Raw genomic sequence first — 57,671 nt, forward strand, 5'->3', positions numbered from 1 at the left:
AAACCACCGCGCTCATCACCGGCCCCGATGTTGCCATAGAGGCTGGTAAAGTCATTGTTACCCAAGGTGGCAGTGACATTGCCATGCACCTGGCCGTCACTGGGTACCGGGCGTGTCACAAAATTAATCATGCCACCCACCGTTTGCGGGCCATATAGAATCTGGCCTGAGCCTTTAACCACCTCGATGCGCTGCACACGCTCCAATGGCGTGGTGTAATGTGCGGCTGGATCACCATAGGGCGCCAGAAACAAAGGCATGCCGTCCTCCATCAGCAGGGTGCGCGCCGTTCTTCTCGGATCCAAGCCCCGCACGCCGATATTAACGCCCAGGCCAAAACTGTTCTCCCCCACAACATGTACCCCCGGCACATTGCTTAATGCCTCCTGAACCGAAAATGGTCGCCGTTCTTGCAGGGCTTTTTCATCAACCAGGAAATAAGAACCTGGCACCGATTCCAGGCGGTCTGGCAAAATCCCTTTCACCACAACTGGTGAAATATTCAGTGTTTCATCCTGCCGTTCTTTTTCTTCGGCAAACACTTCCATGGCCGGGTTAAACGCCAGCACCGTGGCCATCAACAAACTTTTTTTCTTCATGTGTCACACCCTCTTCTGTTTCTGTTGTTATAAAAACAGGTGAAAGGGCTGCAATATTGATACCAGCATCACGACGATAAAAGTTATCCCCATGTTTTTATTACGTAAATTATATTTATATAAATAATAATGCCATTTCCAAGGCATTGGCCAGACACACAATAGGTTTATATCAACCCACTTTAAACGACCATGGCTGATATCAGCCAAATAGAGTTCGCATCCTACTGGCAACACCTGCCAACGCAAAACATGCCTATCAGTTCTCGGGTATAATTGTCGCTTCGTTTAGTTACTTTCAAGCCACGCACATGCAACAGCAGTATCCATTCAAAGAAGTCGAACAACAGGCACAACAACATTGGGAGTCCAACCTGAGCTTTCAGGCCAAGGCGGATAGCAATAAGCCCAAATACTACTGCTTGTCGATGTTCCCCTACCCCAGTGGCAAATTGCATATGGGGCATGTGCGCAACTACACCATTGGTGACGTCTTAAGCCGTTATCACCACATGAAAGGGTTTAACGTCTTGCAGCCTATGGGTTGGGATGCGTTTGGCTTGCCCGCTGAAAATGCGGCGATTCAAAACAATGTGCCGCCTGCGCAATGGACCTACGACAACATTGCCTATATGCGCAAGCAGTTGAAATCACTGGGATTTGCCATTGACTGGGGGCGTGAGCTGGCGACTTGCCAGCCGGATTATTACAAGTGGAACCAATGGCTGTTCCTGCGTATGCTGGAAAAAGGCATTGCGTACAAAAAAACCCAGGTGGTGAACTGGGACCCGGTCGACCAGACGGTACTGGCTAACGAGCAAGTGATTGATGGCCGCGGCTGGCGCACGGGTGCGCTTGTTGAAAAACGTGAAATCCCCGGCTACTACCTGCACATCACGGGTTATGCCCAGCAATTGCTCGATGACCTGGACAAACTGCCAGGCTGGCCAGAGCGTGTCAAAACCATGCAAGCCAACTGGATAGGCAAGAGCGTAGGCGTGCGTTTTGCCTTTACGCATACCATCAAAAATAATGATGACCAGCTGATTGATGACGGCAAACTGTGGGTATTCACCACCCGTGCCGACACCATTATGGGCGTGACTTTCTGCGCCGTCGCAGCCGAGCATCCATTGGCAACGCATGCCGCGCAAAACAATGCGGCATTGCAAGCTTTCATTGAAAAATGCAAGCAAGGCTCAGTGATGGAAGCCGACATGGCCACCATGGAAAAAGAAGGCATGGACACCGGCCTGACCGTTGCGCACCCGATTACCGGCGAACAGGTGCCAGTGTGGGTTGGTAATTATGTGCTGATGACCTACGGCGAAGGCGCCGTGATGGCAGTGCCAGCGCATGACGAACGTGATTTTGGCTTTGCCAAAAAATATAGCCTGCCGATCAAACAAGTGATCAGTGTGATCGACCAAAGTTTTGATTTGAGTGCCTGGCAAGAATGGTACGGCGACAAAGCCAAAGGCGTATGCATCCATTCAGGCAAATACAACGACCTGGGTTATACCCAAGCCGTGGATGCTGTAGCCGCTGACCTGGCCGAGAAAAACCTGGGCGGCAAACAAACCAACTGGCGCCTGCGCGACTGGGGTGTCTCCCGTCAGCGCTACTGGGGTTGCCCGATTCCAATCGTGCACTGCGACAGTTGTGGCGATGTACCAGTGCCGGATGACCAGCTACCGGTCAAACTTCCGGAAGACTGTGTGCCGGATGGCTCAGGCAATCCGCTCAATAAACGCGAAGACTTTCTGAACTGCGCTTGCCCTAAATGCGGCCAGCCAGCCAAGCGCGAAACCGACACTATGGATACCTTTGTCGACTCCAGCTGGTATTACGCGCGTTATGCGTCAGGCTTTAGCAATGATGCCATGGTGGATGCGCAGACTAACCACTGGATGCCAGTCGACCAATATATTGGCGGCATTGAGCATGCGATTCTGCACCTGCTGTATTCACGTTTCTGGAGCAAGGTCATGCGTGACCTAGGCCTGGTTAACTATGACGAGCCTTTTGCCAACCTGCTGACACAAGGCATGGTGCTTAACCATATTTTCTCGCGTCGCACGGCCAAAGGCGGCATTGAGTACTTCGCTCCAGAAGAAATCGAACTGGTACAAGACGCCAACGGCAAAGTGACCGGTGCCAAATTGATTAAAGATGGCTCTGCCATTGACTATCAAGGCATAGGCACCATGTCAAAATCCAAGCGCAACGGCGTCGACCCGCAATCGCTGATCGAACAATACGGCGCCGATACTGCACGCTTCTTTATGATGTTTGCCGCGCCACCGGAACAGACGCTGGAATGGTCAGATAGCGGTGTTGAAGGCTCACATCGTTTCTTGAAGCGTGTGTGGAACTTTGGCTATGCCTTAGCGCAAATCCAGCCAGCCGACTTGCCAAACAAACTGACAGGTGAACTTGCCAACCACAGACGTGAAATCCACACTGTGTTGAAACAAGCCAATGTTGACCTGGCAAAACTGCAATTCAACACCGTGGCATCTGCCTGCATGAAAATCCTCAACACGCTGGAAAAAGTGCAAAAAGAAGCCGAGAAAGACTGGCAAGCCGTCGCGTTTGAAGGTTATAGCATCCTGTTGCGCGTGCTATCGCCGATTGCGCCACACGTGACACAAGTCATGTGGCAAAGCCTGAAACTGGGTGCAGATATCCTCACGGCAAAATGGCCTGAGCCAGCTAATGCAGCGTTGGTGCAAGACGAGGTCGAGTATGTGGTGCAAGTGAACGGTAAATTGCGCGGCAGCATCAGCATCCCCAAAAGTATGGCCAAAGAGCAAATTGAAGCGACTGCCGTTAATCAGGACTTTGTACAAAAATTCCTCAATGAGGGCAGCGTGAAAAAAATCATTGTGGTGCCTAACAAACTGATTAATATTGTGGTTGCTTAAAGAAAGGATGACTATGCTGCTTTCACACCTGACACCATTTTTGCCACAGCGCTTTTGGCAAAATAGTGGCTTGATGCTATTGATTGCAGCGTTATCCTCATGCGGCTTCCAGCTCAGGCAGCCTAACCCTGTGTCATTTAAAACAGTCCAACTCTCAGGCAACACGCAGATTACATCGGCCCTTAAAAAGAGTTTAAAAGAGCAAAATATCCAGTTAGTGGAGACAGCCGAAGAAGCCGAACTACAGGTGGAGCTGATGCATGAAGAAAACGAAAAACGCATTTTATCCCTGAGTGGTACCGGTGTGGTGCGAGAGTACGAGCTTTACTATCGCGTGCAATACCGCACCAAGGCCAGCGATGAGCCAACATGGGGATTGCCACTAGTCATGGAAAGCAGACGCGACTACACCTACAACGACTCGAACTTGCTAGCTAAACTGGCCGAAGAAAAGCGCTTGACCCAGACCATGCGCACGGACGTGCTTAACGGCATCATGCGCCGCTTGTCTGCCCTGAAAAAAGCGCAATAAACATGCGCATACAGGCTGCGCAACTGGCTCAACACCTGCCGCCAAAACAGCATTTGTTTGTGTTGGCGGGTGACGAGCCACTCTCAATCACTGAAGCCATCGACCAGATTCGTGCGGCTGCCCGCCAGCACGGGGCGCAAGAACGTGCCAGCTTTACCGTAGAGCGTTATTTCAACTGGGCGCAAGTCAGCCAGTTTTTGCAAAGTTTCTCGCTGTTTGCCGAACAACGCATTCTCGAAATCAACATTCCTACCGGCAAACCTGGTGTCGAAGGCGCCAAGGCCTTGCAGCAAGTGGCTGAATTGCCCGCGGCTGATACCACCATTATCATCACCCTGCCCGCGCCTGATCGCGACATGACCAGCAGCGCCTGGTATGAAGCCTTATTACAACACGGCGTATTGCTGGTGCTCAACCAGGTGCCACTGCCACAACTGCCAGAATGGATTGCACAACGCCTGGCCATACAGCAGCAAACCGCGGATGAAACCTCACGCCGGTTTATTGCCGAGCAAGTCGAAGGTAATTTATTGGCTGCGCACCAGGAAATCCAGAAGCTGGGCTTGCTCCATCCGCCCGGCCCAGTCTCTGAAGATGCCATCCGGCAATGTGTGCTAAACGTGGCACGCTTTGATGTCTCGCAACTCGGCGAAGCCATGCTGCAAGGTGACCAGAGCCGTGTGTTACGCATTATTGAAGGCTTGCGTGAAGAAGGCGAAACTGCCGTCGCCGTGATGAACCCGCTGGTGTGGTTATTCCGCCCCTTATTGCAAGTGCGGCTCGCCATGCAAAACGGCCAGGCCGTGCAGGCTGCCTTAAGCCAGGCCAGGTTATTTGGTGACCGCCAGACACTGGTTAAACGCGCATTGGAATTTTTACCGCAAAAACATATCGAAGCTGCTTTGCAGAAATTGTCAGACATAGACCGCATGGCAAAAGGCGTAGGGGATGGCGATGCCTGGCTGGAGCTTTCCCGGTTATGTAGTGGCATTGCGCGTATGGCGGCGAATAAATCCGCCAGATCGGCCTCAGCACGGTCTCGTTAAGGTTTTAAGATAGAATGATGGTTATGAACATTCAAAATTACATGAAACAACTGGGTGAGCAGGCACGTGCCGCTTCCCGTTTGATGGCAAAAGCCGACACCAACACCAAGAATCAGGCCCTGCGTAATATCGCCGCCCTGATCCGCCAGCACGAAAAAGCGCTACTGGCCGCCAACCAGCAAGATCTGGATGCAGCCAAAGCCAACGGCATGGAAGCAGCCATGCTGGACCGCCTGGCCTTGAGTGAGAAATCAGTCGCGACCATGGCCGAAGGCCTGGAGCAAATCGCCAGCCTGCCAGACCCGATTGGCGAAATGAGCAACTTCAAATATCGTCCTTCCGGCATCCAGATCGGTCAGATGCGCGTGCCATTGGGCGTCATCGGCATTATTTACGAAGCACGTCCAAATGTGACCGTCGATGCCGCTGGCTTGTGCATCAAATCCGGCAACGCCTGCATTCTGCGTGGTGGCTCTGAGGCCATCCATTGCAACCAGGCGCTGGCCAAGCTCGTGCATCAAGGCCTGCAACAAGCAGGTTTGCCACAAGCTGCCGTGCTGGTGGTTGAAACCACAGACCGCGCGGCCGTGGGTGAACTCATCACCATGAAACAATATGTCGATGTCATCGTGCCACGTGGCGGCAAAGGCCTCATCGAGCGCATCAGCAACGATGCACGCATTCCAGTCATCAAACACCTGGATGGCAACTGCCACGTGTATGTGGACGACGAAGCAGACTTAGACAAAGCCGTGCGTATTCTGGAGAATTCCAAAACCCAGCGCCTGGGCACCTGCAATACGGCCGAATCACTATTGGTCGCACGCAGCATAGCCAAAACCGCGCTGCCTAAACTGGCCGAGATGCTGATTAGCAAAGGCGTGGAAATCCGCGGCTGCGAAGAAACACGCGCCATCGTGCCACAAGCCATAGCCGCAACTGAAGAAGACTATTACACCGAATACCTGGCTTCGATTATTTCGTGCAAGGTGGTCAGTGGCGTCGACGAAGCGATTGAGCACATTAACAAATACTCCAGCCAGCACACCGAAGCGATTGTCACCGAAAACTACACCAAAGCCCGCCAGTTCCTGCGCGAAGTCGACTCCAGCAGCGTCATGGTCAACGCCTCTACCCGCTTTGCGGATGGCTTTGAATACGGCTTTGGCGCAGAAATCGGCATTTCTACCGACAAGCTGCATGCACGCGGCCCAGTCGGTTTGGAGGGATTAACATCGTTGAAATATGTGGTGCTAGGTGACGGCCACGTCAGGGCCTAACGCATGAATTGGGCGCATCACGCATAGTGGTGATGCCCGATTGATACAGTCTGACCGCGATGCTTTGAAAGAATCACTACGATGGAAATCATAGGCATTTTTGGCGGGACTTTCAATCCTATCCACAACGGGCATTTAGCGCTGGCGCAAACCGTGCTCGACACCCTGCACTGCACGCAAATCCGCTTTATTCCGGCAGCTGTTCCACCGCATAAAGCAACACCCGCCGTCACCGCACAACACCGCGCCGCGATGGTGCAATTGGCGATACAAGACCGCCCGCAATTCGTGCTCGATACCTGCGAGCTAGACCGCCAGGGCACTTCGTACACCATAGAAACCCTGCACCTATTGCGGCTCCATTTTCCAGACCAAGCCTTATGCCTGATCATGGGCCAAGACAGTTACCAGAAACTACCTACCTGGCGCCGCTGGTTAGAGTTACTAGACTATTGCCATATATTGGTCGTACACCGCGCAGATCGTGAAAAAACCTTATTCTTACATCCAGAACATGAGGGTAAGTTAATAGATATCGCAGCAGCGCCAGAAGCCTTTACCGCAAAAGCGAACGGCCTGATCAGTTTTCTGCCGATTACCCCACCAGATATTTCCTCTACGCGCATTCGTGAAAAGTTAATTCGCGATGACGAAACCGTGATCACTGAAATACCGCAGCAGGTATTCAACTACATTCAGCAGAATCGTTTATATCAAAATCTCGCATGAGAATTACCCACAAAGTAATCATATATCTCCAGAATTCTGCTTTGCATGCGGATAGTGCGAACATTAAGTAACTCTTTGAAATATCCGAATACTGCTTGAGTAAAGCGAGATCCTGCGCCTTCACAGCTTATAGTTAGAGAAGTCTATTAAGTCATAGCCATAAGCGTTTTGAAGCAAATATTCAGAACGTTAAAATTCGACAATCTCGAATTTTTGATACAGAGTGGCTAATTTTTTAATAGGCATTCTGAATTGACTTCGTGCTTTAACCTTAGAGTTTAAACTATCAGCACTCGTAACCTTCGAAGCTGGGTCATAAAACACCAGCCCAGAAGATAATGCATGAAGATAAAGATTAAAGTTTGTTCCTTCACCCATAAGAGCGGGACTATTATATTGATATGTGGGTGGATCGTTTAAACTCTTTTGGTATGGAATATACGCAGCTTGAGCATGTTTTTTATTCCACTTCATTAGTAAGCCTTCAAAAGACCAAGATGCAGCGATTTCCCCGGAGTCTGTTAATAACTGAACCGCACCATTAACATCTTCAATTTGACTCTTATTTTTATCAAATCCATTTACATGAAGTGTTAATTTAGTTGAGGCATTACGTATCCCTGAACGGTGAAGGCCAGTGAAATAAAGCGTATCATTCGTAGTGGGCCTTCCAAATTTCCTAACAAACTTTTCAACGCCGTTTTCACCATAAAAACCACCTGTAGGCTCTGGTGTCATGAGCGTGACGCGATCACCACTATAACCTTTTATTTCCCAACCCATAAAATCAGGCTCTGATCTTCCGTTTGGAGATATCCCTAACAAACCTTCAAGAGTGTACCCACCCCCATTCTTTGCCTTATATGCTTTTAGGATACCGTCATTAGATAACTTCACAGAGTTGTGCCAGCCAGCATCACGAATTAATTTCAATCTATCCAATAGGATTATTCTTGAATTAGCATCAGCTAAAGGAATTTTGAATAAAAGCCCCTTTTGCTCAAACTCTTTTAATTTGGAAATGGTCTCGAGTGATAATTGGCTGCTAGCTGGTGCTAGATAGGCCAATGTTTCTCTGTTTTGCGTTACTGCCAGAAATAGAATTCGTCCATCGTGACCGTTATTGAACTTTCTTTGGCCTTTCTGAACAGGTCTTAAGAAAATACTGGGGGAGATTTTGCAGCCTTTAAGAAAACCTGACAAACGCACTTCAGGATACTGCGGGTACAAAATTAACTGAGCTCCTTGGGCTGTTTCAACAGATGAATCATTTATCCATTTAAAATCAAGCTTTGCTTTATAGGTGCTATCTTTGCCATTTTCGTTAGTTTCAATGTCATGAAATGGGAAAATTTGTACTACATCAAAATTGCCACCAAGATATATTTGCTGCTTGCTATTATCGTTTTCGGCAAGTCGTTTACAGTAAACACTGATTGCCCCTAAGTCTGCAAGTCTTTGCAATAGGTTCTCAAGCTTTTCGAACATAAATTTTTAAGCAGTTTTGAATAAAGGTAACTCAGGCTCAATAAATTCCGCCTGCAGGATTGGAAGCATCAACTTTGCTACATGACCAATTACAGGCACAACAACTGAATTTCCAAACTGTCGATATGCTTGAGTATCTGAAACAGTAATTCTAAATGAGTCTGGAAAGCCCATCAGCCTTGCGCATTCTCTTGGTGTCAATCTTCTTGGATTTTTACGTTCGCCCTGATATATAAGAATTTCAGAACCATCCTTATGATAACGAGCACTGAGTGTGCGTGTAACACTATCCCCAGTAACTAAGCCAAATCCAAATCCATTCCCCTTGGCGCGATGTTTCTCGGCATAATTCTGCAAATATCCCCAAAGGTGATCTGTAAGTGTGTATTTAGTATGTACTGTATTAGACTCGGCATCAAAAAACTTGCCTTCATCCCATGGCAATACAGGCTCTGTCCCATCAGTTTTATGCAGAATCTCTTTTAGCTTCCGAGCACCTTTTTCAGGAAAAGGAATTCCATCGAAATCAAAATTTACAGCATCCTTGAAACCAACAATAATGATTCGCTCACGATGCTGTGGGGTAAAATGCGCCCCATCAATAACACGATGTGCAATGTGGTAACCAAGCTCCTCCTTAAGAGTACGTTTAATTACATCAAAAGTACGCCCCTTATCGTGCGAAATTAAATTCTTAACGTTTTCTAATACAAAAGCCTTTGGTTTTTTAGCTTCTATAATTCTTGCCACATCAAAAAACAATGTACCCTGCGTTTCATCTTTGAAACCGTGTGCTCGACCTAAAGCGTTTTTTTTACTTACGCCAGCTATTGAAAATGGCTGACAAGGGAAACCCGCCAGTAACAAATCATGATCTGGGATTTCATCAGTAGTTATTTTTGTAATGTCCCCATGAACAAGGTGTGACGCTCCAAAATTCTGCAAATATGTTTTTTGCGCGAACCGGTCCCATTCACTAGTAAACACACACTGCCCACCTACACTCTCAAACGCTGTACGAATGCCACCAATCCCGGCAAAAAGGTCAATAAATTTAAACTTCGCTAATGGGTTTGTAGTTTCTTCAAAAGGTAACATAGCTTGTAACGCAGGGATAATATATGGTTTGATAGTGGATTGTTTTAATTCCCAGCGACGAACCTGCCGTTCACTCATATCGAGTTTTACTGCAATTTCATCTTGAGTGAAATACTTTCTGGCCTGCACAAGATATTGCCAAGCGGCGTTTTCTTCATTAAAAGTAGAGAACTCCATACCAACCCTTTTAAAAACTGGGAATAAAACCGGACATTACGCCCTTTATTATTACCAGTCAAGTTTATTATGGATATCGTTAGTAGCATTAAAAGAAGCGAAATGATGGCTGGTATAAGAAATAAAAATACTCGTCCAGAAATGCAAGTTAGAAAAGGCTTATATGCCCTAGGTTTTCGATATCGTTTACATGTAAAAGCTTTACCAGGTAAACCAGATGTTGTTTTACCTAAATATAAAACTGTTATTTTCATTAATGGATGTTTTTGGCATGGACATAACTGCCACTTGTTTAAAATGCCTCAAACTAAAACAGAATTTTGGAGTGAAAAAATCTCTAAAAATCGATTGAACGATGACCTAGCAATTAAGAGACTTCAACAATTAGGATGGTCAATTATTATAGTTTGGGAATGTTCTTTAAAAGGTAAGGAAAAGCTCAAATCAGATGCTTTCCTAAATTTATTAACTTTGCAAATTCAGTCCCCTAAACCCATTAAAGAAATACATGGCATAACAATAAAGTGATCTACTAAGCTATCTCAATAACTAGTTTATTACACTTTAAAACGGCTAGCTGGCACTAGATTTAGAGGTATTCCCCCCTTAAACTATAAGCGAAACTAACAGGGTTGGGTCTTGCAAAACAACACACGCATTAATCTGCTGAGTTTCCTGACAATCTCATATGATTGCGCTCTGAGACAACGTAGGAAACATCTACCTGAGTGCTACATGCAACTTCTCCAGACTTTAGCTCTTTAACTGAGGCCAGTAAGTCGGCTTTGAACTGTTCCATTTCTTGGTCAAGTTTAGTCATCTAAAAACTCCTAATTTAAAGCCCTAACAGCAACAATTGTAGTCTTTAAACTCGTAAAAGACGTCATTTACGACGATACTCTTAAATCTATAAGTATAGAGATAGTCAATAACGGCCTCTCCAGCACAACACAATAAACTTCCCAAAGAAATATTTTAATAATATAATTTCTTAAGAAAGGATAAAAATCATGGAAACAGCAACTAAGCCCGATGCTGCGCATGTATTAAGCAAAGCGGTAAGTCGGGCTGCCGAGCGTTTACAACTCTCACGCGCGATGTTGGCGACGATTCTTGGTTTGAGTCCGGCGACGATTACACGGTTGTATGATGGCAAATACATTCTTGACCAGAAGCGTAAAGAGTGGGATTTTGCGTTGTTGTTTGTGCGCGTATTTCGCTCACTGGATTCGATAGTAAACAATGATGAAACGGCGCGGGTGTGGTTGAACAACCATAACCTGGCGCTGAATGCACGCCCGATTGACCTGATTTCTCAAACGGAAGGTTTGGTGCGTGTCGTACACTACCTGGACACCTCACGCGGTCTCGTCTGAGGCATTTGCCTGGCGGGGCTTGGCTTGGCGTATGGTGGAGGCACAGCATGTGGCTTCTACTATGAAGGTAGTCGATACCGCCGCTGAGCAGAATATTCTTGAAGCATTGCTCGATAACAGCAAGCCAGCTTACCCTGACACGACGGCAAAGCTGGACTATCTGCTGGCAACCCCATTTCGTTACCCAACGCGCAAAGGCGGCTCTCGATTTAGGGGTGCAAATGACCCGGGGGTGTTTTATGGCGCGGAATCGGTAGCAACCGCAGCTGCTGAACTCGGTTACTGGCGCTGGCGGTTTTTAATGGATGCACCCGCCCTGACGCATATTGAACCTGTGGCACATACCGCGTTTCAGGTGGCGCTCAAAGCGCAAGTGGTGGATTTACGCAAACCGCCCTTTGATGCAGATGCGAGTTGGTTAGATAAAACCGATTACGGCCCTACACAAGCCTTTGCACAAGTAGCGAGAGAAATTGCGTTGGGTTGCATTCTGTATCAATCCGTACGTCATCCAGAAACGGCGTGGTGTGTGGCAGTCTTAACACCAGAAGCATTCGCCGAGAATAAACCCAGGCCTGAAACACAAACCTGGTGGTTGGCGGTCGGCCAACATGAGGTCATCTGGCGCCGGGATCGTCAATCACTGACCTTCAATCCGGCTATTTGGAAGTGAACTTAGCAGGTTAATTATAGGTGTTTTATGCAAAAAACCGCTTAAATTATTGAATTAACGATATAAATACTATCTTTACAATGTATACAACCCTAAAAAACTTTGATATGTTACCGATATATCATAATAAATATGATGCGTTTGCATCAAAAATCATCGGGGTGACATTGAAAATGATGGATATGTCTGGAAAATATTTATATACCATTCGCAGTGCGAATGGGGTGCTGGTGGAAAATTTGCAGATTTTTGGCAAGTCGCGTAACGAGGCAGACGCCAAAATTAGGCAGATGTATTGGCGGTGCGAGATTTTGAGTTGCAGCCTGGTGGCGGATTCGAGTGCGCGGGCACCGAATCTGAAAATGCAATGGTTGCGGCCTAACGCTGCGGCGTAAATTACATGATTGAAAAAAGGCGCTTGGTTTCAAGCGCCTTTTTTATTAGAACAATGGCAGGTTGCTGGCCTGCACGTTGTTTCTCACCACTCTTCTTCGCAGCAGTTTTTTCACTGGCGTATCAGCAAACGGCAAGGCTTCGTCGAACAGCGATTGCTGTGCCGGGAACATATCATCTTGCAATTGCGAGCTTTGCAAATCGAACCTGAGTTCGCAGTCTAACCATAAATCAGACTTGGGCACGCAGCAGCATGGCAGGATTTCATCGGCGGCGATAAAGGCCAATGGCAGTTCAACGTAATCGACTTCGCCATCGAGCATGCGTACGCGGCAGGCACCACAATAACCACTCCGGCATTGGTACTCTACTTCGTGGCCAGTGCGTTCCAGGCCTTCGAGCAGGGTTTCTTGCGGGAGCAGGCTAAAGCGGCTGTGCTGGCTGCGTACGCTAATCATTGTTTCATTTACAGTTCAAAACCATTCAGGTCGTCTGCTGATACTTCGGAGTCAATTTGACCAATGAGGTAAGAGCTTAATTCCACCTCTTGTGGCGCGACCTGCACCGTGTCTGAGGCCAGCCAGGTGTTGATCCACGGAATCGGATTGTTTTTGGCATTGGGGAATGCCGGTGGCAAACCGACCGACGCCATGCGGCTATTGGTGATGTATTCCACGTATTGGCAAAGGATGTCTTTATTGAGGCCAATCATGGAGCCATCTTTAAACAGGTATTCTGCCCATTGTTTTTCCTGCTCGGCGGCAGTTTTAAACATCTCGAAGCATTCTTGATGCAATTCAGTCGCAATCTCAGCGAATTCCGGATCGTCCTGACCGGAGCGCATGATGTTGAGCATGTGCTGGGTGCCGGTGAGGTGCAAGGCTTCATCACGGGCAATCAGGCGAATAATCTTGGCGTTGCCTTCCATCACCTTGCGCTCGGCAAAGGCAAATGAGCAGGCAAAGCTGACGTAAAAACGAATCGCTTCAAGGATATTGACGCTCATCAGGCAGCGGTAGAGCAGCTTTTTCAGCTCACGCCGTTTGACTGACTTGAGCTCGCCATTGATGATGTGCTCGCCCTCGCCCAGCTGTGAATACAGCATGGTCTGATGGATCAGCTCATCGTAATAGTGGGCAATATCGGTGGCGCGCGCGGTAATGTTTTCATTACGCACGATGTCATCAAACATCACGGAGGGATCATTGACGATGTTACGGATGATATGGGTATACGAGCGCGAGTGGATGGTCTCGGAAAACGCCCAGGTTTCAATCCAGGTCTCAATCTCTGGCAAGGACACCAGTGGCAGCAACGCCACGTTCGGACTCCGGCCCTGAATCGAATCGAGCAAAGTCTGGTATTTGAGGTTACTAATAAAAATGTGCTTTTCGTGCTCAGGCAAACCTTGGTAATCGGCGCGATCCTGCGACACATCAACCTCTTCCGGACGCCAGAAGAAAGACAGTTGCTTCTCGATCAGCCGCTCGAATACCGGGTATTTCTGCTGGTCATAACGCGCCACGTTAACGGGCTGACCAAAGAACATGGGTTCTTTTAACTGTTCGTTGTCGATTTTGGTGAAGATGCTATAGGCCATGGCCGTGTTCCTAATGTTTAAGTATTTATTCTCAAACTGTTTTTAAAATATATTCATTACCCCACTGCAAGAAATATTGAATCAGTGAGCGAGCGGGATAAAGTGCAAGGCGTACGGCACGCAGAAACCGGAATGTACACGTGAGTACATGAGGATTCCGAGTACCGCACAACCTATTAACTTCTAAACTTGGCAATTTACCCGCGTAGCCACTGAGTCAGTGTTTCTTTAAATTTTGCAGGCACCACTCGCGCATCCATCGTCTTCTGCCTCTGTGCCACCTTCAGTCGCACCATCGCGCGTGTTATGGTAGTACAGCGTTTTGATGCCCAGTTTGTAGACTTGTAACAAGTCTTTCAACAATTGCTTCATCGGCACACGGCCACCTTCAAAACGGGTTGGGTCGTAGTTGGTGTTGGCAGAAATAGACTGGTCAACAAACTTCTGCATGATGCCCACCAGCTTGAGGTAACCCTCGTTGTTAGGCATTTTCCACAACAACTGATACTGGTCACGCAGGCGGTCGATCTCTGGCACTACCTGGCGCAGGATGCCGTCTTTGGATTGCTTCACAGACACCAGGCCGCGCGGTGGCTCAATACCGTTAGTGGCGTTGGCAATCTGGCTGGAGGTTTCTGATGGCATCAATGCTGTCAGTGTTGAGTTGCGCAAGCCATCTTTCTGGATTTCTTGACGCAGGCTTTCCCAATCCAGCAACAGTGGCTCGCTGCATACGGCATCGAGGTCAGACTTGTAGCTATCAATCGGCAAAATACCTTTGGCGTAGGTGGTTTCATTAAACGCACCGCATGGGCCAAATTCGCGCGCCAACTGCACAGAAGCTTTCAACAGGTAAAACTGAATCGCCTCAAAAGTGCGGTGGGTCAGGCCCAGTGCAGACTCGCTGGTGTAATTGGTGCCATTTTTGGCCAGGTAATAGGCGTAGTTGATGACGCCCACGCCCAATGAACGGCGCTTGTTAGTCGCATTCAAGGCCGCTTTCACCGGGTAATCCTGGTATTCCAGCAAAGCATCCAGTGCGCGTACCACCAGGTCAGCCAGGCCTTCCAGTTCGTCCAGAGACTCCAGTGCGCCGAGGTTAAACGCAGACAAGGTACACAGGGCGATTTCGCCTTCGGTGTCATTGATGTCGTTGAGTGGATTGGTCGGCAGCGCGATTTCCATGCACAGGTTAGACTGGCGCACAGGCGCCACGGCCGGGTCAAACGGGCTATGCGTGTTGCAATGGTCAACGTTCTGGATGTAGATACGGCCAGTACCGGCACGCTCTTGCATCATCAGTGAGAACAGGTCGACCGCTGGTATCGTGCGTTTGCGGATGCTGTCATCGGCTTCATATTGCGTATACAGGCGCTCGAACTCATCCTGGTCAGCAAAGAAGGCGTCATACAGCCCTGGTGTGTCGTGCGGTGAAAACAAGGTGATGTTCTGGCTCTTGATCAGGCGCTGGTACATCAGGCGGTTCAGTTGCACGCCGTAGTCGAGGTGACGCACACGGTTTTCTTCCACGCCACGGTTGTTTTTGAGCACCAGCAATGATTCGACTTCGAGGTGCCAGATCGGGTAGAACAAGGTGGCCGCGCCGCCGCGTACACCGCCCTGCGAGCAGGACTTCACTGCAGACTGGAACAATTTGTAGAATGGCAGGCAGCCAGTATGCTGCGCTTCGCCGCCACGGATTTCACTGCCCAGGGCGCGGATACGGCCCGCATTGACGCCAATGCCGGCACGCTGCGATACATATTTCACAATCGCGCTGGTGGTAGCGTTGATGCTGTCCAGGCTGTCGCCACACTCAATCAGCACGCAAGAGCTGAACTGGCGGGTCGGCGTACGCACGCCGGACATAATCGGCGTAGGCAAAGAAATTTTGAAGGTAGAGACCGCATCATAAAAACGCTTGATGTAATCCAGACGTGCCTGGCCTTTGTAGTTGGCAAACAGGCACATGGCGACCAAAATGTACAAGAACTGTGGGCTCTCGTAGATCTTTTTGGTGACGCGGTTCTGGACCAGATATTTGCCTTCCAGTTGCTTGACCGCAGCATAGGAGAAGTTCATATCGCGCCAGTGGTCAATCGTGGCATTCAGTACGTCGAACTCTTCGCGGCTGTAATCCTGCAACAGGTGCTGGTCATATTTACCCAGCGCGGTCAGGTTGGTCACATGGTCAAACAAATGCGGTGGCTCAAACTGGCCATAGGCAATTTTGCGCAGGTGAAAAATAGACAAACGCGCCGCCAGATACTGGTAATCCGGTGTTTCTTCAGAAATCAGGTCGGCTGCGGATTTGATAATTGTTTCATGAATGTCGTCAGTACGGATGCCATCATAAAACTGAATATGCGAACGTAGCTCCACCTGGGAGACCGACACATTATTCAGGCCTTGTGATGCCCAATCAATCACCCGATGAATTTTATCGAGATTGATAGGTTCCTTGCGGCCATCCCTTTTCGTGGCCTGCATGGATTCGTATTTTGACATTGATGGCTCCCAGTACAGGAAGCGAGGGGTCCCGAAACAGACACATTTAACCGGGCAATACCCAGACCATCATGACGATGAAAAATGTACCCGCTCAAAGGCCAGACTAGCAATCAGTATTGAACAATCAATGTTGAACATGGACCAACTGCATCTGCCGAGGACACCCCGCCTCAAACGTTAACAAGAAAAAATTTCACGGCAGGTCTCCTGGCTCTCAGGTCGTCATTATTTGCTTTCGCCTTCCCGAATCTCTTCAGTGGCTTAGATGGCAGCAAACAACTCGCTAATCACAGTTGCGGGGGCAGCCCTGGCTTAATGACTCCTGCGCGGCTTCACGCACCAGGTTCCCTATTAAACGCAGCAGAAGAGTCTCTTCTGCGTACCGTATGGATGCGACTATAAAACAATATCTATGGCTTTTCAATTATCCAAAACACAATATATTGATATATTTTGATTGACAGGCAGCAACTGATTGTTTTTATTAAAGAATATTTTTACAACACATTGATCAATAATTTAGCTACCATGTGAATGTTTCTCGCATAGCCGAAAATGCCAAAAAGCCATGTGATTGGAGCGCTGTTATCGCAACACAAGATTGTCGAATTATGCGACAGTAAGTCTAACGAACAAGAACAAACCTGCTATGACTGCCTTAAATGTTTCTACCCTACGCATTGCAACCGCCCTCGCCCTGGTAACAACCGGCAGCGCCGCGCATGCCACCAATGGCATCAACCTGATCGGCTTCGGGGCCGAATCGACCCTGATGGGCGGTGCTGACGTCGCAGTGGCGCGTGATACCAGTGCGCTGAATACCAACCCGGCCGGACTAACGCAGATCAAGGCGCCGCTGCTGGATATGTTTGGCTCTGTGCTGCGTACCACTGACCTGGTGCACAAAGACCCCCGCAACGAAGAGCATGCGTCCAACCGCTACACTTTGCTTGGTGGTGGTGGCTATGCGCGGCCGCTGGAGAATATGCCCTGTACGGCCGGTATAGGCTTGTTCGCGCAAGGCGGCGCCGGCGGCGTGTTCGACAACCTGCGTACGCCGTTTGGCAATCGCGATGATTTGTCCTCGCTGTTTGGGATCGCCAAGATCATCCCCGGTATCGGCTGTGAAGTGACGGATAAGCTCTCTTTGGGGGCCAGCCTGAATATTGTTTATGCGAGCATAGAGCAGGACTTTTTTGCGAACACTTCAGTGAGTGCAGTGCCCTTTGCAGGTTACAAATTAGAGGGTGCCTCCGCAGTGCGTACTGGCTTCAAGCTGGGCATGCAATATCGTGTGACCCCGGCGCTGACATTGGCTGCCTCTTATACCGAAAAAACCGAGCTGCCGATGACCGGCGGTACACTGACAGCTGACTTCACAGACGCAGGCTTAGGCAAGGTGAAGTATGCCGATGCTTCAATCAAAGGCTTCGCCCTGCCGCGCGAAGTCGCTGTCGGGATGGCGTTCAAACCAACAGATGACTGGCTACTGTCATTCAAGTTGAACTGGCTTAACTGGGGCGATGCGATCAATGACGTGACCCTGCGCGCCACCAAACCAAACAATGCCTCAGCGCAATCTATATATGGCAGCTCGATGGGTGCCGACTGGAAAGACCAATGGGTGGTCGCGACAGGCGTCGCTTACAACTGGGATGACCGTACCACGCTTTATGCGGGCCACAATTACGGCAAAAACCCGATTCCGCGCCAGAACTCCAGTCCTTTATTGGCAGGGACCCTTGAACATCACCTCACCTTTGGTGCCGCACGTAAGATCGACCCGCACTGGCTGATGACTGGCGGTGTCGAATGGATGCTACCTGTCAGCGTTAAATACAACAGCCAATTATTTGGCGAGTCTGAAATCCGCAATGAAGCCATTGTGCTTCACTTCATGCTGAGCCGCCGCTGGTAGGTTTAAATTGTGGCATCCTGATCAAGAGGCTTGCGTCGTGATTGAACAAAACGTCGACCCTGCCGTTTTTTCCACCATAGCACCACACCCGTGATACTGAGTATTGCCACGACAATGCCGATCATCACAATGAGCACCCGGCAAGCCAGACCGAAAACTGCACCGGTGTGCAACACTCTTAGCCATTTACTGATAATGCCTCCTGGCAAGCCATGCCCTGGATAATCTTCGCGCAAAACGTTACCGGTCATGCCATCAATCCAGAGATTGGTTGCTGCAATAAAAAAGCCCCGCCAGACAGCGGGGCTTGATACAGGCATGGTTATAAAGTGCCACGTATGGTTAGCATAAAGTTTTGCGGATCACCGTAGAATGTCTGCAACGCATCAAGATAATAATGCTTGTCAAACACATTATTGATGTTTAATGCAGCCGTCCAGTGGTTATCAATTTTGTAGCTGGCTTGCGCACTCCAGATAGCATAGCCGCTCTGCTCGCGCTTAACGCTATCAGCCGTGGTATAAGCAGTGCCACTTTGCATGACAACGCCACCGCCTATGGTGAAACGATCCAACTCACCAGACAACCGATACGTATTCCAGGCACGCAGCAGGTGACGTGGATTATGATCGCCATTCAGGCGCACCCCGTTCAGACTAGCATCTTCAGCTGTCACGTATTTGGCATCATTAAAGGTGTAGCCAGCGTATACTTGCCAACCTGGCAATACTTCACCACTGACCTCACCGTCGAAGCCTTTACTCTCCTGCTTGCCAGCGTTGATATAGCAAGACCCACCGGTAGGAGAACCAGAACATGTAAGAGAGTTCAGCGGATCGATGATGGCACCATTAGTCTGCTTAATGCTAAACACAGTCAGCGATGTATTGAGCTTGCCGCCATAAAACTCGCCCTTGAGACCAGCTTCGTAATTTTTACCAACTGCCGGATCTAGCGAACCACCACTCGCAGTGAAGCTATTACTTTGCGGCTTGAAGATATCAGTATAACTGCCATAGAGTGACCAGTTGTCATTCAATCGATAGATTAATGCAGCATATGATGTGACTTCATGCGCTTGCTTATAGGCACCGTTAAATGAACTTTCATAGTCGTACCAGCTTACCCGGCCACCCAGTATCAGCTTGAGTGGATCAGCCAGTTGCAACCTGACATTTCCATACAGACCTTGCCGGATTTCTTTGGAACTTAACGCTGCGCCATACACCCCTGGATACACCTGTGGCACCTGCGACAAATCCAAATTGTTAAAGTCGATAGGATATTGTGGCGAATAAGCTGTCCGAGCAGTTCTGCTGGATGGCATTTCGGCCAGTTGCCAGTTAGCACCGACGAACACCTCATGCGTCTGCCCCAGTGCATTGAATTGACCGATTACTTGCGCATCCAGTGCGGAGGTTTCGTACAATACCCTGGAAAACTCGGCACGCATATAACTTGGACCGGTCATCGTTGCCGGATTCACATTGGTAGCTGTCGGGCGGATGATTGCATCTTTTCTGTCGTTACGCTGATACATGGCACTGACCTTGAACTTCCAGTCGTCATTGAAGGCATGTGTGAGATCGGCGAACACTTCCTGCGTCTGACTCTGATAACCAGTCCAATCTGGGCCTAACGAGGTAGACCGCGGCAGATGCAGGTTGCTACCATCGGTAGACATCGGCAAACCACCACGCCAGCGGCCACCATACTGACGGAAATCCTGATAACGCATGCCAATTGCAGCCACGGTCTTCTCGCCCAGATCTGCTTCAATAATACCGTAAAGCAAGGGCAGCTTGCTTGCAGCCTCATCATAGAAGTACTGGCGGTCTTCATAACCGGCGATAATACGCCCACGCAAGGTGCCGGCTGCATTGAGTGCTCCAGTCAAATCGGCATCCATGCGATAGTAGTCCCAGCTACCTGCACGCCCGGTTAACTGTAACTGTTGCTCCGCCATAGGGCGCTTGCGTACCATATTCACAGTGCCGCCGGGGTCACCATTACCGATCAACAAGCCAGGTGCTCCACGCATGACCTCAACACGATCCAGCATGATGGTGTCCGGTGGAGTGCCGATACCCCCGTAATCTCCCATCGGCACGCCATCAACCATATAGTTACTGATTTCGAAACCGCGCGAGTAATAAGTCGAATGGCCGTAGCCACGTAGCTGTTTGGTCACCCCTGTGGTTTGCATCAACACACTGTCCAGCGTGGTCAGGTTCTGGTCATCCATACGCTGGCGTGTCACCACACTCACTGATTGTGGAAGCTCCCTCAACGACTGAATCCCCTTACCTATCGTTACTGCACGTGCAGCGTAGGACTTTGTCCCTTCGCTAACGGAATGCATCTCGCGGTCTTTCTCCGCCGTGACTTTGACCTCAGGCAAAGTAGACTGGCTGGCATCATCCCGCGGTGCTGGTGACTTGCGCAACGAATAACCGGCCGCTGTTTTATCAGCACTGTAGCCAGTCTCTGCCAGCAGTTTGGCAAAGCCTTCTTCAACCGTATACGCCCCTTTTAAGCCTGCACTGCGCAGATGCTGGATATCCGCAGCATCCAGGGAAATAGCCACCCCGGATTGCTGCGCAAACCGGGTGAGCGTGCTTGCCAGCGGCCCGGCAGGAATATCATAGGCTTTGCTCGCAACCGCAGGCTCTGCATAAGCGATTAACGGACTACTGGCCAGCAGTGGCAAACAGACCAGTTGCAAGGCCAGCACAACAGGTGCCAGCCTGAAGCCAGGTGTTTGCCCCTGGCATTGTTGTTTTAGTAATTGCATGTAATGTGTTACTCCCTTAGTGAACTGTTACTATCACCAAGACAACCGGCCATCAAAAACCGGAACCGGAAAGTAAACATTTAATGCATTTTTACGGTTTGAGATTCACTGACACCATCCAGGGCGTGAATTGTTGCACCTTAATCGGAAAACTCTCTGCCAGCAAAGCCAATGCTCGCTCAGGCTCGTCGAGTGGTAACACCGCACTGACCTGATATTGCGACAATGCAGCCTCGTCATAACGCAAATAGCCTTTATGGTGACGTGCCAACGTCGCCAGTACATCTGACAATGGCTGACTTTGCACCACCAGCTGATGCAGTTTCCAGGCATCATTAATGCTGTCAGGGTCAATGGCATGTAAGCCTTCAACACCCTGTGAGGTCACATTAACGCCCTCGCCTTGTTTCACCACGGCTTGCCTAGCGGACGGGGCTTCCGATTTGATGTTTACTTTAGATTCAAGCATGAGGACTTCTGTCGAATGCCGATGGCGGCTCACCACAAAACGCGTACCCAGGGCAGTGATACTGCCATGCTCGGTCTTGACCACGAAAGGGCGGCTGGCATCTTTGGCAACATCAATCAGGATTTCGCCCTGCAGCAAGGTGAGTACGCGGCGATGTGTGGTGAAATCGACATCTACCGCCGTATGACCATTCAGCGTAATTTGGCTTTGATCTGGCAATACCGACGACTGCCACTCGGCAGTCGCGGTGTGTATATCCGATAGCCAGTAAGAAAGTGGATACCCTTCCAGCATCAGCCTGGCTGGCAATGCCAGCACGAATAGCAAAGCCAAAAGACTGGCACCACGTTTAAACTGTTTACGACGCTTATCCTGCTGGATACCGGCCTGGATGGCCTGGTGTGCTACACCGGATTGCGGACGGAATCCCTCCAGGCTAGCAATCATCCCTTGCATTAGCTGCACCGCTTTTGCGTGGGCTGGATCAAGCGCCAGCCATTGCTGGAACTCAGCGTTGACAGCTGGATCTTGCGCATCCTCTTCAAGGCGCAGCAACCATTCAGCGGCCTGCTCGGCAATCGTTGTCATGCCTGGCTCCCGGATTCACCAAGCGCGGTATGGCAATGCACCAGCACACTCATCAGATACTTTTGTACCATTCTGACGGATACCTGCAGGTTGTCGGCAATTTCTGCATGGGACATCCCATCCAGATAACGCATCAAAAATGCCTCGCGTGGTTTATGCGCAAGACCTTGCAACATGTGGCTGATATGTTCCAGCGCCTCCACTGCCGACGCCACCTGTTCGGCTGACGGTGCATATACCTCCCCCATCGCCATTACACCGGCAAGATAAGTTTCCTCAATGACGCGTCGCCTAGCCTGATTCAGCAACAAGTGCTTGGCTGTCGTGGTCAGATACGCACGTGGTTCCCGCATAGTCAGCAAGGCATCCCTGGACACCAGAATGCGGGTAAACGTATCTTGCATGAGGTCAGCAGCTGCATGCGGGCAGCCGAGTTTTTTTCTTAGCCAGGAAAATAACCAACCGTGATGTTCGCTGTAAAGACTATGCAGGGTTTGTTGCAGTGCACGCTCGTTTGCCGGCATGTAGGGACAAGTTCCAAAAAACTACAAATGATAATGATTATCATTATATCACATTGCGTAATCTTGATGCCTGTCTTCAGGTTCAGGAAACCGAACGAGCCCAGCCTCCGCCCAATGCGCGATAGAGATCGATAGCAGCCTGTAATCGTTGCTGACGTATTTGCAGATTGACATCCTGCGCGGTGAACAGCGTACGTTCGGTATCCAGCAAATTCAGCATGGTTTCTGCTCCTGCCTGATAGCGTGACTGGGCAAAATTGAATGCTCGCTCTGCATTTTCCAGTGCTTCGGCCTGTGCCACAGCCTGCTGGTCCAGCCCCTGGATACGGTTTAAGGCGGCTTCAACATCGGCAAAGGCGGCAATGATAGTCTGGCGATAATTTGCCAATAGCTCTTCCCTGCGGGCGATGGCTATATCACGTTGCGCAGCAAGCCGGCCTGCATTGAAGATAGGCGCCGTCAAACCGGCTGCCAGGCTATAAAGCGGATGATCAAGCACACTGGCCAAATGATTGCTACTACTTAACATGCCACCATTCAGGGTAATGCTAGGCAACATGACGGCTCGCGCGACCTGGATATCTGCCTGCGCTGCCAATAATGCAGCTTCGGCACTGGCAATATCCGGCCTACGTGTCAGCAAACTGCTTGGCAGGCTCACACTGGTTTGCGGTAGTTGCAAATCCCTGAGCAGACTATTGCCGAATTGCAATTCAGCCAGCGGCTGGGACAGCAGTGTCGCCAGCACCGCTTCAGTATTGCCTTGCTGTTGTTTGAGCAATACCACCGTACGACGTTGCGTCGCGACCAGGCCTTGCTGTTGTGCCAATGCTAGCTGATTGGCTGCACCGGCACGATAACGCGATTGCACTAACCGCAACACTTTCTCAGCATTATCAAGATTTTGCTGCGCGATTAAGGCTCGCTCGCGTAAACCAGTCAATTCCATCCAGGTATTCGCCACACTGGCCGTGATCGACAATCGCACACTGTCACGGTCAAACTGGCTAGCCTCAACGCGCGCCAGTGCCCCCTGATACGCTGAGCGGTTCTTGCCCCAAAAATCGACCTCGTAACTCGCCACCAAGCTTCCAGCATAATGATTGGCATTAGCCGCATCACTACCACCGCCCAGCCTGTGTTGGCGGCCTGCATTGGCCGTGGCCGAGACTTCTGGCAACAATGGCGCACCGGCGACTACGGCCAACTTCTGCGCTTGTGTCACACGTGCCACAGCAGCAGCAATATCGTAATTGGCCCTCTGCGCTCGCTGCACCAGGCTATCCAGCTCTGGATTAGCAAACGCCTGCCACCAGTCACGCTCTATTTGCGCATCAGCGGAGTCAGCCTGATGCCGCCATTGCGATGGCATGCCAGCCAGGCCGTCATCATGCTTGAGTTGCAGCGGTTTTAATGGACTGCAAGCCGCCAGCAGGGCAATCAAGGGAATACACACAGTAAATTTCATATTACTCATTGGCAAGCGCCACCACAGGATCCAGGCTGGCGGCCTTACGCGCAGGCATAAAGCCAAAGATCAGCCCGGTCACCACTGAACAGAAAAAAGCACCCAGAATTGCACTGAGTGAAAAAATGACCGGCATACCAAATAAAACCAGGGCAATACCTATCGACAAGCCGATGACGACCCCCGTCACACCACCAACCGTCGTCACTAATACCGCCTCGGTCAAGAACTGTTGCAGGATGTCACGCTGACGGGCGCCAGTAGCCATACGGATACCGATTTCGCGCGTGCGCTCACGTACGGTCATCAACATCACATTCATCACGCCTATACCACCAACCCCCAATGACACCACTGCAATCAGGGCGAGCATAAAACCCATACTGTCCTGGGTTTTGGCTTGTGCCGCAATCCAGGCAGCCGCATTTTCAATTTGAAAGTCACGCACGCTGTGACGGCTAAAAAGCAAAGCATCAATACTCTCTGCTGCTGCATCTATCGATGCCATGTCCTTCACCTCTAACGTGACATAGCTGGGCTCACGCTCACCAAACACACGCAAGCTAGCCGTAGAATATGGAATAACAACAATATCATCGTCACTCTGGTCGCCGGTGACTGCCCCTTTGGAAGCCAGTACACCGATCACCTGAAAGGGCACATTGCCGATCAGGATCGTTTCGCCAATCGGGTTCCCGACATCCGGCATCAGGTTTTGCACCAGCCGCTGGCCGACGACCGCGACCGTAGTCATGCGCTCATCATCCTCTTCGGTAAAAAAAGAACCTTTGATCACCGGCCAGGACAACATGCGTGACATGGCTGCACGCGATCCTTTAATGCGGGTTTGTGCATCCTGATTACCAAATCGCACCACTTTACTACCGGAAAAATTTGGCAATACATAACTGATCTGCGGTAAATCGCCCAATGCCTCCATATCGGCTGCATTGATGCCGCGCCCCGGAATACTTGAGCTCTCGCGTTTAGGGTAAACATAGATATGGTTGGTACCAAACGCGCCCAACTCTGCAACCACGCGCTCTTTCGTCCCCATGCCGACAGCCAGCATAACAATCACCGAGGCAACACCAATAATGATGCCGAGCAACGTCAAGCCAGTACGAAAACGGTTTACCCACATCACGCGCCAGGCGGCACGGCAAGCCTCCAGCATGTCACCACGCCATTGGATGCCTGTATCACTGGCAGCAAATTTCAGGGCAGGCATATGAGAGGTCTTAGCCCTGTCGTCTGCGGCGGTATTGGCAAAACCGGTATCGCTGATCACATGACCATCACGTATCTCAATGATACGACGCGCGCGCGCCGCAACATTCCGGTCATGCGTGATCAGGATGATCGTATGCCCTGCGTCGGCAAGCTCATTCAGCAGGCGTATCACCTCTTCGCCGCTACGCGAGTCCAACGCGCCAGTCGGTTCATCCGCCAGGATAATATGACCGCCATTCATCAGCGCACGCGCGATGGAGACCCGCTGCTGTTGACCGCCGGATAGTTGCTGCGGACGGTATTGCAAGCGCTCGGCCAGTCCCAGCCGGGTCAGCAACGCCTTGGCACGTTCAGCCCGTGCAGATTCGCTCATGCCTGCATACAAGGCAGGCATTTCAACGTTCTCTTGCGCAGTTTCAGTGGTAATCAGGTGATAGCCCTGAAACACGAAGCCAAACGCCTCGCGCCGCAACCACGCCAGTTCATCGGTGTCCATATAGGCAACATCGCGCCCGGCAAAGTTGTAATGTCCGCTACTGGGTTTATCCAGGCATCCCAGAATATTCATCAACGTGGACTTACCCGAGCCAGAGGCACCCACAATCGCGACAAATTCACCTGCATGAATATCCATGGAAATACCATGCAGGATTTCCACGTGCGGTTTGTCACCGCCACCGTAATGCTTGCGAATATCACGCAACGAGATCAATGGCTGGTGCATCGTCAAAACTGAAACTTCCACGCACTGGGCGGCGCTGCTTTATCAGCGATAATTAATTGCTCACCTTCTGCCAGGCCAGAAACAATCTCAGCGCGCAAGCGCGTACGTACGCCAGTCACGACCTCATGCCAGTCCACCTTACCCTCTTTGGTCAGCACCCTTACTTTATATTGGCCGGGCTTGCCCTCTACCGCCGCCAGTGCATTCGTTGGTGCAAGAATGACCTGATTGGCCTGCGCGACCACGAATGAGACCTGTGCCGTCATTTGTGGCATCAACTCGCCATCAGGATTGTCGACATCAAACAACACCGTGTACAACACAACCTTGTTGTTGCTTGTTGCCTGAGTGGCGGCGGTGTTACTGGTGCTTTCAGGCTTGGGGGGTGCAGGTAATACCTGGCGAACTGTGCCAGCCCAGCGGCGCGCATCCCCCCCCAGGGTTTTGAAATATACCGGCATGCCCGGTTTGACATAGCGCACGTCGGCTTCGGATACATCTGTCCACACCGTCATGGATGACAGGTCGGCGATACGTAATAACGTAGGCGTCTGGTAAGTCGCATTCAATGTCTGGCCTGCTTTCGCCTCGATAGACACCACCGTGCCTGACATCGGCGCATAAATCCGGGTGAAGCCCAACAGTGCTTCGTTGCCCTGCAGCGTCGATTGTGTTTGCACAATCTGCGCCTTGAGGTTTTTGATCCGCGCGGCGGCAGTCTTCATGGTCGCTTCCGCCTGTTGTACATCCTCGGCACGGGTCGACCCTTCTACATGCATGCGTTGCTGCCTTGCCTCCTGCTGCTGTGCAAAGGCGTATTGCGCCTCCTGCTCTTCGAGTTGTGCCTGCAGGCCGGCCAAGGCTGCCTGACCGGCATCAACCGTGGCCTGTGGCACGCGCGGGTCAATCTCTGACAATAGTTTGCCTTTTTCAACCACATCGCCCGGTTGCACATGCAAAGCCAGTATCTGCCCTGACACCTGCGCACCGACATCAACATAACTACGCGGCTGCAAGGTGCCGATCGCCGTCACGTTCTGTTCTATATCGCCACGCTGAACCATTTCTGTCTCAAACGGTAGTTGTGTCCGTGCCTGCCACCAGCGCCAGGCAAAGATCAAAAGAATCATCAGCACCAGCAATACTGGCCACTTGTATCGACGGAGTGTCATTTATTGCGGAACCTCAAAACTCAATGTGGCCGTATGGCGTACATCTTCATATTTTTTTCCTTGATAAGTCGTACTGCCATTGATGCGGGCAGTGACCTCAAGCACATACAGTCCCGGGAAGGATGTTTTCAAAGTCACCGTGCCATCTTCAGCCGGCTTGAGTGAGCGTATCCAGCCTTCGCTGGTACTCACATTTACTTGTGAGGCGGCTACCGCACTCCCTTTCCATACAAGCTTAAAAGTATTGCCATTGGATGCTATAGGCACCAGTTCAAGATCATTGACGGCCTTGGTCTCACTTCGCCCCAGCTTTGCCTGATAAAAATTGAGCACCTCTCCCTGAGTCACAGCCTGTGCGGTCAATCGGATATCTCCTTCTGCTGGCGCAATCACAAAATGATTGTTTTCTTTTTGCAATGCCAGCTCTTTGTCATCGACCACAAAAGCACGGCTACTATTCAGCACGGCAATATCGGCCTTGATAGCCGCGTCATGCAATCCGAGAAAAGCATTTGCACCATCCCGGCCTGGCTCCAGCCAGACATAATCGGCCTTGACACCCAGACTCGCCGATAAGCATGCAAGCACCATCACCTGCAAACAGGTACTGCGCATTAATCTATTCATGTGAAATAGCTCCTTAAAATTTTAATTATTGTCAGAAAAATGGACGATTCTCATGTCTGCATTTTTCAAGAAACGGCCTGTTTAGAGAAGCGATCGATTTGCAGAAAAGTGTGCTGCACGCTTATGCCTGGAATGACCATTTTTGGCAGCGGAGCGACGCTTCCTCCACCAGATAATGATGCCAGTGACGCTCAGTATGGCGACGACCAAGCCCATGAGGGAAATGAGAATACGCCCCGTTAATCCTATAATGCGTCCAGAATGCAGCGGAAATTGTGCCTGCATAAAAATATCACCCGCCGTACCGGTACCAGGCACCTCACTCCCCAGCAGATGACCTGTCCTGGCATCAAAGAAAAGCCATGGATTGCCTAGCCCACCATCACCATGTGACTTTTCACTTTCAAAAAATCCGATTTGATAAGTCCCATATCGATCAGCATAGGCAATTCCTCCCGCGGGGATGTGCCAGCCTCGCTTGTCAGCCTCAATGCGTGCCAGTACCAGTATCTCTTCACGACTAAATAGCGGGGTAATTGGCGCATTGTCGGGAGTCGGTTTTCGCGCATCAAACGGACTGGGAGTTAGCGGTGAAAATACCGACACCAAGGGCTGCATCACCGACTCACCCAGGTTCATGGAGACAGAGGTAATCGCCAGCATGAGTAGCAACAGCCAAGTCCAAACACCACCCGAGCGATGCAAATCAAAATTCATTTTGGGCCACCCCTGGCCAAGCCGGAATGCAAACGATTTACGCCAGCTAGACACATTCGGAAAAGATATCCACAGCGCCAGGAAACAATCCAGTACCCAGACGATGGCAATCACGCCCATCACCCACAAGCCTAAATAAAAATCCTCACCAATCTTGGGCAGGTGCAGGCTGTAATGCAGTTTGTACAGAAACGGCAACAGGTTTTCACGTGTCATGGACACAGCCCCCCATTGTCGTGTGCCCTGAATGGTCGCGGTTGCCGGATCAACAGCCACTTGATTGAAGCCGAGCTCAATGCGTTTACCGGTCTCCTGATTGACACGACCACTTACCCCCATCATTAAGGTATGGCCAGCGTCAATGGATAAAGGTAGATAACCAACCTGCAATTGCGGATTGGCCAATTCAACCTGGCGCGCCAGTGCTAGTGGTGTCAAATTTTTTGAAGTCTCCCCGCTGCGGGCGGCAAATAATTGGGGATTAAGCAATGCATCTAATTCGTGATCCCATGAAATCACCGCACCTGTGAGGCCAGCAATGAACAGAAATACTGCCATTAATAATCCCGCCCAGCGGTGCACAGTCACCAACGCCAAACGTATATGAGATAACTTCACAAACTAACCTTTCAACCGTCACATGCTTTATGTTGATATTCATCACCTTGAACAACACTATGCAATGAATAAAAAAGCCTCTTATTTGTAATGACACGCGAGAATGGAAAAAGGGCACCACAATATTGAAAAAAATAAATTGATTAAACGATGGAATCAGTGACTTCAGCAAAAAACTGCCTGAGTCACTGATATGAAAGGCTGAAAATAGAGTGCGCTAGAAAACTGCAGCAATGGCAATCTGTATGCTAAAAATCCATGGTCGCCGACAATGTCAACATACGCGGCTTGCCAAGGTAGAGCCAGCTGCCTGAACCACTCACCCAATAATCGCGTCCGAACAAGTTTTCCAGGCCAGCCCGAAAAATCACAGGTCGATCCCAGGCTTGGGTTTTGTAGCGGCTACCAATATCCCAGCGCGTCCAGCCTGGAATGCTGTGCATATTGGCACCGTCGACATATTGCTCACTGCTTGAAATCATGCGGGCAGTGACCGTTAAGCCAGACACGGTTTTAACGTCGTACTCGCTGCCCAGATTGACCTGCCAGCGGGACACATTAGGCGCATAGTTGCCATTATTGATCGCGTTTTCTGTGCTTGCCAGACGTGCATCAATATAGGCAAGACCGCCTAGTAGCCTGACATCCGGTAACACTTCGCCAAAGATGTTGAGCTCCACCCCACGATTACGCTGCTCACCATCGACTTTATAGGTTTTCGTGCCATCTGGATTTACAACACTGAAACCGCTGGGTTTCTCAATCTGAAATAGGCTGATGGTAGTAGTAAAACGGCCAAAATCATACTTTGCCCCGACTTCGTATTGCTTCGTTTTATATGGTGCAAAGATTTTTTCCTTATTGATTGTGTCCATTGGTGCGGTATCGCCTTTACTTAAGCCCTCAATGTAGTTGCCGTAAATAGAAAAATTTGCCAATGGTTTAAACAATACTGCCAACATGGGCGTCACGGCACTTTTATCGTAGTCTGTTTGACCGCTACCTGTGGCTGGATCATAGGTAATGACTTTTACACGCTGGTGACGTACGCCCAGCGTAAACGCCACCTGATCATCAAAGAACGAAATGGTGTCGGAGACAGCGATCGAAGGTAGCTGCAAAGCATCTGTTTTGGGCGGATTGGATGAAAACCCGGCCAATGATGGTGCGTTAATCGTTGGCGTATCATAAATATTTGTATTAAAACTGCTAAAACCATAGTAGTCATCGGTATAGCCATGCGTTTGCTTGACATAAGAAGCATTCAGGTTGAGTTGATGTTTGATCGCCCCGGTCCAAGCCATACCTCGTAAGCCTGCTTGCATCGTTTTGTAGTTCCAGAAGTCAGGCCAGTAATACACCGTCGCTTGCGCATTACCCTGTGTATCTGTCACATAGATATCGGTCGATAAGTAGCGAAAGCGATTATTACTTTCACCTATTGCACCGTAGACTGTCCAATCAGGCGTGATATCAAACTCCAGCTTGGAAAGCACATAGTCACTACGTGTTTTTGCATATTCCCAATCCTGGGCAATTTGTTTACGTGCACTGGGTGGACGTGGAATGCTGATGGCGTCGGAAATACCGAGACCTCCTGCGCCCTGCGGCGCCTCATTATTCATGGACTGATACCCGGCATCCAGCGACCCACGTAATCTGCTGCCTCTATAATCAACACCAACGGTGGCAGCGCCTAACTCGATCGACTGCCCATCTGTCGCAGTGTTGCCATGATGGTAAATACCATTGAAGCGTAGCCCCCATTGCTTATCTTCGCCAAAACGACGACCGACATCCAGATGCCCACCCAGCACGCCTTTCGACATATAAGTCGCCGTCAATCTGGTCAAGGGTGTATCACCCGCTCGTTTCGGAACCATATTGATCGCCCCGCCCGCGGCGTCATTAGGTGCCATGCCATTCAGTAAGGCATTCGGGCCTTTAAGCACTTCTATACGCTCAGCTGTTTCAACAGGCAATGTACGACTGGGGGCGATGCCATAAATTCCATCAAACAGCACAGCGCTCTGGATGGGAAAGCCGCGGATCATGAAAGAGTCGCCCGCTCCCGCCGCATTGGTTAAGCCATAGGAAATCGTGCGTACGGAAGGATCATTCGCCAGCACATCCGCCACTGTGATGGCCTGCTGGTTTTCTATAAGCTGTGACGTATAGCTGGTGATATTAAACGGTGTGTCTATCACCTCTTTGTTGCCCAGTAAGCCTACCCGGCTGCCGCGTGCCACCTGGTCACCTGCATAGGCAGGCATGAGTTCATTTTTACCCGACTCCGCGTGTGCCGTGACAGTGACTTCAGGCAATGTATCGACCGCAGCACTTGGTGTTGAGCTGACGACTATTTTTTTAAGTGTATATCGGCCTGGTTGTACCTCTACCGCCTGCAAACCTGAGTTGTGTAACAGGCTATCAAAGCCTTGCTTAATGGTGTAGTTGCCTTTGAGGCCTTTACTGACCAGGTGCTTTGCCTGCTCAGCCTCAAATGAAAGCACGACGCCTGCCTCAGCGGCAAAATGCCCTAAAGCGCTATCCAAAGCCCCGGCGGGGATATCGTAACTGCGTAGCAAGATATTTTCTGCCGCGATAGCAGATGACAGACTAGCGGAAAAAGGTAATACCGCCAGGCCTAAGGCTGCGGCGAGCAAGCTGCCCAACGCACGTTGCTGCAAATACGTTCGGCCATGGCCGGTTTGTTTTTGAATGTTCATTTCGTGTCCCTGTGCAATGAATGTTTTCATAGCATTGGTCGAACGAAATTTAAAAAGGGACAATGCAAACAGGCTTTTTTTATAATTTTGCCAAAAATACCTACGTTGCAAGACGCAAACTGACCCAGTAGCGTGTGAAATAGTCGACATGTACTTGTGGCAACGCGGTTTGAATCGCGTCAATTGCAATATCTGGCTGGTCCAGCGGGAATGCCCCCGAGATGCGCTGATCGGCCAGCTGCGGATCACAGCGCAGAACGCCTCGGCGATAACGGTTTAACTCAGTAACCAAGTCGGCCAACCGCCAATCGGTCACCACCAGCATGCCGCGCAGCCAGCTGGCTTCGTACCCAGTCAAAGCCTGACGCGAAGTGACACCTTGCGCAGTGAGCATTAACTGCTGCCCGGCAGGCACCTGGAAGATGGGATGCCCCGCCGCAGACGTCACTTCGACCGCATGCTGTATCACGCCCAGCCAGGTGGAGGCTGCATACTGCCTGACAATAAATTGTGTGCCCAACGCGCGCAAACTGGCCTGGGCTGTACGTATGATCAATGGTCGCTGCTGAGGATCTGCATGACCGGTTTCAATATAAATTTCGCCCCTGATCAGATGCAGCGTACGTGCAGATGCATCGAAAGAGACATTCACCAGACTGTTGGTATTCAACACCAGCCGCGTACCATCTGCCAGCATCCACTCCCGCCGCTCACCAGTTGCCGTGCTGTAATCGGCCAGTATGGGTTGCCAGGGTTGCGTGCGCCAGCCCACCCAGGCCAATGGCATGGTGAATGCAAATATCCCCAGCCCTTTCAGCAGCGCACGGCGACGGGCATGCACGACCTCGCTACTTGCCTCTAATGCAGTGTGCGTGATTTGCGCAGGCGCCAGGGTCAGTTGCTGTTGCAAATGCTCGACACGCGACCAGGCCCATTGCTGCTCCCAGCCTTGGGCTAGCCAATGCTGCCAGGCAAGCTTATCCTCGGCACTGGCGACGCCAGAACATAACTGGCTATACCAGCCTGCGGCTTCGCGAATCAAACGACGCGCCGTTCTCGGGTCTGGTGATATGTGACTCATGATAAAGAAAACAGCAGGCAGTGTTCGATTGCACGTGCCATATATTTTTTGATCGAACTGACTGAAAGATTCATCTGCTCAGCAATGTCGGGATAAGTCATGCCATCGAGTTGCGACAACAAAAAAACCTGACGGGTTTTTTCACCTAATGCGTCCAGCATGGCGTCAATTTCACACAAGGTTTCAATGACGATGGCACGCTCTTCAGCAGAAATTTGTACAGGTTCCGGCATTGCGGCCAGCGCTTCCAGGTAAGCGCGCTCCAGGGTACTGCGGCGAAAATAATCGACCATCACCCGCCGCGCAACCGTTGCCAGATAAACACGAGGCTCTAATATCTGGCTGGCATTGCGTGCAGCAATCACGCGAATAAACGTATCGTGTGCCAAATCGGCAGCATTTTCACTGCAATACAACTGTCGACGCAGCCAACTCTTCAACCAGGATTGATGATTCAGATAAAGACTCTCAACCGATTGCTGTAATGCAAACTCGTTTGCTGACATACCAGCCTATCACGCCCATTAATGATAATGATTCTTAATTCTATCATGAGCCATTCACGCGGAAACAACGGCAGGAAGTCGGTTGATTAATAGTTTAAAAACAATTGTAAAGTTTTGACGATGATCGCGACACTGCCATGCTCAAACATCTGAAACAAAGAAAGCCTTTACGAAGGCTTGATGAAAATATATTGATCGCACACACGGCATGCATCAATGCGATACATGCCGTGAATGATGATGATAGAGAGTGAATAGCAGTTACTTAGAAACTACCACTCAACGTCATCATGAAATTACGCGGCTCACCAAAATAAGTCTGGCGCGACCAGCCTTCCAAACGAGAGTAATACTTCTTGTCAAATAGATTGCTGCCCGTCAGGCTCAGGTTCCATTTCGGGTTAATGCGGTAGCTCACTTGCGCCGAGGCCAGGGTGTAAGCGCCTTGCTCCCACTTATTGGTCCCATCATAAGCATATACACCGCTGCTCATATCCAGCCCACCACCAATCGCCCATGCGTCTGACAAACGGTATTTGTTCCACAGTTTAAAACTGTGTTTGGGTGTGGAAGTTGCAAATACCAGGCCCTTCAAACTGTCCTCAGCCTTGAGGTATTTGGTTTCGGTATAAGCGTAACCAGCGATCAATTCCCACTGGTCATTCAAGCGGCCGCTGATCTCAGCCTCAGCCCCCTGGCTGCGCACCTCGCCCACCGCGATCGAATAAAGTGGATTCGCCGGATCGGTCATGGCGCGGTTCTCGTCATTGATGCGGAACAAGGCCGCATGCATATTTAACTTGCCGCCTTCCAGTTCGCCCTTGACGCCCACTTCATACTGCCTGCCAGTACGCGGCTTGAGCATTTTATTGTTCGCACTCAAGCTATATTGTTGCGGCTGGAAGATATCACTATAGCTGGCATATACCGCATAGGTGTCATTCAGGTTCTGCACCAGCCCGACATACGGGGTGAACTGGTTGGTAAATTCGTCACTACCGTCAGGATTGCCTTTCACCGAAGTTTTCCAGTTGCTAAGACGCCCGCCCAATATCAACCTGGTATTTTCCAGCAGTTGCAATCGGGTCTGACCGTATAAACCACTTTGCCGGGTTTGATATTCATCCGCCGGGTCATAAACAAAATCGGGCTTGGCAATGCTATGCACCGGTGAAAAAATATTTTGCGTCGCACCAAATACCTGGGCGTATGCGGTACTGGAGTTAAATACCCGCGTATTAAAACCCACCAGCAAATGATGCTGTTTATCAAAAGCATTAAACGGCTGGCTCAGATAAGCATCTACGCCGTAATCACTGGTTTTGCCCTTACTACCCAGCAGAATGCGGTCAAAGTTACCTGCGGCATCGATATAGGAGTCGCCAAAAGCGCTGCTTTCCAGGCCAAATCTACGTTCAATGGCACTGGCGCGTAATTTGAATTCGCCGCCCTGGTCAAGATGATGCTCCAGTTCAACAAAATATTGATTGTTGTTTTCGTGTTTGTTATCCCAGCCAGAGCCAATAAAGGTTGAACGCTTGATATCTGCCACCCTACCATCAGCATAGGTCGGTAAACCAAACGTTGGGCGCGAGTCCATACTGGTAATGGTTGCACCAACAGACAATGTGGTTTTGGAACTGACATCCACCTCCAGCGTACCGTACAGCAATGGCTTGCGCATGTAATCGCCATCAATAAAAGAGTTTTTATCCTGGTACATTGCGACTACCCGGCCACGCACTTTACCCTCACTATCAAGCGCGCCTGTCACATCCACTTCGCCACGGTAATTATCCCAGGAGCCGGTTTGCAGACGTGTCTTCACCGCAAAATCTGCCAGGGCGCGTTTTCTGACCAGGTTGACCGTACCACCGGGCTCACCAGTGCCCTGCAATAAAGCAGCTGCTCCGCGTAGCACCTCAATGCGGTCATAGGTAGTCAGGTCCTGTGAGCTGGTACCCCATGCGCCCTGGCTATCCTGTACAGGAATGCCATCAATCTGAATAGTATCCAGACCGTAACCACGCATGGAAATACCCGCTGTATTACTGCCATAACTCACCACCGTAATGCCGGTGGTCTGTTGCATTGCTTCGGCCACCGTGGTCAGGTTCTGGTCCTCAATGCGCTGGCGTGTCACAATCGAAATGGATTGCGGGATATCGCGTAATTTTTGTTCCCCTTTGCCGATGGTGACCGTATTCGAGGTATAAGAACCACTATTCTCAGTCACGGCCGTTTGCTCTTTTTTGGCACGAACAAAGACTTCAGGTAACACATCGACCACTGAAGACTCGCTACCAACGACTGATTTTTTCAAGGTATAGCCACCATCATCGGCCGGGACTGCCTGTAAGCCGGTATCGCGCAACAAGGCATCAAAGCCCTGTTTCAGGGTATGCCGCCCTTTGAGGCCAGCACTTTGTTTGCCCGAGGCCAAGGCAGGATCAAAGGAAAGGATGACATTTGCCGTGCGCGCAAAGCTATTCAACGCACTGGTGAGCGAACCGGCAGGCACATCGTAAACATGTGTACTTTCAGCCTGGCTTCCGCTGTCAGCATGGGCAGAGGGTGATTGCAGCAATGTGAACGCTGAGCAAGTTAGCAATAAGTGCAACGCCACTGCAAGTGGCTTTTGCTTGAGATGAAGCAACTGCATAGAAATAAAACTCCCTGATTATTTGTTGTATGTACTATTGATGACGTACAACCCAGAGAGGTAGACAGTGGAATGCAATATTTTTTAATTGGCCGGTTTAATGTGCTGGCTGAATCGACGTCAGCCAGGGCGTGTAATGCGTCATGGTGACTGGCGTCGTATCGGCCAACACCTTCAACGTACGGGCCGTATCATTCAGCGCAAACACGCCTGACACATGTACATGCGCTAACGCAGCAGCATCATAGTAAAGATGCCCCTGATGATAGCGTTGTAATTCGCTGAGCAGCAAGGAGAGTGGCAGATCATCTGCCACCAGCCTGGATGATATCCAGGCAGTTTCATTCTGGATATCGGCGTTGGTTTTACTGGCTGGCAGATCGTTTTGCAGCAGCGTAGCCTCGCCGGGAGATAAAGTCACACACGAGCGCTGTACAGTACAAGCTTCGACGCTAGACTCAATCACCATGACCTGCGTGACGTGATGCTGGCGCCCCACCGTGTATTGCGTGCCTAGCGCACGCGCCGTCCCTTCGGCAGTCTCGACCACAAATGGCCGCTGCGCATCTTTGGCCACCTGCAGCAGGATCTTGCCTTGCAGCAACTCGACGCGGCGCTGGCCTGCATTAAAGTGGATGTTCACAGCACTATGCGTATCCAGGGTCATCTGGCTATGATCAGCCAACTCAATCGTGCGTTGCTCACCAATGCCGGTATGGTAATCCGCCAGCATGACACGGGCAGGCAGGCTATTTACCACCATGCTGCCAACCAGCATGACGGCCAGCAAACACAACCCGGTCGTGAACACTTTGTTCCGTTTGTGTTTGGACGGCTTCAGCACCGCATTCAGGGCACGTTTGCTCGAAGTCTCCTGTGCCGCATCAAAACGGCTCCACAGTTTTTCCATTTGTGTAAATGCGGTGGCATGACGTGCATCCGACGCTAACCACTGCGCAAATGCTATCCGGTCAGCCTCACTGACATGGTCGGCATGCAAATGTGTATGCCATTCTGCGGCCTGTAAAATAATATCGGGAGAAGATGTGGTGTGTTGCATCAGGCTAAACCACTTCACCATAAACAATACGATGGCAATGCACCATGGCTTTGGCAATATATTGTTTGACCATACTGACAGAAACACCCAGCACTACGCCAATTTCGGCATACGTCATGTTTTCAAGCCGGCTCAACATAAAAGCTTGCCGCGGCTTATCCGCCATACTGTCCAGCATGGCGGCAATCAAGGTCAGGGTTTCGATCACTTCCAGATGCTGCTCGGGCGAACTCACATAGTTTTCCGCATGGGTCAGTGCCAATGCTTCCAGATAGGCCTGCTCTATTTTCTGCCGCCGCGCCTGATCAATCAGCAAACGTGTGGCAGTGGTCGTCAGATAAGCGCGCGGGGTCTGCAATGCTTTAAGATCGGCATCGGAAAGCGATAGCAAACGGCAGAATGTTTCCTGCACCATATCTGCTGCCTGCTCACGGCATCCCAATTTACGCCTTAGCCAATGTTGCAACCAGCTGCGATGGTCACTATACAAGCTATGTAGTGTGTGTTGGAATGCATGCTCGTTTGCAGACATAGTGACGGTCGAACTTCATGATTCAAATGATAATAATTCTCATTCTATCATGTAAAATTCATTTTGCACGCCCGCTTAAGACGCTGACTGGCAAATACCCCCCATCCGCTCACTGTGGCAGCAATGCCTGTCTGTGCTAGTCGCGAATATTGTTTGCCATGATATGTCTGCCAAACAATATTCACTCATCAAACCAGCAATTACCAGCTATAAGTTGCACTGGCAATGGCCGCACGGCGAGCACCAATCCAGCAATCGCCACGTGTAATACAAGTAGACACATACTCTTTATCTGCAAGATTGCTGGCATTCAGTGCATAGCGCCAATTGCCATAATCCAGGCCTATCATGGCATCAAACAAAGTCACGTCTGGCGTTTTAACAATATGGGTAGAGTTCCAGGACTCACCAATATAGCGCACCCCAAAACCGGCACGGAACCCACTCACATCCCCGATAGAAAAGCGTTTTGTCAGCCAGCCGGAAGCCAGGTATTTAGGAATGGTTTCAACCTGCTGCCCTTTTTCTGCCGGATTATCAGTGACGTCATACTTGGCATCTGTGTAGCTCCAGGAAGCCAGGACGTCCCAACGGTCACCAAAGCTGGTTGCGCCTTCCATTTCGATACCGCGCGACACAATCCTGCCCTTTTGCGTATAGAGATTACTCATGACATAAATCGGGCGGTTCTCGTCAGCCAAATGATAGGCGGCAATAGTGAAACGCGTCGGCGAGTTTGCAGGCATGTATTTCAAGCCGGCCTCCCACTGTTTGCCTTCCTGTGGTTTTAAATAACCGCCATTCACTGACAAATTAGTCAGTGGCAGGAAGGACTCAGCATAACTCACATAAGGCGACCAGCCATTATCAAACAGGTAGTTCAGGCCATAACGCTGCGTGGTTTTGTAGCTTTCCTGCGGGACAGAACCTTCACTGCGGTTTTCAGCTTTGTCACGACGGATACCGGCCGTCAGCACCCAGTGCTGGTCAAACTTGATTTGATCCTGCAAATACAAGCCTGTTTGCATCACACGTGTTTCTGGTAATGCCGACAATGTCGCCACCGAATCAATATTGCCGTAGACAGGGTTGTAAATATCAATCAGATTACCAGTACCATCGTCATAGCCTGCCACGCCCGTTTTGCGGAATCGCGCATAATCCAGGCCAATTAACACGGTATGCAGCGTACTCCCCAGATCAAAGTGTGCTTTGGCATTGGTATCGACATTCAATGTAAAGGAATGCGTTTTTGATACATCGTAATAGCGAGGCAAAACATTCTGGCCTGCTGTTGGGAATGGATTCACACTTGGATCAAACGTAAATGAATTCACATACAGTGAGCTGTAATTATTACGGCTTTTGGTCCAGCGGAAGTTCTGCCGCACCGACCAGGTATCATTCAACTGATGATCAAAAATCCAGCCAAGATGGGTAGATTCACTGATGTACTTGTCGAAACCAGGCTCCCCCAGGTAGTTATCGTAAGGAATGCGGCCATTGGGGTTAGGTTTGAGGACGCCATACACAGGCAGGAACTGCGGCGTGGGCAGTGAGTCATCCAGCTGATAGCGGGCAATTAAAGTCAGGCTCGTTTTATCGCTAGGCTTCCAGGTCAAAGATGGCGCAAACAATGTACGTTTTTGATAAGCATGATCGACTTGCGTATCCGTGTCCTTGCCAACCATGACCAAGCGGTAAAACAGCGTATCGCTATCGGCAACCGGCCCAGTAAAATCTGCCTGGATTTGCTTGAAATCATAGTTACCCAAAGAGACGCCAATTTCGCGGCGCGCTTCAGTCAGTGGCCGTTTACTGACCAGGTTGACAATGCCGCCGACACCGCCTTGACCGTATAAAGTTGATGCCGGACCGCGCAACACCTCAACGCGCTCCATCATGAACGGGTCTGGCCGGATCGTTTCTGAATAATAAGTATTAATCTGGCGCAGGCCATCCAGGTACTGCACAGCCTCCATCCCACGAATGGCATATCCATCCGAACGCGAATCCATCCCATACTGATCGGCAGCAACACCGGTGCTATAGCGCAGGGCTTCCTGAATGGACATCACTTTTTGATCAGTGATTTGGTCCGCAGTAATCACTGAGATAGACTGCGGCGTTTCGATAATAGGAGTATCGGTTTTGGTCGCCGTGGCCGTACGTTTGGCCACATACCCGTTCACGGGTCCATATGCATTTTCTTTATAGCCCAGCGCTGTCACATTAACTTCAGGCAAGACATCCGTCTCTTCTTTGACCACAGGTGAGGCCGCCGGTGTCGCACGTAACACATAGCCATTACCCAGTTGCACCGCCTGCAGGCCAGTGCCTGACAATATTTTTTCCAGCGCATGGCTCAGTGTCATGTTTCCTTTGAGCGCGGCAATCTTTTTACCATTGGTCAACGCAGCATTGGCTGTCAGATTTGCCCCGGTTTGCAACGCAATTTGGGTCAATGCCGTAGACAGCGGGCCTGCCGCGATATCAAGATTGTATTGCGCTTCTAGCGTTTGGGCGTGTGCCACAGGCGTAGCAATAGTGAGGCTGCCGGCCGTCGCCAGCAATGCAAAGTGCACTGCCGTGATCATCATGCGACGCGGGAATAAAAGGGGGTTCTGCATAAAATCAGGCTCCAGATTCAAGTCATATCAGATAGTTTCAACTGGTATGCCGAACAACTTGCAAAAAGGGGAACTGTTTTTAACGAGAAATAATGACCATGTTTGCGCCTGCGGTTTGCTGCACACGTACAGGCAGTGCATTTTCAAGGTTAGCCAGAATCAGGGGGATATCGCGCGCAGGCGTGGTTATCGAGTACACACCCACCAGCCGCAAAGCAGCGACCTGCGGACTCACACTGATGTTTACGGTAGTATAGCGCACCAGTTCATTGACAAAATCACTCAGCGCGATGTTATCGGCAACAATCTTGCCTTGTGACCAGGCTTCACGTGCCAGGTCAGCAGCACCATCCGCCACCACGGTATTAGCATTAAACCGAGCTTGCTGGCCCGCTGCAACGCGTACGGCCACTGCGGCATGTGGCGCTACCTGCACCGCGCCTTCAAATACGGCCACGTGTCCGCCGTGTAAATCACTGCGGACAGTAAACCGTGTGCCCAGCGCCGTTACGCGAGCCGTTGAAGTATCCACCACCAATGGCCGGGCGTATTGATCATGGGCAGATGTCACCAGAATCTCCCCCCGATGCAGGACGATGCGGCGTAACTGCTGTCCATACACAACATCAACAGCGGTATTGGTATTCAGGATCAGTACGGTTCCGTCGGCGAGAGTGAACCGTTGACGTTGCCCGACCCCGGTACGATAACCAGCATGTGCAATGGCATATTCATACTGCCACGCCTGCCACGGCAACATCTGCCGTAACAGCCCGCCAGTCCCCACCAACACGGCACCCATGCCCAGCAGGCGCAACGCCCGGCGCCGGCTGGCTAAGCGTGCTTGCGCCAGCGTGTCATGGCCAGCCTGAACAGGCAGTGATTCCACCAGTTGCCGGAATGGCTGGCTAATCGCCTCCACCCGCTGCCATACCCGTGCGTGCGCAGGATGCGCCGCCAGCCAGATCTGCCAGCGCTGACGATCCTGCTCGTTGCTGTGTTCATCTTGCAACAGCGCAAACCATTCCGCGGCCTGCGCAATAACGGCTTGTTCATCCTGTGATTCGGGTGCCAGACTACTCATACTCTACCTGCAGGCACGCCACCATGGCCTGTGCCATATATTTTTTAACCATACGCTCGCCGACGCCCAATTGCTCGCCAATCTGGCAATAAGTCAGCCCATCCAGTTGCGACAGCAGAAAAGCTTCACGTACCTTGGGCTTGAGTTTGTCCAGTAAAAGATCCACCCGGAACAGGGCTTCCAATACCAGGACATGCTCTTCGGGAGAAGGCACGTAAGACTCGGGCAAGGTGGACAGTGTTTCCAGCCAGGCACGTTCAATATCTTGCCGGCGCCAGTGGTCAATCAGCAAATGCTTGGCAATGGAGGTCAGATAGGCTCTGGGTTGTTCCAGCGCGCTCAGGGCACGGCGAGCAGCCAGGATACGTAGAAAGGTATCCTGTGCCAGATCCGCCGCTTTCTCGCTGCAACCCAACTTACCCCGCAGCCAGCCGCGTAACCAGGAATGGTGTTCTGTATACAGTGCAGTCAATGTTTGTTGCAAAGGATATTCGTTTGCCGACATACAGGCCAGACTCTAGATTTTTAATGATAATGATTCTTATTTTATCATTAACAATGGGTTTGCATAAGCCTCTGCGCCGGAGACAAAAAACAACCTGTATAAAGCTGAGTCATTTGCTAGCGACGGGAACCCTTAAGCTGATGAGCAAGTTTGCGGGAGCGTCGTTTTTTCAGCCAAATGAGCACTCCCGTCACGGTTAAACCAACCACGCCAAAGCCCATGGCACAGACAAATATCTGCATGGGCAGGCCCCATACTTGTGCAGTATGCAACGCCAGCAGCCATTGCGTGATGGTATCGCCCGCCGCTTCACCGGTCGGTAGATAAATAGCCAATTGCTCGCCACTGTTGGCGTTGAATATCACCGCGGTATCTGCGGTTTTTTCAGAAAGATCCCGGCTTGAATTCACGACATAGGTATAAGTACCTTTGCTGGCATCATAATAAATTTTGGCTTCATGATGAATCGTGAATGCATCATCGTGACTGGCTTGTTGTATCAACTGGCGGCCTGTACCCAGGGCGGCACTCACATCCAGCTGGGGACTGGTCAAAGGTTGCGCCAGTGTAGGGATTTTTTCATCAAAACTTTGCCGGGCAAACAGAGTGTCCATCACCGGCGTGTACACCTCACGTAAATTAAACGCCACGCTGGACCAGGCAAATACAAACAACATGGCCCATACCCATAAACCACCTGCCCGGTGCAGGTCAAAATTCCGCTTGGCGGAGCCACCATGCCAGCGAATTTTCCATGCTTTCCACCAGCGACTGAGCCAATGCTGCTCTTTTGTTTTGATCCTGATGGTGGATGTACGCTGTGGTGCTGGGAACGTTAAGTACGCGCCGACAAAACAATCCAGCGTCCACAATAACGCCACAATCCCAAATAGATAATCGCCCACACTGCCTAACGCCAGTGAAAAATGCAGGCGGTAAATAAAAGGCAATAAATTAATCGTGCCCTGCGTAATATCGCCCCATTTACGCTCACCGAGGATTTGACCGGTATAAGGATTCACGAATACTTCGTTGTTGAGGACGCTACTCTCAGGCAGGCCTGGGCGTGGCTGTAAACGAAAACGCCTGGATTGATCCGCGACCTGATTTAAATCTATCCTGGTAATCATTGCGTCAGGATATTGCCTGAGCACTAATGCCGTTAATGCGACCGGGCTTAGCATGGCCTGGTTGGCGGGCGGTACGACGCGCATCACCTCCGGATGAATACACGCATCCAGTTCATCGTAAAAAGCGATAAATATCCCGGTAAAGCCAGCCACAACCAGGAACAGCGCCATCACCAAGCCAACATAACGATGCAGCACAACAAATGTTTGACGCATTAAGCACGCCCCATCAAGCATATCCAGTTCACAAAAACAGGCACCATGCCACTTACCTGAGTGGCATGGTGTGCAGTTTCAACAGCGACCAATTACCAGCGGTAAGTCATCGTGCCCAATACCGTCCTGCGTGAACCGTATTCACAAGAAGTGATGTCGTCACAGATGGCATAACGCTTATCCATTAAGTTTTTGGCGCTCACAGCCAGCTCTGCCCCCTTGAGCGAAGCGTTCGCTTTAGACAAGTCATAACGTGCACTCATATCGACCAAGGTGTAGCCAGGCACTTTGAACGACTCGACATAATCACCGTAGGTTTCACCCAGCATACGCAAACCACCGGCCAGTTTCAGGCCTGAGAACGCCCCAGTCATTTTGTAATCCGCCCAGACAGAAGCCATATTTCTTGGTACGCCAGGGATATGCATGCCACGGTCAGCATCATTACTCTTGGTCACTTTAATATCAGTATAGGTATAGCTGGCAATCAGGTTGAGATTTGAAGTAATACCTGCCCTGGCTTCCAGTTCCAGTCCGCGTGATGCAATTTCACCACGCGCAATACTGAAGTCCGGATGCGCAACATCCGTCGTCGGCACATTGGACTTCTTCAAGTCATACACGGCAGCGGTAAATAAGGCGTTATAGCCTTTGGGTTCATATTTCACACCGACTTCAACCTGCTTGCCTTCTTGTGGCTTAAATAACTCACCGGCAAAATTAGCGCCGCCTTCAGGGGCGAATGACTCGGCATAACTCACATACGGTGCCACGCCCATATCGGTGAGATACAACAAGCCTGCGGAGCCCGTCGTCGCATGATATTGATTAGATTGCGAGGTGTCTGCCAGATAATCCTTGCTGCTCACTTTTGCGTGGTCACGGCGTATGCCTGCAGAGGCAATCCACTTCGGCGTGATTTTGATACTGTCTTGCAAGTAAATACCGGTCTGGCTATCCGTATCTTTAGTCACACCGGTATATGGGCCCACCGCCAGCGAACCGTACACAGGATCATATAAATCCAGGTCTGTGGTGGTGCTGTTTAAACGTTTAATGGTGGCATTGCCCGTGTGGTAGTCTGTGCCCAGCAACAAGGTATGTTCCATCCCAGCCAGGGCAAACTTGCCATGCACCTGATTATCCATCGTGAACAGGCTGCCGGTGATGACGGGAATCTGCCATTGGCGACGCTCAATCACACGTAACTGCCCGGGCACATAACCATCTACACGGATGGAGTATCTAGAACCATCAAAGTCGGTATAGCGCGTATTCTGGCGGAAGCCCCAGTTATCCGCGAGTTGTTGATCCCAGATATAACCAATGGAGGTACTTTCATAACTTTCGTGGTTTTGCTTGAGATTGCCTGAGTTACGGCTGACGGGGATATTGCCGTTAGGGTTGTTAAACACCGTCCCCACGGCGGGCAGCGTGTTATTAGATAAACCCTCATTTTTTTGATATTTGCTTAATAGTGTGACCTTGGTCTTGTCCGATGGCTGCCAGGTCAGTGCCGGGGCAATATACGTACGATTATCCTGAGCATGCTCTACCTGCGAGTCACTTTTACGCTCAAGTGCCGTAAGGCGATAACTCCACACCCCTTCATCGTCAATCCTGTCGCTAAGGTCAAGCGCGAATTGTTTACGGTCAAAGCTACCAGCTTGTACCTGTACTTCATGTATCGGCGTGACCGAAGGCATCTTGCTGACCAGGTTCACCATACCGCCAGGTTCGTTTCTACCATAGGTAACAGAGGCCGGGCCACGCAACACTTCAATACGCTCCAGACCATAGGGCTCCGCCGCAGTTCTGTTGTAGTTAGACCGTGAGCCCATCAGCGAACCATCGGCATAAATCGTACCGTTGGTATATAGCGAAAAACCGCGCAGGAAAATATTGGCGTCTGTCACAGAAAAGGCCGAACCTGGCGTGGTGACACCTGCGGTATAGGATAGCGCTTCAGTAATCGAACGTGGTTGCTGTGCTTCCACCTGATCTGAAGTCACCACGGAAATCGACCTCGCCGTTTCAAGGATAGGCAAATCCATTTTCGAACTGGTCGCACTACGTTTTGCCACATAGCCATTCACATGACTGGTAGCGGTTTCTTTTTCCGTTTCCGACATGACCACGACTTCTGGCAACGTCTGTTCCGGCGACACTTGCGTTTTGACTTCAGGCGCTTTCACAATGATAAATGTGCCATCCGCCTGCTCTTTAGCCACCAGATGGGTGCCTTCCAGCATCTGACTCAAGGCCTGTTTTGCACTCAGGTTGCCTTTCAACGCGGTGGATTGATGATTGGCCACCACATCACTGGCGAACAGTATTTGTACGCCAGCCTGGCTCGCCAGGCTATTCAGCGCTTTGTCTAGCGGTGCACGTTTGATCTCTATTGCGCGTTTGGATTCTGCTTGTGCTGAGAACGCCAGGCACATGCAGGCAATCAGTGCGGGAATGCGTAAACGCTTAAGCGTCGATAATGTTGAATGTTCTTGTGGACGATGTAATAACGCGGTGTTCAATTTAGCTCTCTTTTAGAAAAATATTTCAGTATGAAATTGCTTCAAAGAGTAGCCGTATCAGCAGGGCTCCAACCCTACCTTCATTTTCAAAAATAAATTAAAAATTATTTCGTATGAATATAAATGGCGCCATCGGCATGGTGAATAACCTTCACCGGCAAGATCTGCGGCAGCAGCTTGATCACATCATCGGTAGACTTTGTATTAAACGTACCAGAGATTTTCAAATTGGCTAATTGCGCATCCGCCAGTACCACCGGCCTGGTTTCATAGCGCTGCATTTCTGCCAGCGCCTGATGCAATGGCGTGCGTTCAAATATGATTTTTCCGTCTTTCCAGGCTGTCTGCGTTTTAGTATCCACCGTTTGGACAAACAGAGGGCGGGCTGGGTAAGATTGCGTTTGCTGGTCTTTTGTCAGATAGACTTCCTGGTATTGCGTGTAGGCATTGTGATATCTGCGCACCTGCACCTTACCGCGCAACACCGTCACGGTCGCCTGGTCGCCTTGCAGTAAGACATCAAAAATAGTGCCGATCACCTTGATGCGTGTCGCACCAGCCTTTACGTAAAAAGGGCGATACGCCTGATGCGCCACATGAAACATCACGCGACCAGACGTTAAAACAACTTGTCTTGACCGCAAATGCCAATGCACTTGCAATTGCGTATTGGTATCCAGCGTTAAATGGCTATGGTCCACCAATGTCAGCGTTTTTTGCTCGCCAATGGCAGAGGCGATTGTTTCAGTTTTATAGGCAGGGTTTAGCCAGAGCAGTAGAGAGAATACCGCGAAGACAAAGCCTAACACTGGCAAGGCCTTTTTCACATTCCGCTTGAGGGCCGAAGTGTTTTTCTCGGCCTGATAAAGGGCCTCGTCGGGCAACGGGAATAACTGCTGTAATTGCGCACGATTGGCTGCAATCGCGTCATCTTCATTCAAAAACTCTGCAGGTGTGGACGTTTTCTTTTGCATGCAGTTGAGCCTTACAACACGTTGAAGCGACTAAGTCTGGTGCGGCAGGCAAGCATGCCAGCACGCAAATGCTTCTCAACCATTTTAGTGGAAATATTGAGCCGGCTTGCGACTTCAGCTTGCGGCAATTCGTGAATCTTATGCATGATAAACACCAGTCTACAGCGTTCTGGCAAGGCATTGATCGCCTCCGCCAGTAGTTGCAGCTCTTGCTTTGCACTTAAAATACGTGAGGCACAGGGCGCATTTGAAGCAACCTCTGGCAGCACCTCTTGCGATTGCACATAAGCATGGCGGGAGTCTTCTGCACGGCAACGATCAACGGCAATGTCGTGCGAAATACGTTTTAATAACGCCAAGGGAATACGCACCGGCTCTTTTGGCGTGCGTTCCATCACATGTACACATACATCCTGTACCACATCTTGGGCAAAACCATGGTTGCCAAAACGGCGGCGTACATACTCAACCAAATGGTCGTAATGCTTGACTAATGCCAACGTCAGCAAAGACTGATTTGGCACATCGCCCGTTGGCGCGCTCAGTAAATGCGTATTTGAATTTTGACCAGAAACAGGCGCCATTGGAGGTGACAAATTGCAAGAAGGTAATGATAACTATTCTCATCTTAACATTTATCACTTTATTCACGCAACTCAGCGGGCGGCTGATGAGGGATTTCAATAGCCGCGGACGAGTGAAAGTGGCACGTGCCCGCTTTCACTCATGCATCGACTACCAGGTATAGCCCAGGGTGCCAATGACTGTCCGTGGTTGTGCCAGATAGCAATAGCCCTGGGTACAAATCGTATAGCGGTTATCTGCCAGGTTGGTGGCATTGACTGCTAAGCGCCAGTGCTGGTCAATTTGGTAGTGCGTGGTCATATCAAACACGGTCGCACTATTATTGCTAAAGCTGTTGGCATCATCCCCATAGCTACCCCCCATATGACGCACACCTGCGCCAATACCTAAGCCCTGCAGGCTACCCGAAGGCAAGGTATAGTCCGCCCACAATGACAGGTTATTTTTAGGCTGACCAGACAGCAGGTTGTCATAGTTCTCGTCCTGGCGGCTGGTCAGTTTAGGCATCAAATAGGTATAAGCAGCTGTCACGTTGACACCAGAATCCAGGCTGGCTTTCGCTTCCACTTCAAAGCCGCGTGAACGGACTTCTCCCGCCTGGGTCTGGCTGGCTGGCCCGCTGGCAATCACCACATTTTGCTGGGTAATTTGAAACACCGATGCCGTCAACATCAGGTTGAGGTCTTCTGGCTTGAACTTCACCCCGGCCTCGACCTGCTTGCCCGTCGTTGGCTTGAAAAAGCCCCCGGCAGCGTTGCGGCCCACCACTGGTACAAAAGAGGTCGCATAACTGATATACGGCATCACGCCATGCTCCAGCTGATAGCTCAGGCCAACCCGGCCGGTAAACTTCTTAAAGTTGCCATCATCATCGTCTGTCAGTGTTTTCTGTGCGGTTTCTGCCCAGTCGCGGCGACCACCTATGGTCAATATCCATTGCTGCCACTTGAGTTGCTCCTGAGCGTATATGCCGGTCTGTTGCATGCCATATTCATAAGGCTGATCCAGCACTGGGCTACTGATAGGCTGTGCACCATAGTTGTGTGTGCTGACATCAAGATCAGGTGCTGCACCAAACCCCATCTTGCCGTTGTTGAGAGACTTGGTCCAATCCAGGCCAAACAAGACCGTATGCTGCACACTGCCGGTATTGCCTTGCCACTGTGCCTGGTTATCAATGGCATAAGTATGCAAGCGCTCGACCAACCGCCCGGTACTGCGGCTGGCGACATTGCCACTGACACTGTCAATCTGCGTATAGCGGGCATCCGCATCCACCCGCCCGGTACGCACATTCTGGCGCAAGGTCCAATGTTCATTCAGCAAGTGCTCAAATAAATAGCCTATCTGGTATTGCTCCTGAGTGAAATCCTGAAACGCCGGATCGCCGCTTGGCAAGCTTCTCACCACACGCCCGTTAGTGTCATTAAAATAGGACGAGTTACCAACCGTCGTATCTTTCTGGTAATGCGTCAATATCGTCAATGTAGTTTTCTCATTGGGCTGCCAGGTGAAAGCCGGTGCGATATACGTCCGGTCATCATGCCCGCCTTTGACCGGGCTATCGCTATCACGATACAAACCGGTCAGGCGATAAGCCAGAGTATTGTCAGCATCCAACGCGCCAGTCGTATCAAAGCGCACCTGTTGCCTGTCATAGTTGCCTAACTGGATATCAGCCTGGTGCCTGGCTTCAAACTGCGGACGTTTGCTCACAATATTCACCAGCCCGCTGGGCTCGGCCTGGCCATATAACACAGAACTCGGGCCTTTGAGGATATCAATCCGCTCCGCAGAATAAGGTTCTTCTTTATACAGCGCAAAATTGCTGCTGAGCTGACGCAGCCCGTCGCGATACACCCCGGTATACGTCATATCAAAACCGCGAATACTAAAGGAATCAAAGCGCGGGTCAAAACCAAACGCACCGACCCGCACACCCGGGGTATATGCCACAGCCTCGGTTAAGGTCTGCACGTTTCTGGCATTCATTTCATCGCGGGTGACCACTGAGATCGATTGTGGAACTTCGGCCAATGGCGTGTCCGTTTTGCTACCTGTCGCGCTGCGCTTAGCCACATAGCCCTTAACTGGTCCATAAGCGGTTTCCTCAACACGCTGGCTTGACACATTCACCTCAGGCAACGTTTGTGGGTCCGCTTTACTTTCAGACTTTGGCGGCACCTCGGTAATGGCATAGCCGCCAGTGGAGGTTGGCTTGATCATCAACCCACTGCCGGCCAGCAATTTTTCCAATGCCTGGCGCGTGGTGTAATCCCCTTTCAGGGTCGATGAGGTTTTCTTATCGGTAATACCGGTCGAAAAAATAATACGTTCCCCAGTCTGGTGCGCAAGTGCATTCAGTGCTTTATCGAGGGGCTGGGATGGAATATTCAGCTCAACAGCCAGAGCAGGAAAAGTCAGTTGCGCGAGCAACAACGCCATAAAAGCAGAACAACGGGAACGAGGCATGTGTAATCCAGTACAGTTAAATTAATCAGTAATACTGGCATGTCGTTTGAGCGATGAAAGATGTTGAGGTCTGTTTTAATATTTTTCTAAAAAATAATAAGCCCCCGATAAAAAAGCACCGGCGTATGCGAGCCGGTGCTTGAAGATCAGATAGGGATCATTAAATCTCCAGTTTGAGCGCCACACCGAACAAACGTGGTGCGCCGACATCAATGACATCGCCACTACTATTGTTGGTGATATATTCGCGACCAAACAAGTTACGTACAAAGGCATTGACTGTGGTACGCGGGTTCAGGCGACAAGAGGCGTTGGCATTGACCAGCACCACACTGTCGTTACGCCGGGTTTCCGTCAGCAGATAGACCGACGGACTGCTGTCCTGGTATACCGTATCGACATTGAACAACCACTGATTGCCCAAATGGTAATTCAGCCCAAGATTCACCTTGGTTCTCGGCGCCATAATGAACTGCTTGCCGCGCATATTGAGGCCATCACTGTTGATAAAGTCCAGGTACTCAGTGTGGTTGTAGGCGGCGCCAGCAATCATTTGCCAGTCACTATTAATCGCATACTCAGCGGAGACCTCCAGGCCGCGCATACGGCTTCTGGCAGCATTAGAAATATACAAACGATTCAATGCATCGCGCTGACGCACCTGCTGGTCCTTCCAATCGGTGTAATACACGTTGGCAAACGTTTTCAGGCCGTATTCAGGCCAGCTACCCCGATAAGAAAATTCATAGGTGGTAGTAAATTCGGCATCATATGGCCGGTGATCGGATGGCACCCGCATATTAATACCACCGCCCCGATAACCACGTTGCACCATAAACCCGGTTCGCTGGGTAGGCGACCAGATATAGTTGATGCCCGCTTTTGGCAGTAAGGCGCCAAAAGTCTTTTTGTCATCGGCTTCTGTGACTGGTGATAGCGAGAAGGTATCCAGCACATAGTCTACCTTGGCCTCATTCTTCTCACGGTCATAACGCAAACCGGCAATGGCCTGCCAGTGCGGGTCAAAATCCCAATTGACCTCACCAAAAATGGCCTTATTACGTATCTGGCTTCTGCCATCTGCCATCAATACCGATCCCAAGCCCACAATACCCAAGGTATCATTAAACTTGATTCTGGAAGAACCGTAATAGAAACCTGCATGAGCCTTCAGTGTTTCCCCTTGGTAAGTGGCACGGAACTCCTGGCTAAATAACCTGGTTTGATGGTGACGATTGGCTTCCTCACTGTCTACTGCGCCCTGATCAAAGTCCAGCAAGCTTTGATAATTGGCATTGGTACCTGAGGTGATGCTGGTCAATAGCCATGGCTGGCTTAACTGGTAAGTCAGCTTCAGGGTTGCCTCATTTTGCTGTATAGCATCAAACGCATCTGTATTCTGAACCAGCCGGTAGTACTGTGGCTGGTTATTGACTTGCGTTACGCCATTGCTACCGGCGTGATAATCCGTATGCGATAGCGTCAACAACGCTTCTGTTTTTTCACCCGCCAGTAACAGCAATTTGCCACGGGCATTGATAGACCGGCGCGGGTCGGCGTTGTTATCCAGAACACGGTTTTTGATATAGCCATCTTCATTTTGCACATTCAATGTAAAACGGCCCGCCAGCACATCCGGCACCAGCTCGGCGTTCGCCGTCAATGCCCCACCCTGCTGGTAGTAATTACCAAGATTACCCTGCAATGTCAGTGCATTTTTGAACTCGGGATCATTGGTTTGCATAATGACAGCGCCCGCCAATGCGTTGCGGCCTTGCACGGTGGATTGTGCGCCACGGTACACTTCAACCTGTTTCATATCCCAGGTCGAGAGCGGGCTCATGGTCACCATACTGCTGGTTTGCAAGGCACCATCGACAAACACCGATACCGCATTATTAAGCGAGAGTGGCCCCTGGTCATCAAAACCGGTGACTGGCACACCACGGATACCCCAGGTTTCATTACGCGATTGCGTATACACCCCAGGCGTACGCGCCATGATATCTGCCAATGACTGATCAGAATGAGTGCGTATATCTTGCGCGGTTGCCACCGCCACGCTGGAGAATGTTTCGCTCAGTTTGCGTTCGATTTTTTCACCTTTGACCACCACCTCACTTAAGGTATCGATCGATGCCGTGTTGACGATGGTTGGCGCTGTTCGGCCACTGACTTTGGCCGTTCTTTTCAACGAATATTGCTGTCCGCCCTTGTCCTCCAGCGTAAACTCGCTGCCTTTAAGCAAAGTATCAAAGCCTTCATTCACGCTGTAATAGCCTTGCAGGCCGTCACTTTTGATATTGGCTACCAGTGCCGGGTCAAAAGATAAACGGGTGCCAGTCAATGCGGCAAACTCTGCCAGCACATGTCCCAATGGGCCTGGCGCCAGTTGATAGCGTTGTTTTTCCGAAGTCACTTTCGCGTTGTCTGCCAGGGCCGGCGTCGGGCTGGCGGCAAGCATAAGGCTCCAGCCACAGAGCGCAATACGCAGCGCACGCTGAAGTGGAGTGAATTGAAATGTTGAGGATGACATGATCCTGATTGCTCCCTAAGTATAAATAACGAAATGGCCAGGTCATGGCCTTCATCATGTACACCGGATGAGGACTAAAAAAGTATCAGGGTGAGCAACATTTTTTATCCTGCCGTATTGGCAGGCTCAACCATGATCCAGTAACGGCTGGGGATAAGCACGCGTACCGGTAAGGTTTTTTGTAATAAATCGAGCGCAGCATCAGTATCGTTTAAAGGAAACGCACCAGACACAACCATTTGCCTGAGGTCAGGGTGACAACGAATGACGCCATGACGATAGCGTGCCAGTTCTTTGAGCAACGTTTCTAAGGGCATGTCCTGTGCCAGCAACATGCCCTGCTGCCAATACCCCACGTGTTGCTCAGCACGGCGTATTTGCTCTAAGCCATGGCGATTGAATGCACGTTGCTGCCCGGCCTGTACCACGCTGCTCTGGCCATTGTCGAGTTGAATACGCACCTCGCCTTCGGTCACCGCCAATATGGTACGCTCAGCAGTCAACTTGACATTAAAGCGTGTGCCCAATGGCACCAGCTCACCATGCGGCGTGATGACGACCAATTTACGCTTGTCCTGATGCCCGGTTTCCAGCCAAACCTCACCTTGATGCAACACAATCTGCCGCTGCTGGTGATACTGAATATCCACGGCAGAGTCTGTATTCAATACCAGATGCGTGCCATCTCGCAAATGCAGGTGCTTTTGTTCACCGACAGCCGTCTGATATTCAGCCTGCCAGCGTGTTAAAGGCAAGGCGCGATATCCCAGCCAGGCACTGGGTAATATCAGCCCCAGCGTGCCCAGCTTTTTGAGTGCATGCCTGCGTGACACATGATCCATGCGCGTGAGCACCTGTTTGGCCAGAGCTTTGCGCTGCACTTGTCCAAATGTGTGCTCTATCTGCGTGAGTCGTGACCAGGCTTCTGCATGCTGTGGATGGCTGCTTTGCCAATGTTCAAACGCCGCCTGTGTCGCCGGATTTGCCGCCTCCGCCTGTAATTTAAGCAGCCAGTCCACGGCCTGGGTCAGCACCTGTGGATCCAGCGTTTGGGGGGTGTTTGAAATCATAGGCTTAAACACGCCAGATAGGCTTTACGCATATGCCGTTTGACAGTGATGAGTGACATATCCAGTTGATCCGCAATTTGCTGGTAAGTCAGCCCATCCAGTTGCGCCAGCAGGAAGATAGCGCGCGTTTGCGCGGGCATGGTTTGCAGCAGGCGATCAATTTGCCGCAGCGACTCCAGAATCAGGTGCTGCTCTTCAGCCGACGGCCACGAACCGGGAGGCAATTGTGCTAGTGTTTCCTGATACGCGCGTTCGATTTGCTGGTGGCGCCAGTGGTCAATCACCAACCCTTTGGCGATATGCACCAGCAAGGCCCTGGGCTCTGTACCGAGCTGGGCCAGCTTGTTGTGGTGCATGATGCGCACAAACGTGTCGTGCGCAATATCTGCCGCATCCCAGCTATTGCCGGTTTTTTTGCGTAACCAGCCCTGCAGCCAGTCATGATGCTGGCGGTAAACATCGTGCAATTGCTGCCAGCGTACATTCAGCAAGGCCATGGTAGGCACTTTCTGGCAGAAATGGCAAATGATTCAACCATGATTAGCGCTGCCGGATCACGATGGTTCCACCCTCGTGCCGTGCGATGCGTACCGGTAAAATTTCTGGCAAGGTATCGATCAATGCATCGATGCCATTGATATCGTACTCGCCTGACATGCGGTAATGGGCGATGCGTGCATCTGCAATTTCAATCTGCCCGTGATGGTAACGCTGCAACTCGCTGACAACCTCTGCCAGGGTATCGCCGTCAAACATCAGCCGCCCTTGCTGCCAGACAGTCGCAGCAGCCGCTGAAGCATGGCGTGTTGTCGACATGTCAGCCGCATGCGTGCTCACAGACTGGTTCTGGAAAATCTGGCGTTGCGCGGAGGCCGTACGTACTTCTACCGCACCCTCAACCACCGTCACCACGGCACCTTGTCCATGATGACGCACATTAAACACCGTGCCAATATCCCGGATAGCGGTCTGATGTGCATAGACAGTGAAAGGTCGCCATGCATGCGCGACACTGAACAAAGCCTCCCCTTGCTGCAAACGTAATTGCCGGGAGTAAAGACGCTGCTCAACCAGCAATACACTATTGGTGTTAAGCGAGACGCGGCTGCCATCTTTCAACATATAACTGGCTTGCTGCCCGACCATGGTATGCAGGTCTTCTCGCTGCAATACCGGGTCTACATACCAGCTGAGTGCAATGACGCTGATGGCGGCAATACCAGCAGTGATTTTTTTCAAACGGCGCTGTTGCCGGGTCTGCTGTTGGGCTGCGCGCAGAATGTCTTCCCGCGAAGGAAAGTGGTTGCGTAATGCCTGCGTATAAGGGCTGAGCACATCCGGTACATTACCCTGCTCCGGCAACGGGCGAGCTTCATGGCAACTGATCTTCATGCCTGCGCTCCCCACGCCCGCTGGATGGTCGCCATCGCCTTGGTGAAATGCTGTGTCACCATATTGCGCGAAATACCTAGCGCATCCGCAATTTCCTGCTGTGGCATTTCATGCAATCGGTGCAGTAGAAACACCTGCTGCTGACGCGGCGGTAATGCTTCGATAATGCGTTTTAACGCCTCTAATCGCTGCACAAAGTGCAATACCCGCTCGCCATCCACCTCATGTGTCTGCGCCAGCGTGTCCTGCATGCTGTGCACGTGAGACTGCTGCGTCTGCTGCTGGCGGTAACGGTCTATGGCCCGGTTTCTGGAAAGCTGACGCAAAAAGGCCATGGGGGTATTCACCGGCTGGCCCAGTGGCCGCTCCATGATCTCTATGCAGACGTCATGCACCACATCCTGTGCGAAATGCTGGTCACCAAAGTGACGCTTCACATAATTGACCAATTCATCGTAGTGATACACCAGGGTCACCACAAGTTTGGAGTTTTCGGGATGGAGCAACACAGCAATAAGGCAGACAATTATTTAAACGGACATCTTAGCGGCCTCGATGAAAAAATACAAATGAAAATCATTATCAACTAGATTAAAAAACGCAAAGAGAAGGCAAGATTTGCTGGCACCCGACGCCGGATGCCAGCAAGCTGTATCGTGACCTAAGCCTGGGCGCGCAAGGTTTTTGCTGCGGCCACCATATTAGTCAACGCGGGCAACACTTCGGCCCATTGACGGGTTTTCAGGCCACAATCCGGGTTCACCCACAAACGCTCGGCAGGGATACGCTCGGCAGCCTTTTGCATCAACTGCACAATATGCGCCTGGGTCGGGATATTCGGCGAGTGAATGTCATAGACGCCCGGCCCGATCTCGTTCGGGTAGTTGAAATCATCAAACGCATCCAGCAACTCCATGTCTGAACGTGAGGTTTCAATGGTAATCACGTCAGCATCCATGTCAGCAATCGAAGCGATGATGTCATTAAACTCCGAATAGCACATATGCGTGTGGATTTGCGTTTCATCGGCAACACCATTGGCGGTGATGCGGAATGACTCTACTGCCCACTGCAAGTACTCTTTCCACTGTGACTTGCGCAATGGCAAACCTTCACGCAAGGCGGCTTCATCAATCTGGATCACATTGATACCGGCTTTTTCCAGGTCCAGCACTTCTTCACGAATTGCCAGTGCCAACTGGTAGCAGCTGACTGAACGTGGCTGGTCATCACGCACAAAAGACCAGTTGAGTATCGTCACTGGACCGGTCAACATGCCTTTCATCGGCTTGCTGGTCAGTGATTGCGCATACTTGATCCACGCTACCGTCATGGCTTGTGGACGGCTGATATCCCCAAACAGGATAGGCGGTTTGACACAACGCGAGCCATACGACTGCACCCATCCAAACTGGCTGAAGGCATATCCCTCCAACTGCTCACCAAAATATTCCACCATATCGTTACGCTCGGCTTCACCGTGCACCAGCACATCCAGCCCTAAGGCTTCCTGTTCACGTACGCTACGCTCAATTTCGGCTTTCATCGCCTGCTGGTAAGCTGCCTGATTCAACGCCCCGGCCTTGAACTGGCTGCGGGCATGGCGGATTTCTGCCGTCTGCGGGAAAGAGCCGATGGTGGTGGTCGGATACCTGGGCAAACCAAGCAAGGCGGCCTGTTTGGCGGCACGTTGTACATAATGATTTTGCCGCTGCCCCAGTTGCGGTGTCAGTGTTTCCAGCGCGGCTTTCACCTGCGGCTGATGGACGCGCTTCGAGGTACGGCGTGCATCAATCACCACCTGATTCACAGCCAAAGCCACTTTCACCGCGGCACGACCATGATTCAATGCCGTCGCCAACACCTGTAACTCCTCCAGCTTCTGCTTGGCAAATGCCAGCCAGGACTTGACCTCACTATCCAATTTCACCTCATTATCAAGGTCCACCGGCACATGCAACAGTGAACAAGAAGGCGCCAGCCATAAACGGTCACCCAGGCGTTCAGCGATGGGCTCCAGCCAGTCCAGGGTGCCATTCAAATCAGTTTTCCAGATATTGCGGCCATTAATCACGCCCAATGAAAGCACTTTGTGCGCCGGCAACATCGCCAGCAAAGGCACAATCTCGTGGCGCGCGTTGATGGCATCGATATGCAAACCCGCCACCGGCAAATTCGCCACCAGATACTGGTTATCAACCAATGGGCCAAAATAAGTCGCGAGCAGAATCTTGATGCGACTACTCTTGAGTTGGTGATAAGCCAGGTTGAATGCATGCTGCCATTCAGCCTCCAGTTCAGTCACCAGAATAGGCTCGTCTATTTGTACCCACTCCACGCCCTGCGCCGCCAACGCCTCGAGCAACTCGCTATACACCACCAGCAATTGCGGCAGCAAGGCCAGGCGGTCTGAAGCATCCTTGGCCTTACCAATCGCCAGGTAAGTCACCGGCCCGACAATGACTGGTTTAGCTTTGACATGTTGCGCCTGCGCTTCTGCCAACTGCGCCAGCAAGCGTGTCGTATCCAGCTTGAACCGTGTCTCGGCGGTGAATTCCGGCACGATATAGTGGTAATTGGTATCAAACCATTTGGTCATCTCCCCCGCCGCCACGCCGCCACAACACTGCGCATGCTCCTCGCCAGATTCTGCGGAACGTCCACGGGCCACACGGAAATAATTATCCAGTGGGTC

45 protein-coding genes and 1 riboswitch (2 of these 46 running past the window's edge) are annotated in these 57,671 nt (G+C 50.8%); of the genes, 10 read left to right on the forward strand and 35 right to left on the reverse strand.

Features of this window, described 5'->3' with window-relative positions; genetic code table 11:
* Nucleotides 1-599 carry the 5' portion of a TonB-dependent receptor domain-containing protein gene (locus OH31_RS00500; RefSeq protein WP_024929182.1) on the reverse strand. Its footprint begins 1,600 nt before the window's first position, so the window shows 599 of its 2,199 coding nt (coding positions 1-599); the start codon lies at nt 597-599; its stop codon lies beyond the left edge, outside the window.
* 311 nt (nt 600-910) lie between these two features.
* Between OH31_RS00500 and leuS the strand changes: the two genes are divergently transcribed.
* The 5 genes from leuS to nadD all read left to right on the forward strand — a co-directional run bounded on the left by leuS (nt 911) and on the right by nadD (nt 7,113).
* Entirely contained in the window at nt 911-3,526 is a 2,616-nt protein-coding gene (gene leuS / locus OH31_RS00505; protein ID WP_024929183.1) for a leucine--tRNA ligase, read from the forward strand.
* 13 nt (nt 3,527-3,539) lie between these two features.
* On the forward strand, nt 3,540-4,058 hold the full coding sequence (gene lptE, locus OH31_RS00510; RefSeq protein ID WP_019882830.1) for an LPS assembly lipoprotein LptE: 519 nt from the start codon (nt 3,540-3,542) through the stop codon (nt 4,056-4,058).
* A 2-nt stretch (nt 4,059-4,060) separates the two neighbouring features.
* Complete coding sequence (gene holA / locus OH31_RS00515; RefSeq protein ID WP_024929184.1) at nt 4,061-5,104, forward strand: DNA polymerase III subunit delta; 1,044 nt, start codon at nt 4,061-4,063, stop codon at nt 5,102-5,104.
* 23 nt (nt 5,105-5,127) lie between these two features.
* Nucleotides 5,128-6,384, forward strand: a complete 1,257-nt coding sequence (locus OH31_RS00520) for a glutamate-5-semialdehyde dehydrogenase (RefSeq protein WP_024929185.1) — start codon at nt 5,128-5,130, stop codon at nt 6,382-6,384.
* An 81-nt stretch (nt 6,385-6,465) separates the two neighbouring features.
* Nucleotides 6,466-7,113 carry a nicotinate-nucleotide adenylyltransferase gene (nadD, locus tag OH31_RS00525; protein ID WP_024929186.1) on the forward strand — a complete coding sequence of 216 codons (648 nt, stop codon included), beginning with the start codon at nt 6,466-6,468 and terminating at the stop codon, nt 7,111-7,113.
* A 189-nt stretch (nt 7,114-7,302) separates the two neighbouring features.
* On the opposite strand, the gene OH31_RS00530 is transcribed toward nadD, so the two are convergent.
* Both OH31_RS00530 and dcm read right to left on the reverse strand, forming a co-directional pair.
* Entirely contained in the window at nt 7,303-8,577 is a 1,275-nt protein-coding gene (locus tag OH31_RS00530; protein ID WP_158497421.1) for an MvaI/BcnI family restriction endonuclease, read from the reverse strand.
* 30 nt (nt 8,578-8,607) lie between these two features.
* Complete coding sequence (dcm, locus tag OH31_RS00535; protein ID WP_024929188.1) at nt 8,608-9,876, reverse strand: DNA (cytosine-5-)-methyltransferase; 1,269 nt, start codon at nt 9,874-9,876, stop codon at nt 8,608-8,610.
* 69 nt (nt 9,877-9,945) lie between these two features.
* On the opposite strand from dcm, the gene OH31_RS00540 reads away from it, so the two are divergent.
* The 4 genes from OH31_RS00540 (at nt 9,946) to OH31_RS00560 (ending at nt 12,320) form a co-directional block, all read left to right on the forward strand.
* Nucleotides 9,946-10,404: a very short patch repair endonuclease gene (locus OH31_RS00540; RefSeq protein WP_201768556.1), complete on the forward strand. Its 459-nt coding sequence runs from the start codon at nt 9,946-9,948 to the stop codon at nt 10,402-10,404.
* Nucleotides 10,405-10,886: 482 nt separating this feature from the next.
* Nucleotides 10,887-11,252, forward strand: coding sequence for an antitoxin Xre-like helix-turn-helix domain-containing protein (locus OH31_RS00550; protein WP_024929190.1), 366 nt, complete (start codon nt 10,887-10,889; stop codon nt 11,250-11,252).
* The gene (locus OH31_RS00555) at nt 11,212-11,925 is read left to right on the forward strand and encodes an RES family NAD+ phosphorylase (protein ID WP_242402147.1); all 714 of its coding nucleotides are present in this window, start codon (nt 11,212-11,214) and stop codon (nt 11,923-11,925) included. The genes OH31_RS00550 and OH31_RS00555 overlap by 41 nt, the downstream gene beginning before the upstream one ends.
* A gap of 107 nt (nt 11,926-12,032) precedes the next feature.
* Nucleotides 12,033-12,320, forward strand: coding sequence for a hypothetical protein (locus OH31_RS00560; protein WP_232411469.1), 288 nt, complete (start codon nt 12,033-12,035; stop codon nt 12,318-12,320).
* A 45-nt stretch (nt 12,321-12,365) separates the two neighbouring features.
* On the opposite strand, the gene yfaE is transcribed toward OH31_RS00560, so the two are convergent.
* From yfaE to nrdA, 3 genes are all read right to left on the reverse strand, one after another.
* On the reverse strand, nt 12,366-12,776 hold the full coding sequence (gene yfaE, locus OH31_RS00565) for a class I ribonucleotide reductase maintenance protein YfaE (RefSeq protein ID WP_019882840.1): 411 nt from the start codon (nt 12,774-12,776) through the stop codon (nt 12,366-12,368).
* 8 nt (nt 12,777-12,784) lie between these two features.
* On the reverse strand, nt 12,785-13,918 hold the full coding sequence (gene nrdB / locus OH31_RS00570) for a class Ia ribonucleoside-diphosphate reductase subunit beta (protein WP_019882841.1): 1,134 nt from the start codon (nt 13,916-13,918) through the stop codon (nt 12,785-12,787).
* 228 nt (nt 13,919-14,146) lie between these two features.
* Nucleotides 14,147-16,426, reverse strand: coding sequence for a class 1a ribonucleoside-diphosphate reductase subunit alpha (nrdA, locus tag OH31_RS00575; protein WP_024929192.1), 2,280 nt, complete (start codon nt 16,424-16,426; stop codon nt 14,147-14,149).
* A gap of 182 nt (nt 16,427-16,608) precedes the next feature.
* Nucleotides 16,609-16,831: riboswitch (cobalamin riboswitch) on the reverse strand.
* A 247-nt stretch (nt 16,832-17,078) separates the two neighbouring features.
* Between nrdA and OH31_RS00580 the strand changes: the two genes are divergently transcribed.
* Complete coding sequence (locus OH31_RS00580) at nt 17,079-18,347, forward strand: OmpP1/FadL family transporter (protein ID WP_024929193.1); 1,269 nt, start codon at nt 17,079-17,081, stop codon at nt 18,345-18,347.
* Nucleotides 18,348-18,349: 2 nt separating this feature from the next.
* Here OH31_RS00580 and OH31_RS00585 read toward each other — a convergent pair whose 3' ends face one another.
* From OH31_RS00585 to metE, 29 genes are all read right to left on the reverse strand, one after another.
* Nucleotides 18,350-18,598, reverse strand: a complete 249-nt coding sequence (locus OH31_RS00585; RefSeq protein ID WP_024929194.1) for a PepSY domain-containing protein — start codon at nt 18,596-18,598, stop codon at nt 18,350-18,352.
* 71 nt (nt 18,599-18,669) lie between these two features.
* Nucleotides 18,670-21,141: a TonB-dependent receptor gene (locus OH31_RS00590; protein ID WP_024929195.1), complete on the reverse strand. Its 2,472-nt coding sequence runs from the start codon at nt 21,139-21,141 to the stop codon at nt 18,670-18,672.
* A 91-nt stretch (nt 21,142-21,232) separates the two neighbouring features.
* Nucleotides 21,233-22,198, reverse strand: a complete 966-nt coding sequence (locus tag OH31_RS00595; RefSeq protein ID WP_024929196.1) for a FecR family protein — start codon at nt 22,196-22,198, stop codon at nt 21,233-21,235.
* Nucleotides 22,195-22,722, reverse strand: coding sequence for a sigma-70 family RNA polymerase sigma factor (locus tag OH31_RS00600; protein WP_024929197.1), 528 nt, complete (start codon nt 22,720-22,722; stop codon nt 22,195-22,197). The genes OH31_RS00595 and OH31_RS00600 overlap by 4 nt, the downstream gene beginning before the upstream one ends.
* A gap of 82 nt (nt 22,723-22,804) precedes the next feature.
* On the reverse strand, nt 22,805-24,190 hold the full coding sequence (locus tag OH31_RS00605) for an efflux transporter outer membrane subunit (RefSeq protein ID WP_024929198.1): 1,386 nt from the start codon (nt 24,188-24,190) through the stop codon (nt 22,805-22,807).
* Between the two features lies 1 nt (nt 24,191).
* Complete coding sequence (locus tag OH31_RS00610) at nt 24,192-26,168, reverse strand: MacB family efflux pump subunit (protein WP_305079931.1); 1,977 nt, start codon at nt 26,166-26,168, stop codon at nt 24,192-24,194.
* Complete coding sequence (locus OH31_RS00615; protein ID WP_024929200.1) at nt 26,150-27,319, reverse strand: efflux RND transporter periplasmic adaptor subunit; 1,170 nt, start codon at nt 27,317-27,319, stop codon at nt 26,150-26,152. The genes OH31_RS00610 and OH31_RS00615 overlap by 19 nt, the downstream gene beginning before the upstream one ends.
* Entirely contained in the window at nt 27,320-27,946 is a 627-nt protein-coding gene (locus tag OH31_RS00620; protein WP_242402148.1) for a hypothetical protein, read from the reverse strand.
* 81 nt (nt 27,947-28,027) lie between these two features.
* Nucleotides 28,028-29,281: a PepSY domain-containing protein gene (locus tag OH31_RS00625; protein WP_256377657.1), complete on the reverse strand. Its 1,254-nt coding sequence runs from the start codon at nt 29,279-29,281 to the stop codon at nt 28,028-28,030.
* A 248-nt stretch (nt 29,282-29,529) separates the two neighbouring features.
* On the reverse strand, nt 29,530-32,010 hold the full coding sequence (locus tag OH31_RS00630; RefSeq protein ID WP_242402149.1) for a TonB-dependent receptor: 2,481 nt from the start codon (nt 32,008-32,010) through the stop codon (nt 29,530-29,532).
* Nucleotides 32,011-32,110: 100 nt separating this feature from the next.
* Nucleotides 32,111-33,091, reverse strand: coding sequence for a FecR domain-containing protein (locus OH31_RS00635; RefSeq protein ID WP_024929204.1), 981 nt, complete (start codon nt 33,089-33,091; stop codon nt 32,111-32,113).
* Nucleotides 33,088-33,597, reverse strand: coding sequence for a sigma-70 family RNA polymerase sigma factor (locus OH31_RS00640; RefSeq protein ID WP_024929205.1), 510 nt, complete (start codon nt 33,595-33,597; stop codon nt 33,088-33,090). The genes OH31_RS00635 and OH31_RS00640 overlap by 4 nt, the downstream gene beginning before the upstream one ends.
* A 265-nt stretch (nt 33,598-33,862) precedes the next feature.
* Entirely contained in the window at nt 33,863-36,259 is a 2,397-nt protein-coding gene (locus OH31_RS00645; RefSeq protein ID WP_024929206.1) for a TonB-dependent receptor, read from the reverse strand.
* A gap of 97 nt (nt 36,260-36,356) precedes the next feature.
* On the reverse strand, nt 36,357-37,340 hold the full coding sequence (locus OH31_RS00650; protein ID WP_024929207.1) for a FecR family protein: 984 nt from the start codon (nt 37,338-37,340) through the stop codon (nt 36,357-36,359).
* Nucleotides 37,324-37,851 carry a sigma-70 family RNA polymerase sigma factor gene (locus tag OH31_RS14295; RefSeq protein WP_024929208.1) on the reverse strand — a complete coding sequence of 176 codons (528 nt, stop codon included), beginning with the start codon at nt 37,849-37,851 and terminating at the stop codon, nt 37,324-37,326. The genes OH31_RS00650 and OH31_RS14295 overlap by 17 nt, the downstream gene beginning before the upstream one ends.
* 200 nt (nt 37,852-38,051) lie before the next feature.
* Complete coding sequence (locus tag OH31_RS00660) at nt 38,052-40,481, reverse strand: TonB-dependent siderophore receptor (protein WP_036298445.1); 2,430 nt, start codon at nt 40,479-40,481, stop codon at nt 38,052-38,054.
* A 79-nt stretch (nt 40,482-40,560) separates the two neighbouring features.
* On the reverse strand, nt 40,561-41,565 hold the full coding sequence (locus tag OH31_RS00665) for a FecR domain-containing protein (RefSeq protein WP_024929210.1): 1,005 nt from the start codon (nt 41,563-41,565) through the stop codon (nt 40,561-40,563).
* The gene (locus OH31_RS00670; protein ID WP_019882862.1) at nt 41,558-42,070 is read right to left on the reverse strand and encodes a sigma-70 family RNA polymerase sigma factor; all 513 of its coding nucleotides are present in this window, start codon (nt 42,068-42,070) and stop codon (nt 41,558-41,560) included. The genes OH31_RS00665 and OH31_RS00670 overlap by 8 nt, the downstream gene beginning before the upstream one ends.
* A 116-nt stretch (nt 42,071-42,186) precedes the next feature.
* The gene (locus OH31_RS00675) at nt 42,187-43,416 is read right to left on the reverse strand and encodes a PepSY domain-containing protein (protein WP_024929211.1); all 1,230 of its coding nucleotides are present in this window, start codon (nt 43,414-43,416) and stop codon (nt 42,187-42,189) included.
* A 92-nt stretch (nt 43,417-43,508) separates the two neighbouring features.
* Nucleotides 43,509-45,947 carry a TonB-dependent siderophore receptor gene (locus tag OH31_RS00680; RefSeq protein ID WP_024929212.1) on the reverse strand — a complete coding sequence of 813 codons (2,439 nt, stop codon included), beginning with the start codon at nt 45,945-45,947 and terminating at the stop codon, nt 43,509-43,511.
* A 104-nt stretch (nt 45,948-46,051) separates the two neighbouring features.
* The gene (locus OH31_RS00685) at nt 46,052-46,921 is read right to left on the reverse strand and encodes a FecR family protein (protein ID WP_024929213.1); all 870 of its coding nucleotides are present in this window, start codon (nt 46,919-46,921) and stop codon (nt 46,052-46,054) included.
* 11 nt (nt 46,922-46,932) lie between these two features.
* Nucleotides 46,933-47,445, reverse strand: coding sequence for an RNA polymerase sigma factor (locus tag OH31_RS00690; protein ID WP_242402150.1), 513 nt, complete (start codon nt 47,443-47,445; stop codon nt 46,933-46,935).
* Nucleotides 47,446-47,656: 211 nt separating this feature from the next.
* Entirely contained in the window at nt 47,657-49,978 is a 2,322-nt protein-coding gene (locus OH31_RS00695; RefSeq protein WP_242402151.1) for a TonB-dependent siderophore receptor, read from the reverse strand.
* A 160-nt stretch (nt 49,979-50,138) separates the two neighbouring features.
* Nucleotides 50,139-52,514 carry a TonB-dependent receptor gene (locus OH31_RS00700; RefSeq protein WP_242402152.1) on the reverse strand — a complete coding sequence of 792 codons (2,376 nt, stop codon included), beginning with the start codon at nt 52,512-52,514 and terminating at the stop codon, nt 50,139-50,141.
* Between the two features lie 104 nt (nt 52,515-52,618).
* The gene (locus tag OH31_RS00705) at nt 52,619-53,584 is read right to left on the reverse strand and encodes a FecR domain-containing protein (RefSeq protein ID WP_024929217.1); all 966 of its coding nucleotides are present in this window, start codon (nt 53,582-53,584) and stop codon (nt 52,619-52,621) included.
* Complete coding sequence (locus OH31_RS00710; protein ID WP_024929218.1) at nt 53,581-54,081, reverse strand: sigma-70 family RNA polymerase sigma factor; 501 nt, start codon at nt 54,079-54,081, stop codon at nt 53,581-53,583. Before OH31_RS00710 ends, OH31_RS00705 begins: the two co-directional genes overlap by 4 nt.
* 43 nt (nt 54,082-54,124) lie before the next feature.
* The gene (locus OH31_RS00715) at nt 54,125-54,976 is read right to left on the reverse strand and encodes a FecR family protein (RefSeq protein ID WP_024929219.1); all 852 of its coding nucleotides are present in this window, start codon (nt 54,974-54,976) and stop codon (nt 54,125-54,127) included.
* On the reverse strand, nt 54,973-55,485 hold the full coding sequence (locus OH31_RS00720; protein WP_164480671.1) for an RNA polymerase sigma factor: 513 nt from the start codon (nt 55,483-55,485) through the stop codon (nt 54,973-54,975). The genes OH31_RS00715 and OH31_RS00720 overlap by 4 nt, the downstream gene beginning before the upstream one ends.
* A gap of 152 nt (nt 55,486-55,637) precedes the next feature.
* Nucleotides 55,638-57,671, reverse strand: the 3' portion of a protein-coding gene (metE, locus tag OH31_RS00730) for a 5-methyltetrahydropteroyltriglutamate--homocysteine S-methyltransferase (protein WP_024929222.1). 258 nt of this gene lie beyond the right edge of the window; the window shows 2,034 of its 2,292 coding nt (coding positions 259-2,292); its start codon lies beyond the right edge, outside the window; the stop codon is at nt 55,638-55,640.

This window comes from Methylophilus sp. OH31, from assembly GCF_000576615.1.
Classification (GTDB): Bacteria; Pseudomonadota; Gammaproteobacteria; order Burkholderiales; family Methylophilaceae; genus Methylophilus.

Bases quoted from the DNA above. Each gene is read 5' to 3' on its own strand.
- leuS (WP_024929183.1), top strand. From the start codon at position 911: ATGCAACAGCAGTATCCATTCAAAGAAGTCGAACAACAGGCACAACAA.
- lptE (WP_019882830.1), top strand. From the start codon at position 3,540: ATGCTGCTTTCACACCTGACACCATTTTTGCCACAGCGCTTTTGGCAA.
- holA (WP_024929184.1), top strand. From the start codon at position 4,061: ATGCGCATACAGGCTGCGCAACTGGCTCAACACCTGCCGCCAAAACAG.
- OH31_RS00520 (WP_024929185.1), top strand. From the start codon at position 5,128: ATGAACATTCAAAATTACATGAAACAACTGGGTGAGCAGGCACGTGCC.
- nadD (WP_024929186.1), top strand. From the start codon at position 6,466: ATGGAAATCATAGGCATTTTTGGCGGGACTTTCAATCCTATCCACAAC.
- dcm (WP_024929188.1), bottom strand. From the start codon at position 9,876: ATGGAGTTCTCTACTTTTAATGAAGAAAACGCCGCTTGGCAATATCTT.
- OH31_RS00540 (WP_201768556.1), top strand. From the start codon at position 9,946: ATGGATATCGTTAGTAGCATTAAAAGAAGCGAAATGATGGCTGGTATA.
- OH31_RS00550 (WP_024929190.1), top strand. From the start codon at position 10,887: ATGGAAACAGCAACTAAGCCCGATGCTGCGCATGTATTAAGCAAAGCG.
- OH31_RS00560 (WP_232411469.1), top strand. From the start codon at position 12,033: ATGTTACCGATATATCATAATAAATATGATGCGTTTGCATCAAAAATC.
- yfaE (WP_019882840.1), bottom strand. From the start codon at position 12,776: ATGATTAGCGTACGCAGCCAGCACAGCCGCTTTAGCCTGCTCCCGCAA.
- nrdB (WP_019882841.1), bottom strand. From the start codon at position 13,918: ATGGCCTATAGCATCTTCACCAAAATCGACAACGAACAGTTAAAAGAA.
- nrdA (WP_024929192.1), bottom strand. From the start codon at position 16,426: ATGTCAAAATACGAATCCATGCAGGCCACGAAAAGGGATGGCCGCAAG.
- OH31_RS00580 (WP_024929193.1), top strand. From the start codon at position 17,079: ATGACTGCCTTAAATGTTTCTACCCTACGCATTGCAACCGCCCTCGCC.
- OH31_RS00585 (WP_024929194.1), bottom strand. From the start codon at position 18,598: ATGACCGGTAACGTTTTGCGCGAAGATTATCCAGGGCATGGCTTGCCA.
- OH31_RS00590 (WP_024929195.1), bottom strand. From the start codon at position 21,141: ATGCAATTACTAAAACAACAATGCCAGGGGCAAACACCTGGCTTCAGG.
- OH31_RS00595 (WP_024929196.1), bottom strand. From the start codon at position 22,198: ATGACAACGATTGCCGAGCAGGCCGCTGAATGGTTGCTGCGCCTTGAA.
- OH31_RS00600 (WP_024929197.1), bottom strand. From the start codon at position 22,722: ATGCCGGCAAACGAGCGTGCACTGCAACAAACCCTGCATAGTCTTTAC.
- OH31_RS00605 (WP_024929198.1), bottom strand. From the start codon at position 24,190: ATGAAATTTACTGTGTGTATTCCCTTGATTGCCCTGCTGGCGGCTTGC.
- OH31_RS00615 (WP_024929200.1), bottom strand. From the start codon at position 27,319: ATGACACTCCGTCGATACAAGTGGCCAGTATTGCTGGTGCTGATGATT.
- OH31_RS00620 (WP_242402148.1), bottom strand. From the start codon at position 27,946: ATGAATAGATTAATGCGCAGTACCTGTTTGCAGGTGATGGTGCTTGCA.
- OH31_RS00630 (WP_242402149.1), bottom strand. From the start codon at position 32,010: ATGAACATTCAAAAACAAACCGGCCATGGCCGAACGTATTTGCAGCAA.
- OH31_RS00635 (WP_024929204.1), bottom strand. From the start codon at position 33,091: ATGAGTCACATATCACCAGACCCGAGAACGGCGCGTCGTTTGATTCGC.
- OH31_RS00640 (WP_024929205.1), bottom strand. From the start codon at position 33,597: ATGTCAGCAAACGAGTTTGCATTACAGCAATCGGTTGAGAGTCTTTAT.
- OH31_RS00645 (WP_024929206.1), bottom strand. From the start codon at position 36,259: ATGCAGTTGCTTCATCTCAAGCAAAAGCCACTTGCAGTGGCGTTGCAC.
- OH31_RS00650 (WP_024929207.1), bottom strand. From the start codon at position 37,340: ATGGTGAAGTGGTTTAGCCTGATGCAACACACCACATCTTCTCCCGAT.
- OH31_RS14295 (WP_024929208.1), bottom strand. From the start codon at position 37,851: ATGTCTGCAAACGAGCATGCATTCCAACACACACTACATAGCTTGTAT.
- OH31_RS00660 (WP_036298445.1), bottom strand. From the start codon at position 40,481: ATGCAGAACCCCCTTTTATTCCCGCGTCGCATGATGATCACGGCAGTG.
- OH31_RS00665 (WP_024929210.1), bottom strand. From the start codon at position 41,565: ATGAGTAGTCTGGCACCCGAATCACAGGATGAACAAGCCGTTATTGCG.
- OH31_RS00670 (WP_019882862.1), bottom strand. From the start codon at position 42,070: ATGTCGGCAAACGAATATCCTTTGCAACAAACATTGACTGCACTGTAT.
- OH31_RS00675 (WP_024929211.1), bottom strand. From the start codon at position 43,416: ATGCGTCAAACATTTGTTGTGCTGCATCGTTATGTTGGCTTGGTGATG.
- OH31_RS00685 (WP_024929213.1), bottom strand. From the start codon at position 46,921: ATGCAAAAGAAAACGTCCACACCTGCAGAGTTTTTGAATGAAGATGAC.
- OH31_RS00695 (WP_242402151.1), bottom strand. From the start codon at position 49,978: ATGCCTCGTTCCCGTTGTTCTGCTTTTATGGCGTTGTTGCTCGCGCAA.
- OH31_RS00700 (WP_242402152.1), bottom strand. From the start codon at position 52,514: ATGTCATCCTCAACATTTCAATTCACTCCACTTCAGCGTGCGCTGCGT.
- OH31_RS00705 (WP_024929217.1), bottom strand. From the start codon at position 53,584: ATGATTTCAAACACCCCCCAAACGCTGGATCCACAGGTGCTGACCCAG.
- OH31_RS00710 (WP_024929218.1), bottom strand. From the start codon at position 54,081: ATGGCCTTGCTGAATGTACGCTGGCAGCAATTGCACGATGTTTACCGC.
- OH31_RS00715 (WP_024929219.1), bottom strand. From the start codon at position 54,976: ATGAAGATCAGTTGCCATGAAGCTCGCCCGTTGCCGGAGCAGGGTAAT.